The organism is Helicobacter pylori (assembly GCF_009689985.1).
GTDB lineage: Bacteria > Campylobacterota > Campylobacteria > Campylobacterales > Helicobacteraceae > Helicobacter > Helicobacter pylori_CG.
Genome location: NZ_QBAW01000008.1, coordinates 1 through 52,284 on the forward strand (window position 1 = coordinate 1; position 52,284 = coordinate 52,284).

General features: G+C 38.4%; 40 protein-coding genes, 4 tRNA genes and 8 pseudogenes. 26 read left to right on the forward strand and 26 right to left on the reverse strand.

All coding sequences use genetic code 11. The annotated features are described in order from the left end of the window. Positions 1–72: 72 nt before the first annotated feature. A pseudogene (locus DBU79_RS06140) lies at positions 73–570 on the forward strand (DUF262 domain-containing protein); the annotation flags it as partial. 80 nt (positions 571–650) lie between these two features. Here DBU79_RS06140 and DBU79_RS06145 read toward each other — a convergent pair. Further along, positions 651–1,799, reverse strand: coding sequence for an RNA-guided endonuclease InsQ/TnpB family protein (locus tag DBU79_RS06145; RefSeq protein WP_154411875.1), 1,149 nt, complete (start codon positions 1,797–1,799; stop codon positions 651–653). After that, on the reverse strand, positions 1,768–2,208 hold the full coding sequence (gene tnpA, locus DBU79_RS06150) for an IS200/IS605 family transposase (RefSeq protein WP_154411876.1): 441 nt from the start codon (positions 2,206–2,208) through the stop codon (positions 1,768–1,770). The genes DBU79_RS06145 and tnpA overlap by 32 nt, the downstream gene beginning before the upstream one ends. Between tnpA and DBU79_RS06155 the strand changes: the two are divergent. From DBU79_RS06155 to DBU79_RS06175, 5 genes and pseudogenes are all read left to right on the forward strand, one after another. After that, a pseudogene (locus DBU79_RS06155) lies at positions 2,173–3,354 on the forward strand (GmrSD restriction endonuclease domain-containing protein); the annotation flags it as partial. The gene tnpA and the pseudogene DBU79_RS06155 overlap by 36 nt on opposite strands. Before the next feature lie 41 nt (positions 3,355–3,395). Continuing rightward, a pseudogene (locus DBU79_RS06160) lies at positions 3,396–4,058 on the forward strand (DHH family phosphoesterase); the annotation flags it as partial. 260 nt (positions 4,059–4,318) lie between these two features. Further along, positions 4,319–5,221: pseudogene (locus tag DBU79_RS06165) on the forward strand (hypothetical protein). Positions 5,222–5,367: 146 nt separating this feature from the next. Next, positions 5,368–5,586: a type II toxin-antitoxin system HicB family antitoxin gene (locus tag DBU79_RS06170; RefSeq protein WP_000906664.1), complete on the forward strand. Its 219-nt coding sequence runs from the start codon at positions 5,368–5,370 to the stop codon at positions 5,584–5,586. Beyond that, positions 5,579–5,773, forward strand: a complete 195-nt coding sequence (locus DBU79_RS06175) for a type II toxin-antitoxin system HicA family toxin (RefSeq protein ID WP_001114660.1) — start codon at positions 5,579–5,581, stop codon at positions 5,771–5,773. Before DBU79_RS06170 ends, DBU79_RS06175 begins: the two co-directional genes overlap by 8 nt. Before the next feature lie 74 nt (positions 5,774–5,847). On the opposite strand, the gene speA is transcribed toward DBU79_RS06175, so the two are convergent. Genes speA through metG form a run of 6 tightly spaced genes read right to left on the reverse strand, consistent with a single transcriptional unit; the run spans position 5,848 to position 13,081 of the window. Continuing rightward, positions 5,848–7,695 carry an arginine decarboxylase gene (gene speA, locus DBU79_RS06180; RefSeq protein WP_058338194.1) on the reverse strand — a complete coding sequence of 616 codons (1,848 nt, stop codon included), beginning with the start codon at positions 7,693–7,695 and terminating at the stop codon, positions 5,848–5,850. Positions 7,696–7,709: 14 nt separating this feature from the next. Further along, a complete protein-coding gene (locus DBU79_RS06185; RefSeq protein ID WP_154411877.1) occupies positions 7,710–8,879 on the reverse strand; it encodes a glycosyltransferase family 4 protein in 1,170 nt (389 codons plus the stop codon). Between the two features lie 4 nt (positions 8,880–8,883). After that, positions 8,884–9,312: a hotdog domain-containing protein gene (locus DBU79_RS06190; RefSeq protein WP_001158245.1), complete on the reverse strand. Its 429-nt coding sequence runs from the start codon at positions 9,310–9,312 to the stop codon at positions 8,884–8,886. Between the two features lie 19 nt (positions 9,313–9,331). Continuing rightward, positions 9,332–10,117 carry a tRNA 5-methoxyuridine(34)/uridine 5-oxyacetic acid(34) synthase CmoB gene (gene cmoB / locus DBU79_RS06195; protein WP_154411878.1) on the reverse strand — a complete coding sequence of 262 codons (786 nt, stop codon included), beginning with the start codon at positions 10,115–10,117 and terminating at the stop codon, positions 9,332–9,334. Positions 10,118–10,120: 3 nt separating this feature from the next. Continuing rightward, entirely contained in the window at positions 10,121–11,128 is a 1,008-nt protein-coding gene (locus tag DBU79_RS06200; protein WP_154411879.1) for a ferrochelatase, read from the reverse strand. Next, positions 11,129–13,081 carry a methionine--tRNA ligase gene (gene metG, locus DBU79_RS06205; RefSeq protein ID WP_154411880.1) on the reverse strand — a complete coding sequence of 651 codons (1,953 nt, stop codon included), beginning with the start codon at positions 13,079–13,081 and terminating at the stop codon, positions 11,129–11,131. Positions 13,082–13,248: 167 nt separating this feature from the next. Here metG and cfaS point away from each other — a divergent pair, with 167 nt between their 5' ends. Next, positions 13,249–14,418: a cyclopropane fatty acid synthase gene (gene cfaS / locus DBU79_RS06210; RefSeq protein WP_024773516.1), complete on the forward strand. Its 1,170-nt coding sequence runs from the start codon at positions 13,249–13,251 to the stop codon at positions 14,416–14,418. 2 nt (positions 14,419–14,420) lie between these two features. Here the strand turns inward: cfaS and DBU79_RS06215 are convergent, their stop codons facing one another. The 12 genes and pseudogenes from DBU79_RS06215 to DBU79_RS06280 all read right to left on the reverse strand — a co-directional run bounded on the left by DBU79_RS06215 (position 14,421) and on the right by DBU79_RS06280 (position 25,309). Further along, complete coding sequence (locus tag DBU79_RS06215) at positions 14,421–16,292, reverse strand: mechanosensitive ion channel family protein (RefSeq protein ID WP_154411881.1); 1,872 nt, start codon at positions 16,290–16,292, stop codon at positions 14,421–14,423. Positions 16,293–16,896: 604 nt separating this feature from the next. Next, a tRNA-Arg gene (locus tag DBU79_RS06220) sits at positions 16,897–16,973 on the reverse strand. 17 nt (positions 16,974–16,990) lie between these two features. After that, positions 16,991–17,067 (reverse strand) — tRNA-Arg (locus DBU79_RS06225). A 60-nt stretch (positions 17,068–17,127) separates the two neighbouring features. Continuing rightward, positions 17,128–17,204, reverse strand: a tRNA-His gene (locus DBU79_RS06230). Between the two features lie 67 nt (positions 17,205–17,271). Continuing rightward, positions 17,272–17,349, reverse strand: a tRNA-Pro gene (locus tag DBU79_RS06235). Positions 17,350–17,533: 184 nt separating this feature from the next. Continuing rightward, positions 17,534–18,283: an HpaA2 protein gene (hpaA2, locus tag DBU79_RS06240; RefSeq protein WP_154411882.1), complete on the reverse strand. Its 750-nt coding sequence runs from the start codon at positions 18,281–18,283 to the stop codon at positions 17,534–17,536. 78 nt (positions 18,284–18,361) lie between these two features. Continuing rightward, entirely contained in the window at positions 18,362–19,888 is a 1,527-nt protein-coding gene (guaA, locus tag DBU79_RS06245; RefSeq protein ID WP_154411883.1) for a glutamine-hydrolyzing GMP synthase, read from the reverse strand. Continuing rightward, positions 19,885–20,382, reverse strand: a complete 498-nt coding sequence (locus DBU79_RS06250; protein WP_154411884.1) for a hypothetical protein — start codon at positions 20,380–20,382, stop codon at positions 19,885–19,887. Before DBU79_RS06250 ends, guaA begins: the two co-directional genes overlap by 4 nt. 160 nt (positions 20,383–20,542) lie before the next feature. Continuing rightward, positions 20,543–22,934, reverse strand: a pseudogene (locus tag DBU79_RS08015) (molybdopterin guanine dinucleotide-containing S/N-oxide reductase). Between the two features lie 103 nt (positions 22,935–23,037). Further along, positions 23,038–23,628 carry a DUF3972 domain-containing protein gene (locus tag DBU79_RS06270; RefSeq protein WP_154411885.1) on the reverse strand — a complete coding sequence of 197 codons (591 nt, stop codon included), beginning with the start codon at positions 23,626–23,628 and terminating at the stop codon, positions 23,038–23,040. Between the two features lie 25 nt (positions 23,629–23,653). After that, entirely contained in the window at positions 23,654–24,976 is a 1,323-nt protein-coding gene (locus DBU79_RS06275) for an aminotransferase class V-fold PLP-dependent enzyme (RefSeq protein WP_154411886.1), read from the reverse strand. A gap of 18 nt (positions 24,977–24,994) precedes the next feature. Continuing rightward, entirely contained in the window at positions 24,995–25,309 is a 315-nt protein-coding gene (locus DBU79_RS06280) for a histidine triad nucleotide-binding protein (RefSeq protein ID WP_001100349.1), read from the reverse strand. A gap of 80 nt (positions 25,310–25,389) precedes the next feature. Between DBU79_RS06280 and pheS the strand changes: the two genes are divergently transcribed. From pheS to cheW, 13 genes and pseudogenes are all read left to right on the forward strand, one after another. Beyond that, entirely contained in the window at positions 25,390–26,376 is a 987-nt protein-coding gene (pheS, locus tag DBU79_RS06285; RefSeq protein ID WP_154411887.1) for a phenylalanine--tRNA ligase subunit alpha, read from the forward strand. After that, complete coding sequence (gene pheT, locus DBU79_RS06290) at positions 26,376–28,670, forward strand: phenylalanine--tRNA ligase subunit beta (protein ID WP_154411888.1); 2,295 nt, start codon at positions 26,376–26,378, stop codon at positions 28,668–28,670. The genes pheS and pheT overlap by 1 nt, the downstream gene beginning before the upstream one ends. A 15-nt stretch (positions 28,671–28,685) precedes the next feature. After that, positions 28,686–29,975, forward strand: a complete 1,290-nt coding sequence (gene aroA, locus DBU79_RS06295; protein ID WP_154411889.1) for a 3-phosphoshikimate 1-carboxyvinyltransferase — start codon at positions 28,686–28,688, stop codon at positions 29,973–29,975. Beyond that, on the forward strand, positions 29,965–30,789 hold the full coding sequence (locus tag DBU79_RS06300) for a 4-hydroxy-3-methylbut-2-enyl diphosphate reductase (RefSeq protein ID WP_000403560.1): 825 nt from the start codon (positions 29,965–29,967) through the stop codon (positions 30,787–30,789). Before aroA ends, DBU79_RS06300 begins: the two co-directional genes overlap by 11 nt. Before the next feature lie 121 nt (positions 30,790–30,910). After that, positions 30,911–32,569 (forward strand): 30S ribosomal protein S1, encoded by a 1,659-nt coding sequence (locus tag DBU79_RS06305; protein ID WP_154411890.1) that lies wholly within the window; start codon positions 30,911–30,913, stop codon positions 32,567–32,569. 28 nt (positions 32,570–32,597) lie between these two features. After that, positions 32,598–33,116, forward strand: a complete 519-nt coding sequence (locus tag DBU79_RS06310) for a hypothetical protein (protein ID WP_154411891.1) — start codon at positions 32,598–32,600, stop codon at positions 33,114–33,116. Positions 33,117–33,131: 15 nt separating this feature from the next. Beyond that, positions 33,132–34,706 (forward strand): phosphoglycerate dehydrogenase, encoded by a 1,575-nt coding sequence (serA, locus tag DBU79_RS06315; RefSeq protein ID WP_154411892.1) that lies wholly within the window; start codon positions 33,132–33,134, stop codon positions 34,704–34,706. Between the two features lie 9 nt (positions 34,707–34,715). Next, positions 34,716–36,615: pseudogene (locus DBU79_RS06320) on the forward strand (menaquinone biosynthesis decarboxylase). Further along, positions 36,590–37,258: a YggS family pyridoxal phosphate-dependent enzyme gene (locus DBU79_RS06325; RefSeq protein ID WP_154411894.1), complete on the forward strand. Its 669-nt coding sequence runs from the start codon at positions 36,590–36,592 to the stop codon at positions 37,256–37,258. The pseudogene DBU79_RS06320 and the gene DBU79_RS06325 overlap by 26 nt, the downstream one beginning before the upstream one ends. A gap of 1 nt (position 37,259) precedes the next feature. Continuing rightward, on the forward strand, positions 37,260–38,018 hold the full coding sequence (locus DBU79_RS06330) for a UDP-2,3-diacylglucosamine diphosphatase (RefSeq protein WP_134890604.1): 759 nt from the start codon (positions 37,260–37,262) through the stop codon (positions 38,016–38,018). A 3-nt stretch (positions 38,019–38,021) separates the two neighbouring features. Then, entirely contained in the window at positions 38,022–38,957 is a 936-nt protein-coding gene (gene cheV3 / locus DBU79_RS06335; RefSeq protein ID WP_000818698.1) for a chemotaxis protein CheV3, read from the forward strand. A gap of 54 nt (positions 38,958–39,011) precedes the next feature. Beyond that, the gene (gene cheAY2 / locus DBU79_RS06340; RefSeq protein WP_154411895.1) at positions 39,012–41,429 is read left to right on the forward strand and encodes a chemotaxis histidine kinase/response regulator CheAY2; all 2,418 of its coding nucleotides are present in this window, start codon (positions 39,012–39,014) and stop codon (positions 41,427–41,429) included. A 2-nt stretch (positions 41,430–41,431) separates the two neighbouring features. Further along, entirely contained in the window at positions 41,432–41,929 is a 498-nt protein-coding gene (gene cheW / locus DBU79_RS06345; RefSeq protein ID WP_000070752.1) for a chemotaxis protein CheW, read from the forward strand. 264 nt (positions 41,930–42,193) lie between these two features. Here the strand turns inward: cheW and tpx are convergent, their stop codons facing one another. Continuing rightward, positions 42,194–42,694: a thiol peroxidase gene (gene tpx, locus DBU79_RS06350; RefSeq protein ID WP_001174636.1), complete on the reverse strand. Its 501-nt coding sequence runs from the start codon at positions 42,692–42,694 to the stop codon at positions 42,194–42,196. 222 nt (positions 42,695–42,916) lie between these two features. Here tpx and sodB point away from each other — a divergent pair, with 222 nt between their 5' ends. Both sodB and cmoA read left to right on the forward strand, forming a co-directional pair. Further along, complete coding sequence (gene sodB, locus DBU79_RS06355; RefSeq protein WP_000494623.1) at positions 42,917–43,558, forward strand: superoxide dismutase [Fe]; 642 nt, start codon at positions 42,917–42,919, stop codon at positions 43,556–43,558. Positions 43,559–43,612: 54 nt separating this feature from the next. After that, positions 43,613–44,344, forward strand: coding sequence for a carboxy-S-adenosyl-L-methionine synthase CmoA (gene cmoA / locus DBU79_RS06360; protein WP_154411896.1), 732 nt, complete (start codon positions 43,613–43,615; stop codon positions 44,342–44,344). 61 nt (positions 44,345–44,405) lie between these two features. On the opposite strand, the gene DBU79_RS06365 is transcribed toward cmoA, so the two are convergent. The 3 genes from DBU79_RS06365 to DBU79_RS06375 are packed head-to-tail and all read right to left on the reverse strand — an operon-like array spanning position 44,406 to position 46,726. After that, entirely contained in the window at positions 44,406–46,265 is a 1,860-nt protein-coding gene (locus tag DBU79_RS06365) for a primosomal protein N' (RefSeq protein WP_154411897.1), read from the reverse strand. Next, on the reverse strand, positions 46,250–46,486 hold the full coding sequence (locus tag DBU79_RS06370; protein WP_000051172.1) for a hypothetical protein: 237 nt from the start codon (positions 46,484–46,486) through the stop codon (positions 46,250–46,252). Before DBU79_RS06370 ends, DBU79_RS06365 begins: the two co-directional genes overlap by 16 nt. Positions 46,487–46,498: 12 nt before the next feature. After that, on the reverse strand, positions 46,499–46,726 hold the full coding sequence (locus tag DBU79_RS06375) for a hypothetical protein (RefSeq protein ID WP_001191194.1): 228 nt from the start codon (positions 46,724–46,726) through the stop codon (positions 46,499–46,501). Between the two features lie 202 nt (positions 46,727–46,928). Here DBU79_RS06375 and DBU79_RS06380 point away from each other — a divergent pair, with 202 nt between their 5' ends. Then, positions 46,929–47,675, forward strand: coding sequence for an SPOR domain-containing protein (locus DBU79_RS06380; RefSeq protein WP_154411898.1), 747 nt, complete (start codon positions 46,929–46,931; stop codon positions 47,673–47,675). A 2-nt stretch (positions 47,676–47,677) separates the two neighbouring features. Here the strand turns inward: DBU79_RS06380 and DBU79_RS06385 are convergent, their stop codons facing one another. After that, the gene (locus tag DBU79_RS06385; RefSeq protein ID WP_154411899.1) at positions 47,678–48,199 is read right to left on the reverse strand and encodes a hypothetical protein; all 522 of its coding nucleotides are present in this window, start codon (positions 48,197–48,199) and stop codon (positions 47,678–47,680) included. A gap of 176 nt (positions 48,200–48,375) precedes the next feature. Here DBU79_RS06385 and DBU79_RS06390 point away from each other — a divergent pair. From DBU79_RS06390 to gdhA, 3 genes and pseudogenes are all read left to right on the forward strand, one after another. Next, a pseudogene (locus tag DBU79_RS06390) lies at positions 48,376–49,600 on the forward strand (M48 family metallopeptidase). Further along, complete coding sequence (locus DBU79_RS06395; RefSeq protein WP_154411900.1) at positions 49,597–50,427, forward strand: peptide chain release factor N(5)-glutamine methyltransferase; 831 nt, start codon at positions 49,597–49,599, stop codon at positions 50,425–50,427. Before DBU79_RS06390 ends, DBU79_RS06395 begins: the two are co-directional and overlap by 4 nt. A gap of 66 nt (positions 50,428–50,493) precedes the next feature. Further along, on the forward strand, positions 50,494–51,840 hold the full coding sequence (gdhA, locus tag DBU79_RS06400) for an NADP-specific glutamate dehydrogenase (protein WP_021306624.1): 1,347 nt from the start codon (positions 50,494–50,496) through the stop codon (positions 51,838–51,840). A 12-nt stretch (positions 51,841–51,852) separates the two neighbouring features. On the opposite strand, the pseudogene DBU79_RS06405 reads toward gdhA, so the two are convergent. Beyond that, positions 51,853–52,284: pseudogene (locus DBU79_RS06405) on the reverse strand (glycosyltransferase family 10 domain-containing protein); the annotation flags it as partial.

The following is a 52,284-nucleotide window of genomic DNA, read 5'->3' on the forward strand; positions in this document are numbered from 1 at the left end:
TAAACCATTTGATTCCATAAGCCCCATTTTTCAATCAGTGGGGCTTACAGAGTTAAATTTAAAGGAGAGATGATGGCAAAAGTAGAAGTGGAGTTAAAAAAACTCTATCAAATTTTAGTGGATGCTGAATATTTTTATCAGGTTCCTGATTACCAACGCCCTTATGTGTGGGATAAGGATCATTTAGGGGCTTTGATTGATGATTTAGTGGGCAGCTATACAAACAATAAAGAAGATGAATATTTTTGCGGCTCTATTGTGATTGCTGAAAATCCAAAAGATAAAAGATGGGATGTTGTGGATGGCCAACAGAGGCTAACGAGTTTTATTATCTTGGCTTGCACGATTTTAAGGCTTTATAAACACAGGTTAGGGCAAAAATCTAAAGATTTTATTGAAGGGAGTATTTATGATAAAGATAAATACGATAAAGGAAAAGAGCGTCTGAAATTTTTAACCGCTCAAAATTACAATAGCATTTTTGAAAACACGGTGTTAAACAATTTAGAGTTTGAAGACAATATTAAAAAGAGCGAGTTGAATAAGAAATTTGATGAAAACACTTATTTGCTTGACATACTCCCCATAGCTAAAGCTAGGGGATTCTAGCTAAAGCATGAGGAAAATTGGGATCAAGCAAACTCAGCCTACTAGGTAGGTCTTACAAATTCTACCCCAAGAGTTGATGCCCCAACCCTATGAATATTAATAGCCGCATTTAAATCCCTGTCTAGTTCCAATCCGCAATATTTGCAGTGGTATTCTCTTTCTTTATCTGTTTTGCCTAATTTTTTAATGTCTTTATTAAAGTTTTCATCAACAGATAAGCAATTAGAACAAGTTTTAGAGCTAGGATAAAATCTATCAATCTTAACGACATGAGCCTTGTTTTCAAGGATTTTCACAAACTCGCTAAAAGCTATATCGCCCACTTTCCTGCCCCAAAGTTTTTGCATAGCCTTCATGTTCAAGTCTTCAATGAAAATGCTTTGGTATTTTTTGCTTAACTTCAAAGCCAATTTATAAAAGAAATCGGTTCTTAAGTGTTTGATTTTTTGGTGCAGTTTGGCTAGTTTCTTTTTAGCTTTTTTAAAGTTATTAGAACCCTTAACTTTCTTGCTAAGGTTTTTACTAAGTCGTTTAATTAAAGGCAAGTATTTAGAGAAAAATAAAGGCGATTCTATCTTAGTGTTGTCAGATCCGGTTAAAAAAGTCCTTAACCCAAAGTCAAAGCCCACGCTTTTATCGCATGCGGTTTGCTTGTTAGGGTTATTTTCTAATTCACAGACTAGACACAAGAAATAATCGCCCATATTATCTCTTTTAATGGTTAGAGTTTTTACTTTCCCTATCAAAGCATAAGTTTTAATGAACTTGTAGCTATAACCATTAAAAGAAACAACATTGTCTTTTATCTCAAACCCCACTCCCTTATTCAACCCTGTCTTTTTATCAACTTGGCTTTTGAAAGTGAAAGATTTGTAGTTGGCTACTTTTTTAAATCGTGGCAATTTGGCTTGTTTCTTAAAGAATTTTTTAAACGCTTTATCTATCCTTTCAGTTAAATCTTGCAAGGTTTGTGAGCCTAGTGTTTTTAAAAAAGCATAACGATGGGTCTTTTTCAATTTGGTGGTGTGTTTTTGCAAATCGTTAAGCTTTAAATACTTTTTGAAAAGTCTATAATAGCGTTTGTGCAAGGTAATGCAATGATTATAAAACACGCCATAACGCCTTAATAGTGTGTCTATACGCCTATTCTTATCGTTCTTATAGAGCTTTTGTTTGTAGGTTATCAACATAACTTTTCCATTTTTCTTTTTGCTTAGGGCGGTTGCTGTTTGGTTGGTTTTCAATGTATTGTTTGACAACATTCAAAGGCGCACCCCCCACTGTTGAAATGAAACAGGAATTGGTCCATAAAGTAGGTAGTTTTGTCTTTAAGTGGTTAAATTCTTGTCTTAATATCCTACTGCTACGACCTTTAGCGGTTTTAATGAACTTCATCACTCCAAAGCTTGGATCAATGTCAGCTAAAATGTGGATATGGTCTTTATCGGTTTGCATCTCTATGATTTCTACTCTTAATTCTTTAGCCACTTCTTGAATGATTTCTTTCAATCTCATTTCTACAGCTCCCACTAAGACCTTACGCCTGTATTTAGGACACCACACGATATGGATGATTTTGTCAAGTGGTTTTATGAACACATTGTTTTGACTAGGATCATTTGTTTTGAGCAAGACAGCGCGATGCAAATCTTTCAAGTGTTAAACGACAGAGGCCAACCCTTAAGCCCTATTGATATTTTAAAATCCAGTTTGATGCAAGAAATCAAGCAAGATAGTGAAAAGCGTAAGGATTTTATAACCACTTGGGACAAATTGGTTGAAGCTTGCAAGAGCGTTGAAGGCATAGATATTGATTTGGAAGACTTCTTTAATATGTATTTAGAATACGCTGATCCTAGTTCTTCTAAAAAGAGAGCCGATAAGGGATTAAAAAAGGTGTTCAAAGACAGCAAAAAAGACGCTTGCGAGTTCATTTATGATGTGAGTGCTTTTATGAAATCTTATACCGATTTGTTAAAAAAACCAGACCGATACATTTATTTATTAAGATACCTTCCCTCCAGATTTTGGGCTAGTATTTTAACGACAGCCCTTTATGTCAAATACCCTGATTTTGACTCTTTGAAAAAGCTTTTGGTGTCTTATTATTATCAAACTTGGATTGCAGGAGGCACGATCACGCGCATCAAGCAAACGAGCATCAACATTATCAAAAATGTTAAAAACAATAAAGACATTGAAACCATTCAAGAGCTTATATTGGATAATATAGAATTTCATAACACCTTTAACCAATACCACTATAACTTATGGGATAGCTCTTCTGTTTATCCTAGCAAATGGTTACGCCCTGTCTTAGCCCTAGCTAATTATTTTATGACAGATGAAGAGAAGCCCCATTTTATCGCTATGGATGCCGAAACCCAAGTGGAGCATATTTTACCCCAAAATCCCAAAAAGGGCAGTCAGTGGAATGCGGATTTTGATAAAGAAAAAAGAGAAGAATGGGTAAATAATATCGCGAATTTAACCCTTTTAAAGCGTAAAAAGAACGCAAAAGCCTTAAATGGGGATTTTGATGAAAAAAGAAAAATTTATGGTGGCAAAGACCCAAGCAAAGTGATTAGCTGTTATGACATCACTAAAGAATTGTATAGCGACTATAGGAAGTGGGACAAGAAATCTCTCCAAAAGCGACACGACTTTTTGTATGAAATTATCGCGCCTATTTTACACATAGAAGGGCAAGAAGAGGAATATGAAGATGATTTTGATCTAGAATGATTGAAAATCATCAAGCATAAAAACAACAAAGGGGATAATCAATGCCTAAAAAAGAGCTATTAAAGATGTCAAAGAAAAGGATTTTTAAAGACTTCTTAAAAGAAGCCAAGCGCCATCGCCCCATTGTTTTCTATACAGATAACGATTGTGATGGCATGTTAGCTGGCAGCGTTTTAATGTCTATGTGTTACAGATTGGGTATTAAAGATTTCTTTTTCTTTAGCCCCTTAAGGAATGCGCATGGCTATGGTTTCACTGATTTAGCCCTAAACGATTTATTGTCTCAACCTTGTATCTTTAACCCTAAAACCAATCAATTAGTCCGCCTAGATCACATTAAAAACCAATTCCAAAAAAACCCCCTATTGTTTAGCGCTGACTTGGGGGCGGATTTGGCCGCTAACACCAAATTGCAAGAAATCTTATTAGAGCATTTTGAACAATGCATCATCACAGACCACCATAAGAGTTTTGAAGTTGATTGGATTGATGGAAATAAAATCGCCTACATTAACCTGAATGATGAAAAAGACGCTAACTATTATAGTGGGGCTTTCACAAGCGCTTTAGTGTTTAGTCAAATCTTTCAAATACAAACCACTCCTTTAGAAGAAGAATTGATCGCTATCACGCTTTTAAGCGATCGCATTGATTTAGATAATGGGGATAATTTGGATATGGTTTTGAATTTAGCGCAAGCTAAACTGATCATTGAAACGCCTAGGGAAGTGCTAAAAAATGCGGAATTATCGCAAATTGAAGAAATATTGACCGGCTGTATTTTTAATGGTGCTTACCGCTTTCAAAACGATCTTAAGAAAGGGCAATAGACATGAAAATTTTAAGCAAAATTAAAACCACAACAAGGAGGAACAAGCCATGCCAAAAAAATAAAAAACACTAAAAAACATTGAACGACCGATTATAGCGGAATTTAAAACAAATTTTTACCAAGGAGTATTTTATGGGTTTTCAAAATGAAAATAAATTAAAAGTAGGGGCGTTAGTCAAAGCCACCATCAATAACAAAGTGGTGGAAGCTAAAGTCATTAGCATTGGGTTCAATCGTGTAACCTTAAGGACAGATAAAGGTCAGCAAGGCTCTTATGTTTTCAATAGCGACAAGTTCTTAAAATAGTTCAATAAAGTTCCATTGACAGAGCATATGAGACTTCACGCTGAAAATAAGCAAGATAGCGCCGATGATTTGTTAAAAGGGATTAAAGTGGTAACTAGCGGACCAAGTGTTAAGGAAAGGACTTCTACTCCTAAAGAGCCGAAAGAAAGCAAATTTAAGTTGGATTTTGATTTTGATGACAAAACAACTTCTTCTTTTGCGGTTATGATGGAGGCTTATTCTAACGAGGAGCGTAAAAAAAGACTAGGCACATTGTTTGCTCCAATGAGTTATGAGGGACGAGGGTTTCAATTTAGTTTAATCGTTATTCACGCTCTTTCTTTTATGGCGGATTTGAAGCATCATAGCGACCATGAGTTTAACACTATGATTGAAAACAGAAATGTTGATGACGCGTTCTTTGACACTTTTGATGATATGCTTATGGGCGATGTTACTTTATTCTGTAAGGTGATTGAAACTTATGCGAAAAAAATGAAACGACCCGATGGTAGTTATGGTGTTACTTTGGAAGAGTGGGCGAGATTTTTACCTAAAAATCAAAAAGAGGCAAAATTTGTCGCTCAACTCTTATGCGATGGCGGTATCAATAAGTATGATTTAAGTTGTGCGGGCTTAACTGCTAACTTATTAGTCGATAATCTTTGGTCTTATGGACTACGAGATGAGGACTATGATGATGAGGGTAATGTTATCGAGCCTGAAAACGAGGCGGAGGGTGAAAACTAAACCCCCCCTTGTGGGGTCTCCTTTTTTAATCTCTCTTTTATTCTCTTTTATTTTTCTTTTTCCATTCCCTCCCTAATCTGTCCATTTAATTTTGTTTAAAATATATTATGTGTATAATTATAAGAAATTCACTCAAAGGTAGTGCCGTGCTTATAAACGCTGTCATAGAAAAAGATGAGAATGGGTATTTTGCTTTTGTCCCCTTTCTAAAAGGCTGTGTATCACAAGGGAAAAGTTATGAAGAAGCCTTAAGAAATATTAAAGAAGCCATAGAGCTTTATTTGGGAGATTTAGAAGCCGATGAGTTAGCTTTTCTTTCTAAGAAAAATTCTGTAATAGCACCCATTGAGATAGCTTTTGCCTGAATTGCCACGACTCACAGCTAAAGAAGCAGAGAAGCTATTATTGCAGAATGGATTTGTTTTCTCTAGGCAAAAAGGCAGCCATAGAATTTATGTGAAAGATAAAATCAGGCAGGTTTTGCCTTTTCATTCTGGCGAAATCTTGCACCCTAAAATAGTGAAAGAAATCATGGAAAATATCCTTAAATGAAATCTCAAAGAAGTCTTAAAGATCTTAAACAATATAAAAACCCAACAAAAAGCGTTTTTAGTGGGTTTTTGCGTTTAAGAAATCGTGCGCAAATACCCGTTTTCGCTCAGCATGACATACAAGCGCCCCATGATTTCTTTCTTTTCTTCCATGTCCAGTTGGTTGTTGTCTTCAATTTTTTGTTTTAAAAGGCGCTCGATCTCTTTAGTGTCATAGTCTAAATCATCTAGCACATCTAAAATCGTTTGGGCTTCGCAAATATCTTCCACTTCATAATCGCCTTTTTCATCAAAAACCACGCTAAATTCCGTAGGGTGCGTGAATAAATTGTGTTTCATGCCTAAAACTTCTTGATACGCTCCCACTAAAAAGAACGCTAAAAAGTATTCTTCTTCATCTATATCTATATCGTGCAAAAACAAGGGCTTTGTGGAATCAAAAGCGATTTCCCCATCGCTATCGCAAGTAATATCCCACAAGCTCGCACTCCTGGTGGGCTTTTCATCTAATTTATTCAAGGGCATGACCGGGAAATTCTGTCTCAAGCCCCAATAATCCGGCAAGCTTTGGAAAAACGAGCAATTCAATAAATAGCGCTCTTGGACCTGCTCTTGAATGCGTAAAATATCGTTATGATCCTTAACATAAAGCAATTGCACCGCTTTTTTGACGATCAAATGGGCTAAAACTTCAGTATTGCTCCTGTCAATCAAATCAATATAACCCAGATCAAAAAGCGTGAATAGCGACTCGGTGTGATCAAAACTATCATGCAAGTATTCAATGGCGTTTTTTTCATTGATATTAGCGAGCAAGTCTAGCATTTCATCAATCAAGGGGGGGTTATTATTTTCTTTGATTTTTAGGGATTTTTCATTGTATTCATGCGAAAACAATTCTAACACCGGGGCCACTAAAACGGCATGGTTAGCGGAAATATAACGGCCTGATTCAATGAAAATATCCGGCTCTATTTCCTGCTTATTTTTCACAATTTCTCTCAATAAAAACACCACATCAGCGCTGAATTCCTCTAAAGTGTAGTTCTTGTCTTGGTGGTGCTTGTGTTGGGTGTACTCTACGGCTAACCCCCCTCCAATATTCACGCTATTAAGATTTTTAGCACCCATTTTACGCAATTCTGCATACAAGTTACCCGCTTCTCTTAAAGCCTTTTTTAAGGGCGAAATATCGCTGATTTGAGAGCCTATGTGGAAATGTATCATATGGAAATGCTCTAACAAGTCGTTTTCTTCTAAAAGGCGCATCGCTTCTAAAACTTCAGTGCTGCTAAGACCAAATTTAGAATTGATCCCCCCACTCTTTGCCCAAACGCCAGTGCCAGTGCTGTGCAAACGGATGCGAATGCCAATTTTAGGGCAGGCTAAAAACTCGTTTTGTTTAGCCACGGCGATAATGGTTTTTAACTCATTCAAACCCTCAATGGTTAAAGTGATTTCATGCTGCATGCTTTTAGCGATAAAGCCAAGCTCAATCATTTCTTTGTCTTTAAAGCCATTCACGGTGATAGGGGCTGTGGGGTTAGTGTAACTCATTGCGATGATGAGTTCAGACTTGCTCCCGGCCTCTAAGCCGTAATTCAAACCTTTAGCCCCTTGCACTAAAGGGAAAACAAACGAGGGCATTTGATTGACTTTTAAAGGGAAAACCGCCTTAAAAGCCCCGCTGTATTGATACTCTTTAATCGCTGAAGAAAACGCATCAAACAGGCTTTTGATTTGTTTTTGCACCAAATGAGGGAATCGCACCAACAAAGGCCCTCTATAGCCCTTATCGCGCACGCTTTGAACGATTTCTAAAAGCGAGGGGTTTTTGCCATGGCAAACTTTAACCAAGCCTTTTTCTATTTTAAATTCGTTATTGCTCCAAAATTTAATCCCATAATCATGGACTTCTTGCATTTTTTATCCTTTTGTTACGATAAGGTTTTAAAGAGATGGGGGTTATTTTTAAAATCTCTGATCGCTTCTTCATAAACTTTTTCAATTTGAATGACTGAATTTTCTAAAGTGTAATTTAAAGCGCTTTTAGCGTATTCGTTTTGCATCCTTTCTCTTTCAAGCTTGTTTTCTAACCACCAGTCTATTTTAGCGCTCAAATCTTTAGCGTTATTAGGCTCAAATAGCGATCGTTCATCTAGTGCAAATTGCCTAGTCGCGCTTAAAGGGCTATTGGCGATAATAGGCACAATCCCCACGCTAATAGCCTCTAAACACGCAATCGCTTCGCTTTCCACATTGGCTGTGTGCACATAAAGGGTGCAAGTTTTTAAAATCTCTAACAATTCATTGGAATTGACAAACCCAAATTCCGTTTTTACGCCTAGTTTTTGGGCTAAAAGTTTGATTTTTTTCTCATCAGGCCCTTTGCCTTTGAGCAATAATACAATATCTTGTTTGTATTTGCTTAAAGCAACCGCTTGGATTAAAACGCTTTGATTTTTTTCATTAGAATAGCGCCCTACCATAGCGATTTTAAAGGGTGTGGTGTCAAAAAGGCTTTTTTGCGGATGTTCAAATCTAAACATGGGATCAAAGCCGTTAGAAATAGCGTATTTTTTCCCTCCATAGTTGTATTTTTCTAATTCTTCTACAATGAATTTTGATGGGCAATGGATATGGTGGATATAGCGGTAATGCGAAGATTTAAACCACGAAAAAAGCATCATGTTAAACCAAGAAAACCACCCCAATTTCATGTTATAAGAAATATGTTCTGGCTGTAAATGGAAAGAGCCAATATAAGGCACTTGCATTTCTCGCGCAATTTTTACGGCTGTTTTTTCTAGCAAAAAAGGCAAATAAGTATGGATCATATCCGCTCCCTTAAAGGCCTTTCTTAAGATTTTTTCATCCGGTTTAGCAAAAAGAATGTGTTGTTTGTGTGAAATTTCTGTAACTAGGGGGATATAGCGCTCTTTAAGGTTGTAATACCCCTCTTCTTCACTCCCTAAATTATCCACATAAGGGGCAACCACTCTCATCACATGCCCTCTTTTTTTCAGCGCTTCAAAAAAACGAAACGCCGTCATAGAAGTGCCATTACTGGTGTCTTTAAAGCTATCCACGACTAAAACAATAACCATTTAACTACTCTTCTTTAAAATTGAATTTGAAAGGCTTTTTATCAAACACCACGATTTCTATCATTCCCTCTAAAACCTGAATGTCTAACACAAACGCCTCTATTTTTATTTCAGCTTTTTTCACGCCATCTTGAATTACTTGCGCCTTAATGAGCGCTTCTTGATTCAATTCTAGGGGGGCATAAAAATTGATGTTATTAGAAACCACCACGCTGTGTCTTTTATTCAATGCGCACAAGGCCGCATAATTGCACGCAATAAGCATAAACCCGGCATGCACAAAATTTTCTTCATACACCATGCTTTCATTGCCCTTGAAACGCGCATGGGCTATATCTTTTTCTAAAACGACCAATTCAGTGCCAACGCTTGGTTTGAAATTCTTACAAGTTTCCAAAGAGTCATAATCCACACGAACGATTGATTCTTGCACTATCTTAATCCTTTTTAAACTAACGCTTGCTTGGTTTAAGCATTTTAAAATACCCCCTTAAAGGAGCGTCATACCCCTCTAAAGTTTTAGAGGGATCTGTCTTATCCAAAAAATCTTCCAAACTCTGCCCCAAAATAAAATCCGTTTTACGCTGCTCTTTAGGCGTGGTCTTTAAAACGCTAAGAATTTCAAAATTTTCAAACCCTACCCTTTCGCACCACCCTTTTAAAGCGCTAACACTGGGGATAAAATAAACATTTTTCATTTTAGCGTAAGTTTTTTTAGGGCAAAGAGCGATGTCTAAGGGCGAATCAATAATTAAAGTATCCAACACCAACTCCCCATTTATCTTTAAAGCATGATACAAGGCTTTTAAAGCCTCTAGCGGGCTTTTTCTATGGTATAGCACCCCTAAGCAAAAAATGACATCAAAAGCGTTAGGGTATTTTTCATGCAAATCCTCTACCCCTAAAGACTCGTAAATGATTTTTTTTTCTTTATCAAAAAAGGGGGCTAAAAATTCAAATTGTTTTTTGACTAAAACGCCCGGATCAAACCCCACCAAGCTTTTAGGCCCATGTTCTAGCATTTTAAACAAGTAATAGCCATTATTGCAACCCACATCAGCCACAACCTTATCTTTTAAAGGAGTGGCGTTTTTGACCAAATCCCATTTAATAGAGCTATCCCATTCGCTATCAATCTTAATTTGAGAAATTTCAAAAGGGCCTTTACGCCATGGCCTTAACGCCATGATTTCTTCTAAAAGGGTTTTTGGATTGAGATTATCGTTACAAATGAGCATGACTTACCATAGCGTGGGGGTTTTTTTAAAAAAGGGGGGGTTTAGAAGGGATTCTAAATGATGAGAGCTAATCCCATAAATAAAAGCGAAATTAAACGCTAAATTTTTTAATTGCTCTTTTAAGTTGTTTTGGGTGGTGTAAAAATAAGGGTTGGTTTTTTTAAAGAAAGCCGCGCTGTTTTTACGGCAAAACACGACAATTTTCCCCCACGATAAAGTTTCAAGGGCTTTTTGAAGCATCATTTCAAACAATTCTTTTGAAGTCTCAGCGACAATCACCCTCGCCGTTGCGCCATAAGGGGCTATTTCTAGATTCTTATTCACAAAAAAGGGTTTGCAATGATCTAAAGGGTATTCTTTTTTGCCCAAAAGATTCAAATCAAACGCAATTTGTAATTTCTCGCACAATTGAATGACCCTTTTTAAAGGCTCTAAAAAGATGCATGGCATTTTTAATTCGTATTCTTGTTTTTCATAGACTAAAGCACTGCAAAAAAACGATTGGTTGAGAACGATTAAACGGCTTTCTTTTAAATCTTCTTTCAAGCGCTCTTGCTTATAAAACAAATGAAGCCATTCCAATTTATCAAAAAAGGCTATTTTACACCCCTCTATAATGAATAAATCTTCAAGGCTCTCTTTCAAGCACCACACAAAATCGCTCACCATGATTTTAGAAGCGATCTCTAATTCCATAGGGCTTAACAGCGCTCCAACCACGCGCTCATTCAATAAGCAAAATTTAAACAAATGATTCAAAGAATGCTCTATATCTTTAAGCTTGATCCATGCCACATCCCTATCGCTTAAAGGGTATTCTCCTGCGTATAAAATCCCATAAGCCCCTAACTCTAAAGCTTTAGGAATGAGAGTGTGATCTTTAGCGACAAATAAAGAGCCTTTTTGGACTTTGTTTAAAGACAAAACAATAGAATTAAAATAGCTGATTGAGGGCGTGTTTTGCAATTCGCCCAAACTCAATTCTACGGCTTCATTCACCCCTAATCGCATTTAGCTAATCAAACTTCCTGCAATTTTTTCTCTGGTAGGGCTAATTAAAGCCAAATTATCGCTATCTCGCACCGCTAAAATCATGCCCTCACTCATTTCACCCATAAGCTTTGCGGGTTTTAAATTAGCCACCACGCACACCATTTGACCCACCAGGCTTTCAGGCTCATAATCCAAAGCGATCCCTGAGACAATCTGCCTCAAATAACCTTCGCCTAAATCCACTTTCAAGCGCAGTAATTTATTGGATTTTTCAATCCTTTGAGCTTCTTTGATAAGCCCCACTTTAATCTCTACTTTTTTAAAATCCTCAATGCTGATATAGTTTTCTTGTTTTGGTGGAGCTTTTTCTTTTGCGTCTTTTTTTTCTTTTTCGTTTTTTTCTGGTGGGACTTCTCCCGCTTTTTCAGTCTTTTCAATTTTCTCAATTTTGGAAAATAAAGGCTCGGTGTCTTGTAAAATCATATCTTGTAGTTTTTTAGCTTTAAAAAAGCGTTCGTAATTATCAGGCGTGATTTCTGCATGAAAAGCGCTCGCTAATTTAGCCGCGCTCTTTGGCATGAACGCATAGAGTAAAAAGCTTGATTGTAAAAGCACATTTGCGATCAAACTCAATAAAGCTTCTAGTTTTTCTGATTCGTTGTTTTTGTGCAAAACCCATGGCTCTTCTCTAGCGATGAGTTTGTTTAAAAAATCATAAACATTAAACAATTCCTCTAAAGCTTTATGCAATTGCATTTTAGGCACAAAAGAATTAGCGTTATCTAAAATTTGATGCACTTTTTCTAGCTCTTTAGAATAATAAGCGGTGATTTTTGCGCTTTTTAGAGAATGATTGAAATATTTTTTAGCCATGCCTAGCAAGCGATTCAACAAATTCCCTAAATCGTTATTCAAATTCGCATTGATCCTTTCTACTAACGCTTTTTTAGAAAAATCCCCATCTTGCCCAAAAGGCACCTCACGCAATAAAAAATAGCGTAATTCCTCAATCCCATACTCCATAGCGATTTTTTGAGCGTCTAAAACATTACCCAAGCTCTTACTCATTTTCACGCCCTCTATCGTCCACCACCCATGCACGCAAAGCTGTTTGAATAGGGGCAAATTCAAACTCATCAAAAAAGCCGGCCAATAAATGGCATGGAAGCGTAAAATATCCTTACCCACAATATGCCTAGCGCATGCAAAATGCGCCATTTTATTGTCTAAATTATTCAAATACCCTAGCGCGCTCGCATAATTCAATAAAGCGTCCAGCCAAACATACACCACATGTTTAGGATCGTTCATTTTTTTAGGCAAAGGAATGCCCCATTCAAAGCTCGTGCGCGTGATAGACAGATCCAATAAACCCTGCTCAATAAAAGAAGTTACCTCATTTTTACGATAAACGGGCAAAATCGCTTCAGGGTTTTTAGCGTAAAAATCCAATAAAGGCTTCTCATACGCACTCAATCTGAAAAAATAACTCTCTTCTTCTAAAAGCGTGGTTTCTCTCAAGCAATCAGGGCATAAGACTTTATCGTTCGTATTGTCCGTTTTAGAGATCGTGCAATAACTCTCACAACTCACGCAATAATACCCGCTATAAGTGCCTTTATAAATATCCCCTTTTTCAAACATGATTTCAAAGGCGTTTTGCACGCATTTTTGATGCTCGCTGTCTGTGGTGCGGATAAAACCATCATAATCTAAATTGAAAAAATCCCACTGGTCTTTAAAAATCGCACTGATGCTATCAGCGTAAGCTTTAGGGCTTTGATTTCTCAATCTCGCACTTTGTTCGATCTTTTGCCCATGCTCATCGGTGCCGGTTAAAAAAAAGACTTCTTCGCCTTGAAGCGTGTAATACTTCTTTAAAGTATCCGCAATCAAAGTCGTATAAGCATGGCCAATATGAGGGACATCATTCACATAATAAATGGGAGTTGTGATCAGTGATTTTTGCATCTTAATAATCGTTTACCTTAAAATTGTTTAAATCTCTTAATTTTAACATGCTTTTAAAAATTTAGAGAATAGAGGTTGAATTTATGCGTATTCATGGGGTGTTTTTAGCTTAAAATTCATTATAATTGACGCTCAAAAAATTGAAAAATGAGTTAAGGAATAGACAGATGATTTCAAAATTTTTGCTCAAAAGCATGTTCAAGCAGTGGAAAAACGGCGATTATCAGGTCGTTTTTTGGGACAATAGCGTTTATAGGAATGGCGAACATTCGCCTAAATTCACCCTTAAGATCCACCGCCCCCTAAAATTTAGCGATATCAAAAAAGACATGTCTTTGACGATTGCTGAGGCTTATATGGACGGCGTGATTGATATTGAAGGCTCTATGGATGAGGTGATGCATTCTTTGTATTTGCAAACCAATTATGAGCATTTGCACAAACATGATGGCGCTAAAGCTATCCAAAAACCGATCAAAGAAAGCTCCAACATTTCTAAACATTACGATCTGGGGAATGACTTTTATTCTATCTGGCTGGATGAAACCTTAAGCTATTCATGCGCTTATTTCAAAAAAGACGATGACACCCTCCATGCTGCTCAACTCCAAAAATTAGATCACACTTTAAAAAAGCTCCATTTAAAGCCGGGCGAAAAACTGCTGGATATAGGCTGTGGCTGGGGCTATCTCTCTATAAAAGCCGCGCAAGAATACGGGGCGCAAGTGATGGGGATCACCATTTCTAGCGAGCAATACAAACAGGCTAACAAACGAGTCCAAGAGCTAGGGTTAGAGGATAAAGTAACGATCAAATTATTGAATTACCAGGATTTAGACGGACGCTTATACCGCTTTGATAAGGTGGTGAGCGTGGGCATGTTTGAGCATGTGGGTAAGGATAATTTGCCCTTTTATTTCAAAAAAGTTAAAGAAGTGTTAAAGAGAGGCGGGATGTTTTTGCTCCACTCCATTTTATGCTGTTTTGAAGGCAAGACTAACGCATGGGTGGATAAATACATCTTTCCAGGTGGCTACTTGCCCTCTTTAAGAGAAGTGATGAGCGTGATGAGCGAATGCGACTTCCACTTGCTCATGGCTGAAAGCTTACGCATCCATTACGCTAAGACTTTAGACATTTGGCGAGACAACTTCAACCACAATCTAGACCAAGTGAAAAGACTCGGCTATGACGAACGCTTTATCCGCATGTGGGATCTGTATTTAAGGACTTGTGCATCCGCCTTTAGGGTGGGGAGTGCGGATCTATTCCAATTGCTTTTAACCAACAGCGTGGATAACACTTTCCCCTTAACTAAAGAATACATCTACCAATAATTTTAGATTTTAGCCCCTTCTTTTAGGCTAACTTCTGGCAAACTCTCCACATACAAACTCTGTGATGGGAAAGCAAAACTCAAATGGTGCTTTTCCACAATCCCCATGATTTTTAACATCACATCTTCTTTGACTTCTAGCCACTCTTCCCAAACCACTGTTTTAGAAAAGCAATACACTAAAATATTGATAGAGCTGTCCGCAAACTGATCTAAAAAGACAAACAAATTATTTTTATACCCTAAAAAATCATCAATAGAAACAATATCTTTTTTAAACATGTAGCGGTAATCGCTCGCATTTTGCAAAGCACTATCGGCTCCATTAGCGATTTTAGGGTGGTTTTCTAACATTTCTTTAATGTCTTTCACGCAAAGCTGCAAAGCGCTTTGACTGGAGCTATAAGTTAAGCCTATTTCCATTTTAATACGCCTTCCCACTTTACGGCGACTCCAATTCCTAATGGGTTTTCCGGCTAATTCTGAATTAGGCACGGACAAAAGAGCGTTATCAAAGGCTCTGATCGTGGTGCGTCTTAACCCCATTTCCACCACCGTTCCCTCCACTTCACCGCACACGATCCAATCCCCTTGAGAAAACGAATTGTCTAATAATAAAATAACAGAAGCAAAAAAATTCGCCAACACATCTTTAACCGCCAAAGCCACCGCTAACCCCCCAATCCCTAAAGAAGCGATGATGGCTGAAACATTAAACCCTAGTTGTTTCAAAACCCCTAAAAGCGCGACAATAAAGATCAAAAAATACACAACTTTTAAAATCAAGTTGATCACTTCTTTTCTAAAATTGTGCGTGCTTTTGGTAGCCATATTCGTAACTAACGCTTCCCCATAGCCTTTAAAAAGCGCTATCACTAACCATGCTAAAAGCATGATATACACCGCGCCCACCCACATAGAAACTTTAGGGGGCGATGCGTTAGGGTAGTAGAAAATATCTAAAGCCACATCGCAACTAAACAGGGCTAAAAAGACAGAAACCGGCGAAACAATGCTTTTTTGCACATTGACATGCATTTTTTTATTGCGTTGCATGATTTCAAAAATCCAATCCAGCAATAAAGCTAAAAGCCAAGTGATCAACTTCCTTAAACCTAGCAATAAGGCTAAAATCGTCAAAGCAAGCGCAATCTTACTCACTTGCAAGCTATGGGCTGTGAAAGGCAAGATTTTGCTGATTTTGTTTAACACAAAATCCATATTCACTTCCATGACCAGGTTTTTAGGAAGCACTTCTTTAGGGTGGTTTTTAATGTAACGCAAGACTTCGGTATAAGTGTTCAAACGCAATTCATAATCGCTAAACATCCGCTCTAATTCATGCATTTTGACATTGTCTAAATTTTTAGGGAAAGTGTAGAGTTTGAATTGCCCTAAACGCAAAAGGAAAGCATTACTGATACTTTCCACATCTTTTTGTTCGCTAAAAATATCAATACTGCTCCTGATTTTATCTATAAAACGATACAAAATTTCATCTATCAACAAAATATCTAAAGACAATCTGTCTTTCATGAAAGTGTAGAAATCATTGCCCTTAATGCTTCTTGACAAACGCTTTTTGATTTTCTCTTGCTCTTTTAAGTTTTGATTAATATCAATACCAATTTTATCCCTTTCATTCAACACTTTAGAAGTCAAACTTTTAATCAAGTCATTCTTTTGGGTGTTATACAGAGAGATTTCAGCGCTTTTTTCAGGGTTTTTCTTGTAAGTTTCAATGACTTGATTGAGTTGGTTGATTTGATTGAGAATCAAAAACAAATCCACCGCATCTGTTTCATGCTCTTCAACCGCCCTCAAAGGATTTAAAAACAATAACAATACTAATACCCACCACAATAATAAACGCATGCAAAACCCCACTAAAACAAGATAAAATCTTTCTCATAATTTCTTGCGATTATACCAAAAATTAGGAACGCTTCACCCCATAAAGTTACCCATGCAATTTGAAAGCCCTTTTTATTTATCCCTAAAAAGCGGGCTTTAGCTCAATTGTGAGTCTCTTTTCAGATCGTTATATTGCTTGATGGCTTTGAGTATTTTTTAATTTTATGATTGGAGTTCAATTAAAAACAGAGCTTTAATTTTTAATAAATCTTGCTTTATTTAATATTTTTAATATTTTTATAGTAGGATTTCGTGCAAGTCGCAATCAAAAAGCTTTCCTTATTCGGTGCGATAAAGTCACGGATAATGCACCTATCTTTCATTCTTACATGCCTCTCATTTTTTAGGTTTTTATAACCGCTTTTATTAATGTTTCCATGTAAGATCTGTGTTTTAGAGATTCCCAACCCTATCTCTTATGATTTGGACTATTTTGATGATCAATCTTTAGAAGAAAAAACCATAAAGATGTAGTATCCTATGCCTATAAGAAAAACAAGAATTAAGAAAATGAGTAATCCCCACTCTAAAGAATCCATAACTCCTCTTTAAAGAATGTCAAAAGTGGTGCGCTTGGCAGGACTCGAACCTGCGACCTACGGCTTAGAAGGCTGTTGCTCTATCCAGCTGAGCTACAAGCGCATGATACTGGCGTTAGGTGGTGCGCCCGAAGGGAGTCGAACCCCTAACCCCCAGATCCGAAGTCTGGTGCTCTATCCAATTGAGCTACGAACGCTTACAATTCAAATAAAGAAACGACTGATATAAATTTGGTAAAACGCTTATTTTTATGAGATGGGGTGGAAGATGGGAATTGAACCCACGACCCTCAGGACCACAATCTGATGCTCTAACCGACTGAGCTACTCCCACCATTCAATGAAAGGAAGCGATATTCTACCAAAGAATTTTAAACAGAACAATAAATTATGCAAAAAAGTGGTCGGGGCGAAAGGATTCGAACCTTCGACCCCTTGGTCCCAAACCAAGTGCGCTAACCAGACTGCGCTACGCCCCGAAATTTTCACATGAAGCGTTATTATAGCTGAATTTTTTGATTTTTGAGCGTAATTTTTCAAAAATGCCGCTAAAATCAAAAGCGGCACTCAAAAATGGTATTAATCCAACTCCCCCACCCTTTTAAAAAGCTACTTTTTTAAAAACAGCTCTAAAGGATTTTTAAGCTTTTCGTTTCTTAAAAACTACTTTCGTTTTTTCATCTCGCTCGCCACTTTTTCATAATGATCCATGTGTTTTTTGCTCAATTCCCTAGAAACTTGCGCCATGACTTTATGGTAAGCCTGATTCATGATCTTTTTAATAGCTCTGTCATGGTCGGTTTCTTTAATCTTATGCACAAAAGTTTTGGGGACAAAACCTCCAGAATTGGTGCGTCGCAATTCCACTCTTTCAATCACAGCCTCAATCTTTGAAACATCAACGCCAAAACTATGGACAATATCCTCGCTACTAGGCTCAACAAAATTCAAATTCAAATACCCTGAAGACATGTCTATAACCTTTTCTTCATTAAGCACATCGCTCCCTTCTACAATATCTTCTAAAATCGCCATATTCCCATCCATGCGTAAAACAAGCAACGCTTTTTCCTTGATGTCTTGAGGGATTTCGCTAGCATCTTTGAATTGCGAAACGCTATAACCCTTCCTTTCCAAAACATTACTCAATTGAAGGGCTAAAGATTTTTCAAACTCTTTTTGATAGCTTTCAGGGATAACCTTATTGATCTCTATTTTAGGTTCGATCAAAACGACTAAATGGCTGTTTTTAGGCTCTTGCTTGCCTTTAATAGGGTAGTGGAAATGCAACTCCACTGACTCGCCCGTATTATTGTGCTGCTGCTTTGCAGGCATTCCATCAGCTAGAGCCGTATAAAACGCCCCACTCACCAATAACGATCCTAAAACTACCGCTAAACTACCTTTTTTCATTAACTTCCTTTCTTTTTTAAAATCAATTTCTAATCTTACCCAAAAAATCCCACTTTTTATCTCTATTTTTACGGATAATCATTCCCATTCAATCGTTCCTGGTGGCTTAGAGGTGATATCATACACCACTCTATTGATACCGCTCACTTCATTAGTGATACGATTAGAAACCTTTTCTAAAAAAGAATGCTCTAAAAATGAAAAGCTCGCTGTCATGCCATCGCTCGCATTTACCGCTCTTAAACAAATAGCGTTTTCATAAGTGCGATTATCCCCCATAACCCCCACAGAATTGACATTCAATAGCACGCAAAAAGCCTGCCAAACCTTGTCATACAAATTGGCCTTTTTAAGCTCTTCTATAAAAATAAAATCCGCTTCTTGCAAGCATCTGATCTTACTCTCGCTGACTTCGCCTAAAATCCTTATCGCAAGTCCAGGTCCTGGAAAGGGGTGGCGCATTAAAAAATCCTGGCTAATGCCCAATTCTTTACCCAACAAACGCACCTCATCTTTAAACAATTCCCTTAAAGGCTCTATGAGTTTAAAGTCCATCCATTCAGGCAGTCCGCCCACATTATGGTGGGTTTTGATCACTTTTGAAGGCCCTTTAACGCTCACGGATTCAATCACATCAGGGTATAAAGTGCCTTGGGCTAAAAACTCAATTTTGCCTTTTAAATGGTGCCTCTTGGCTTCTTTTTCAAACACTTCAATAAAGGTTTCACCGATGATTTTTCGCTTCAATTCAGGCTCGCTCACGCCCTTTAATTTAGACAAAAAGATTTCTTTAGCGTCTATCGTGTTTAAAGGGATTTGCAAGTCTTTAAACATCGCTTGCACCCTTTCTTTTTCATTTTTACGCAACAAGCCATGATCCACAAAAACAGCGATCAAATTATCCTTAATGGCTCTGTATAATAGCGTAGCGACCACCGTAGAATCCACGCCCCCACTCACTGCGCACAAAACCTTATCGTTAGCAATTTTTTCTTTCAATCGCGCCATTTCTCTTTGAGCGAAATGCTGCATCCCCCAAGTTTTTTCACAGCCACAAACCAAAAGGGCAAAATTTTCTAAAATCTTACCCCCTTCTTCGCTTTGAATGACTTCTGGGTGGAATTGCAAGCCAAAAATCTTGCCGTTTTCAATCGTGCAATGGGGGGAATTAGGACTTTTTGCAAGGGTAGTGAAGCCTTTAGGCAATTCTATGACTTTATCCATATGGCTCATCCACACAAGGCTTTTGGTTTTCACGCCTTCAAAAATCACAGAATCTTGAGTGATTTCTAAAACAGCCTTACCAAATTCTTGCTCGTTCGCACAAGCCACTACCCCCCCAAAAAAATCCACCAAATACTGCATGCCGTAGCAAATCCCTAAAATCGGCAAATCCAAATCAAAGATTTTCTCGCTAGGCTTGTAAGCGTCTTTAGCATACACGCTCGCTGGCCCCCCACTCAAAATCAAACCTTTAGGGGCTTTTTTTTGAATGTTTTCTATGCTTTCAAAAAAAGGGATTATTTCTGCATAAATCCCGCTCTCTCTCAATCTTCTAGCAATCAGCTGTGTGTATTGGCTCCCAAAATCTAATACTAAAATCATCGCTCATTCTTTATCTTTGCTTGTGTTTTATCATACTGGCTCTTATAATCCACTCTGTAGTTCTCAGCTAACTCAGGCACTTTTTGCACAAACCAGCGTTCTAATTTTTCTAATTCGTATCTGTAATTTCCACCTTTTGAGCAATATTGAGTATCAATCAGCGAAAACGCATAGAGCGTCTTACTTTCTTTAGACTGGAATAAAAACTCCTTATGGAATAGCGCTTTTTCAGGCATGCCGCTCATCAGAGTCTCAGGCAATAAAAAAGCGTCAAAATCACAAAGCACTTTTTTACTCAACTTATTGCTTTTGGTGAAAACAAAAACGATCTCTTTTCTCATGTCTTGTTTAAAAGCTAATGAAAGCACATTCAAAAAGGGCGGGGTTAAACTTTTATCCACCCTAACCTTAAAGGCTTTGGAATCCCCTAATAAGACCCCCATAGATAAAGCTAATCCCACGCAACATTTCAAACTCGTTTGAAAAATATTCATCTTTTATCCTTATAAGCATCAATATTGAAAACAGAAATTAAACGCATTGATTGGGTATTATAATATAAAAATTGAGAATTACGCTTTAGCTTGGCTAGCACTCAAGTCTTTAGCGCTTAAGTCTTTCTAAAACACTCTCGTGCTAGTATTTTCACTCCTTTTAAGCCCCAATAATGCTTGGTGTTGAAATGGAATGATAGGGCTTGACTAATTCATACCTTCTGAGTTTTCTGATATTAACTAAGGCGGTATTGGCTGAAATGGCTTGTGTCATGCTGCTTGTGGGGCGTAAAGAAGTGAGCGTATTCACATGCCCTGCATTGCATCGTGGGTTTCTAAACCCCCCACATCTTCTGGGTCATACCACGCCCCTTTTTGGATACTCAAAACCCCTTGACGGATATTCTTAGTTACAAACGCCCCTGCCAACAACCTCCCTCTAGCGTTAAACACTTCTACAATTTCACCATGCCTAATGCCTAATTTATTAGCGTCTCGTTCGTTGATCATCACAGGCTCTCTGCCTTGAATTTTATACACATTCCTAACCCAAGTGTTATCAAGCTGTGAATTGACACGGTATTTTGGGTGCGGAGAGATTAAATGGAACGGATAAGTCTCAGCCATTTTAGAGCCTAGCCACTCAGCTGGCTCAAACCAAGTTGGATGCCCTTTAAAATCAGCCAGTTTAAAATCCGCGCATTTTTGAGAAAAAATTTGAATTTTCCCGCTCTCTGTATCTAGCTTGTTAGCGATAGGGTCTTGCCTGAATTTCGCATGACGCACAAACTTTCTCGCATTTTCAGGGATTTCAAACTCCACAAAGCCATCCCTCCAAAACTGATCAAACGATTTCAAAGTAGGGCCATCGCTTTTTTCATAAAGGCTCTTAATCCATTCCATGTAACTCTTAGATTCAGTGAATTTCTGCTCTGTTTCATTGCCACCAATGCGTAAAGCGAGCTGTCTGAAAATCTCATAATCGTCTTTGGATTCATAAACAGGCTCTATTACCTTACGCATGGCATAAATCACATTCTTAGAATAGCTCCCTCCAAAAGTAATATCATCTCTTTCCATAGTGCTAGTGGAAGCAAAGACAATATCAGCAAATTTCGCTGTAGGCGTCCACCAAGGCTCATGCACGATCACGCAATCTAAGGTCCTTAAAGCACGAATCAGCTCGTTTGTATCAGCTTCATGCCCTAACAAATCCGTCCCGCAATTGTAGATCATTTTGATTTTAGGTAATTTGAGTTTTTTACCCATAAAATCAATTTCTTTATCCGGATTCAAAATCGCTTCAGAAACTCTAGATGCTGGAATAACGCTTTTTACAGAATTATGCCCTTGCGAAATCATAGGAACAATTCTTGCCCCAGAGCTCGCTTGAGCGTTTCCTCCATAATGCATAGAAAAGCCAAAGCCCCCACCCGATAAGCCCACTTGACCAATCATACTAGCTAAAACAATTAACGCCCAATCCGGTTGCTCGCCATGCTGAGCTCTTTGCATGGCCCAATTACCCGCTAAAAAAGTGCGCTTAGAGACAAATAAATCCGCTAATTCTTTGATTTTTTCTGCGCTCACTCCAGTGATTTGAGACGCCCATTCTAAAGTCTTAGGCACCTTATCGCTCTCTCCTAGCAAATAGGGTAAAAATTTATCAAAACCATCAGTGTATTTAGCGATAAACTCTTTATCGTATTGATTGCTTGTATAAAGATAATACATCATGCCTAGCATTAACGCTACGTCAGTGTTAGGGCGAATGGGTATCCATTCAGCGTTAAAGGCTTGAGCGGTTTCGGTATAAATGGGATCAATACTAATGAATTTAATACCGGCTCTTTTATACTTTAGGGTAGTAGCTGTCATTGACATGGTTTGGCACAAAATAATCAATGCGGTTGCACTTGAATAAATCCGCCCCCCACATGACATACACCTTACAATTTTCAATCATCTCTTCATGCGTGGTTTGTTGCGAATAAACTTCCATATCCCCTACAATCATAGGGTTTATTCTTGCGGCCGTGCCATTACTATATTCCCCATCAGTGCCAATAGCCCCCCCTAAAGTCGTGTTAAAAAAACGCCATGCTAAATGATGACAACGATGCAAACTGCCCGCATGCCCCCAACCACCATAACTGGCATTATAGATGTTTTCTTTAGGGATTTCTTTAAGCTTTTTAGCCGCTAAATCCAACGCCACATTCCAACTCACGCGCACAAACTCTTCTCTCCCTCGCAATTCTTTGTGGTTTTTTTGTTTTCTAAAAAGCTCTTACGCACGCAAGGATACTTCACCCTACTATCTGAATACACCCTATCTGCCATCGCTTTTAACATCATAGTAGGGTTATAATCGCTCTTTTGAGGGACAATATCTTTAACCACTCCATTTTGAACCTTTGCGATAAAGGGGCCAAAATGCGTTGCATGCGGAATGGATTCTACTTTTTCAAAAACACCAACAGCTTCAAAACATTAGCGCTAGCGAGCGCGAGTGGGATTTTTGTTAGGATACTTCTGCGTGAAACGGACATGGTTCTCCTTCAAGCTTGCATTCTGTTAAAACACCCCAAATTCTAACACATATTCACCTAAAATTACCGCTAATAAGCCCTCAGCATGGGCGTTAATTGAAAACTACTTTTTATTCACGCTGCTCATGTCAGCGACTTTCCCCCACATCAAGCGGTATTTCCTCTTCATAAATTCAATTTCTTCCCTCGCTTGATTGAGTTCATCGCGCAAAAGATCAATGGTTTTTTTATCTTCTTCATAGACTTCTTGCATAGAGATTAAAGCGTCTTTTAAAAACATGTTTTCATTTTTAAAGGCTGAAATCGTTTCATCTTTAGCGCTAATGACTTTATCATGCAAATTTAAAATCGTGTTAATGGTCTTTTCCACAAACACAGGCTCTAAAGAACGCCCGTTCATATCCATAGAAATCAAATTATTTTCTACCTTTTTGATTAAAGCGTTTGTCCCGCTGCTCGCATCAATTAAAAGCTTGTTGTCGCTTATTTTGCTTTTAATTTTACCGATATTCACTAATTCTAAGATCCTTTCTTTAGGAAGCCCTGAAAGGCGGCTAAACTCTTCTAATTCAATCCATGCTAAAGCGCTCAAATCTTCTAAAACCACCGGCTCTTTAGACTCTCGCTCTCTATCCTCTATCTCTTGCTCATTTTGTTGCACCGCTTGCGCTTTATTCAAATCTAAAATATCCAAATTTTTCCTTAAAAATAGTTTTAGCTTAACGCAATTTTTTAACCGCTTTTTTCAAGCTGTCTAGCAAATAATCAATATCATTTATAGAATGCGTGAAGTGCAAGCTCACTCTAAGCCATCCGGGTTTGGTGTTAAAATCGCTTGACTTTTGAGCGTTAAGATTCAATAAATCATGCCCATAAGGCCCCGCGCAAGAGCAACCTGCCCGGGTTTCAATAGCGTATTCATAGCTTAAAACCCTCGCTAAATCATAGGGCGAAATCCCTCCAATATTAAAAGCCACTACCCCCACACGACTCGCTGTTAAATTCCCATAGATATTAATAGCGGGCAAGTCTTTTAAGCCATGCATGAGCACTCTTAAAAGGTTGTTTTCTTTCTTGTGGATAAAATCCAAACCGCATTCATCTCTTAATTGATACGCTAGAGCGCTCCTGTAAAATTGCAACAATCCTGGCGTGCCAAACTCCTCCCTCAAAGGCAATTCATCAATAAATTCATGCCGTGTGCAATTAGCGTATTTAATCACGCCCCCTGCACTAAAACTCGGGGCGATTTGCGTGTCAATCAAATCTTTAGAAATGCCTAAAAGACCGCACCCTCCAATGCCCCCTAAAAGCTTATGAGGCGCATAAAAACCGGTTTGGTATTTGCAATCTTTAGGGTTAGCATGCGCGCTAAAATTCGCTAAATCCAAAGCCAAAGCGGCCTTATATTTCTCACACAATGATGAAACTTCTTTTAAAGGCGTAAGCAGTCCGGTTACATTAGAAGCCGCGCTCATAGAAACCAAGCTGTTAGGGGATTTTTTTAAAATTTGCTCTAAAATTTCTAAATCCAATAAGCCATGTTTATTTAAAGGGATACGCACCACTTCACACAAGCCTTCACGCCAGCTAATTTCATTAGAATGATGCTCATAAGGCCCTACAATCACACGCTTTAAAGCCATATCTTTCAAATACGGCTCTAAATTTTTCTTCGTTTTTGAAGGGATACACACCCCTAAAATTTCTTGAAATTTCTTAATCGCTGAGCTCGCCCCATACCCCGCGCTCAAGACGCAATGATCATCGCTCAAATTTAAAGAGCACTTTAACTTTTCTTGGCACTCTTTTAAAAGCATGCCCATTAAAATCGCATGTTTAGAAGCCACAGAATGAGCGTTCGCGTAATAAGGCAGTAAAGATTTCACGCGCTTTTCCACTAAAGCGCTCGCTAAACCCGAAGCCCCCCAGTCAAAATAAGACACCCCTTTTTTTAAAATAATGCTAGATCTAACCTGCTCTAAAGGGCTCTCATTAGGATTGAGTAAGGGGGCAAAACTCCTATTTAAAAACGCTTGCACAAAATACCACCAACGCTTTTAATGTTTATCCCCGCTTAAAATATGAAAATGCAAATGCATCACCTCTTGGCCTGCGTTTTTACCCACATTGGTTAAAAGCTTGTAGCCCTTTTCTTTGATGCCTAATTTTTCCACCACTTCAAAAATAAAACTTGTCATTTGCGCCATAAGCTCTGGGGTGATGCCATTAAAATCCTGAATGCTTTGTTTGGGGATCACTAACGCATGCACTTTAGCTTTAGGGTTAATGTCATAAAAGGATAAAAAACGCTCATTTTCTAAAATCTTAGAACAAGGGATTTCGCCTTGGATTATTTTTTCAAACACATTCATGCTTTTTTGCTCCCTTTTAAGGTTTTTCTTTTATTAAAGTTGTATTATAGCTTTTTAAAAATAAAATATAAGGATCGTTATTGCACACCTTAATAGAGCGATTAGAAAAGGTTACTAATAGCAAAGAGTTAGAAGAAGTGCGCTTGAGTGCTTTGGGTAAAAAAGGGGTTTTTGCGGATAAATTCAACCAGCTCAAAAATCTCAACGGCGAAGAAAAAAACGCCTTTGCTAAAGAAATCCACCATTATAAACAAGCGTTTGAAAAGGCCTTTGAGTTGAAAAAAAAGGCGATTTTAGAGCTTGAATTAGAAGAACGCTTGAAAAAAGAAAAAATTGATGTGAGTTTGTTTAACGCTATTAAAACAAGCTCTTCTCACCCTTTAAATCACACTAAAAATAAAATCATTGAATTTTTTACCCCATTAGGATACAAGCTTGAAATCGGCTCTTTGGTGGAAGATGATTTCCATAATTTCAGCGCTTTAAACTTGCCCCCCTACCATCCTGCAAGGGACATGCAAGACACTTTTTATTTTAAAGATCACAAGCTTTTAAGGACCCACACTTCGCCCGTTCAAATCCACACCATGCAAGAACAAACCCCACCCATTAAGATGATTTGTTTAGGCGAAACCTTTAGGCGCGATTATGATTTGACCCACACGCCCATGTTCCATCAAATTGAAGGGCTTGTCGTGGATCAAAAAGGGAATATCCGTTTCACGCACTTAAAGGGCGTGATCGAAGACTTTTTGCATTATTTCTTTGGCGGCGTGAAATTAAGGTGGCGTTCTAGCTTTTTCCCTTTCACAGAGCCAAGCGCTGAAGTGGATATTAGCTGCGTGTTTTGCAAGCAAGAAGGCTGTAGGGTTTGCTCGCACACAGGCTGGTTGGAAGTGTTGGGCTGTGGCATGGTCAATAATGCGGTGTTTGAAGCCATAGGGTATGAGAGCGTGAGCGGGTTTGCTTTTGGCATGGGGATTGAAAGATTGGCCATGCTGACTTGTCAAATCAATGATTTACGCAGTTTTTTTGAAACTGATTTAAGAGTGTTGGAGAGCTTTTAATGAAACTGAGCGTCAATGATTTGAATGTTTTTGTCAATACGCCTAAAGATATAGCCAAACTCTGTGAGGATTTGAGCTGCTTAGGTTTAGAAGTGGAAAGCTGTATCCCTTGTATCGCTCCTAAAAATGTGGTTGTGGGTAAGGTTTTAGAAAAAGCCCCCCACAAAAACGCCGAAAAACTCAGCGTGTGTCAAGTGGATGTGGGTAAAGAAGTGTTGCCAATCGTGTGTGGGGCTAAAAATGTCGCGCCAAACCAATTTGCGCCAGTCGCTTTAAACGGGGCGTTAATCGGCTCAACCACAATCGCTAAAACGGAGCTTAGGGGGGTTGAAAGCCATGGCATGATTTGCTCTAGTGCTGAATTAGGCTTCCCTAAAATCAATGATGGCATCTTGGAATTAGATGAGAGCGTTGGGGAGTTGGTTTTGGGGAAAGAATTAAACGAATACGCCCCTTTCAACACGCATGTTTTAGAAATTTCATTGACCCCCAATCGTGGGGATTGCTTGAGCGTTTTAGGTATTGCTAGAGAAATTAGCGCCTTTTATCACACGCCCCTAAAACCCATTAAGGCTTTAAATTTTACACCCAAAAGCGATTTGATCACGCTTAGCGTGGGTAAAAATATTGAATCGCATCTGGCTTATTATTTGATTTGCAACCATTCTTTAAAAACCCCTTTAAATATCAAACTTTCGCTCGCTCACAATAATGCCTTAAGCGAAAACGACCTAAACAATTTCATAGAATTTAGCGCACATTTTAGTGGGGTAATAATGAACGCTTATAGCCTGAATAAAACCCCTATGGATTTGAGCGTGAAAAACGATGAAAATAATCTTGAAAGCGTTTATATCAACCATCAAAAACGCTCCACGATCGCTATCAAGCATCAAGATCAAAAAGATTTGAGCGAGTGTTTGCTTTTAGAGGCGAGTTATATTGATCCGATTAGCCTGTCTTTAAAATTACACGCTCTAAAAGATAAAACGCTTCAAAAAGACAACGCCCTTATTTATAGGAGCGCTAGGGGGAGTAACCCTAATCTATCAGACGGCTTGAATTTTTTAAGCGCTCATTTGAAAGCCACGATTTTAGAAAGCATACAAACTGAGTATTCTTTAAAGGATCGTGCCCTTACATTCCAACTTGAAGACATTACCGAAATTTTGGGGCTTGCTGTAGAGAAAGAAAAAATTCAAAGCATTTTAAAAAATTTAGGCTTTAAAGTCAGCGTAAAAGAGCCAAACTCAAAACCCCAAATTTTAGAGGTTATTGCACCAAATTTCAGGCATGACATTAAAACGATCCAAGATATTGCTGAAGAAATTTTGCGCTTTGTAGGGATTGATAATCTAGCCTCAAAGCCCCTTAATTGTGTTAGTAGCAAAAATTCAAACCCCCATTATGACACGCACCGCTTTTTTGAAAACCTTAAACACAAGGCTCTCGCTTGCGGTTTTAAAGAAGTCATTCATTACGTGTTTTATTCTAAAGAAAAACAGCAAAAACTAGGCTTTGAAGTTTTAGAAGATCTCCTAGAATTACAAAACCCTATCACAACGGAGTTAAACACCCTGAGAACGAGCCTTGTTTGCGGGCTTTTAGACGCTAGTTTAAGGAATAAAAATTTAGGGTTTAAAAGCATCGCCCTTTATGAAAAAGGGAGCGTGTATAACGCTAAAAGAGAAGAGATCCAAAAACTAGGCTTTTTAGTAAGCGGCTTACAAAAAAAAGAAAGCTACCCTGACGCTAAGGGCAAGGCTTGGGATTTTTATTCTTTCGCTGAATGCGTTTCAAAAGTTATAGGGGATTTTAGCCTGGAAAAACTAACCGCTCAAACCCCCATTAACCACCCCTACCAGAGCGCTAAAATCATTCAAAACAATGAAAACATAGGCGTAATCGCTAAAATCCACCCTAAAGTGATCCAGGAATTAGATTTGTTTGAAAGCTATTACGCTGAGATAGATGCTTCTAAACTCAAACGCCCCGCCATGCTATTAAAACCCTTTAGCATTTACCCTAGCAGTGTGAGGGATTTGACTCTCATCATTGATGAAAACACCGCTTTTAGCAAGATTAAAAAAGCCCTAAAAGACGCTCAAATCCCTAATTTAAGCGAGATTCTACCCCTTGATATTTTTAAAGAAAGCGATAACACCATAGCCTTAAGCGTGCGTTGTGTGATCCATTCTTTAAAAAAAACCCTGAACGATGAAGAGGTCAATTCAGCCGTGCAAAAAGCGCTTGAAATTTTAGAAAAAGAATTTAACGCCCGCCTTAAAGGGTAATATAAAGGATAACATGTGATAGAGCTTGACATTAACGCTAGCGATAAATCGCTCTCACACAGAGCCGTTATTTTTAGCCTACTCGCTCAAAAGCCTTGTTTCGTGCGGAATTTTTTAATGGGAGAAGATTGTTTAAGCTCTTTGGAAATCGCTCAAAATTTAGGGGCTAAAGTGGAAAATACCGCAAAAAATTCTTTTAAAATCACACCCCCAACGACTATAAAAGAGCCCAGTAAGATTTTAAATTGCAACAATTCTGGCACCAGTATGCGTTTATACAGTGGGCTTTTAAGCGCTCAAAAAGGCCTTTTTGTTTTAAGCGGGGACAATTCCTTAAACGCACGCCCCATGAAAAGAATCATTGAGCCTTTGAAAGCTTTTGGAGCAAAAATTTTAGGGAGAGAGGATAACCATTTCGCCCCCTTAGTGATCTTAGGGAGTCCTTTAAAAGCTTGCCATTATGAAAGCCCTATCGCTTCAGCTCAAGTCAAAAGCGCTTTTATTTTAAGCGCTTTGCAAGCTCAAGGCGCAAGCGCTTATAAAGAAAGCGAGCTTAGCCGTAACCACACAGAAATCATGCTTAAAAGTTTGGGAGCTAAGATTCACAATCAAGACGGCGTTTTAACAATTTCACCCCTAGAAAAACCCCTAGAAGCTTTTGATTTTACGATAGCTAATGATCCGTCTAGCGCGTTTTTTTTCGCCCTCGCTTGCGCGATTACACCAAAAAGCCGCCTTCTTTTAAAAAATGTCTTGCTCAACCCCACTCGCATAGAAGCTTTTGAAGTGTTAAAAAAAATGGGCGCTTCCATAGAGTATGCGATTCAATCCAAAGATTTAGAAATTATTGGCGATATTTACATAGAGCATGCCCCTTTAAAAGCGATCAGTATTGATCAAAATATCGCCAGTCTTATTGATGAAATCCCCGCTTTGAGTATCGCTATGCTTTTTGCAAAAGGCAAAAGCATGGTTAAAAACGCTAAAGATTTACGGGCTAAAGAAAGCGATAGGATTAAAGCGGTTGTTTCTAATTTCAAAGCTTTAGGGATTGAGTGCGAAGAGTTTGAAGACGGGTTTTATATAGAGGGATTAGAAGATATAAGCCCATTAAAACAGCATTTTTCTAGGATTAAACCCCCCCTTATCAAAAGCTTCAATGATCACAGGATTGCGATGAGTTTTGCTGTTTTAACTTTAGCGTTGCCTTTAGAAATTGATAATTTAGAATGCGCAAACATTTCTTTCCCGCAATTCAAACACCTACTCAATCAATTCAAAAAAGGGAGTCTTAATGGAAATTAAAATGGCTAAGGATTATGGTTTTTGTTTTGGCGTCAAAAGAGCGATACAAATCGCTGAAAAAAATCAAAACAGCTTGATTTTTGGCTCGCTCATTCATAACGCTAAAGAAATCAATCGTTTGGAAAAAAACTTCAATGTGAAAATTGAAGAAGATCCTAAAAAAATCCCTAAAAATAAAAGCGTGATCATAAGAACCCATGGCATTCCTAAGCAGGATTTAGAATACTTGAAAAATAAGGGGGTCAAAATCACTGATGCGACTTGCCCGTATGTGATCAAGCCTCAACAGATTGTGGAATCCATGAGCAAAGAAGGGTATCAAATCGTGCTTTTTGGAGATATTAACCACCCTGAAGTCAAGGGCGTGATAAGCTATGCCACTAACCAAGCTCTAGTCATCAATTCGTTAGAAGAGTTGCAAGAAAAAAAGCTCCAACGAAAAGTGGCTTTAGTTTCTCAAACCACCAAACAGACCCCAAAACTCTTGCAAATCGCTTCCTATTTGGTGGAAAGATGCACTGAAGTGCGTATTTTTAACACGATTTGTAACGCAACTTCTTACAACCAAAAAGCCGCTTTGGATCTGAGTAAGGAAGTGGATATTATGATAGTCGTGGGCGGTAAAACTTCTTCAAACACCAAACAGCTCTTAAGCATCGCCAAACAGCATTGTGAAGACAGCTACTTGGTAGAAGATGAAAACGAATTAGAGTTAGCGTGGTTTAAGGATAAAAAATTGTGCGGGATTACCGCTGGGGCTTCCACGCCGGATTGGATTATAGAAAATGTCAAGCAAAAAATCAGCACGATTTAACACATTTTGAAAATTTTCTTTAAAAAAACCGCTAATTGTTAGTTTTTAAACGATTTTGTAAGCCAAAAAAGGATACAATACCCCCTAAGGATTTTATATTTATTTTATAGTAAGGCAGTCAATGAGCAAGATACCAGATGATCAGAACTTTAATGACGAGGAGGAAAACTTCGCAGAACTCTTAAAAAAAGAAGAAACCCTAGAAAAAGGCACTATCAAAGAAGGGCTAATCGTTTCCATCAATGAGAATGATGGTTATGCCATGGTGAGCGTGGGCGGTAAGACAGAAGGCCGTTTGGCTTTGAGCGAGATCACCGATGAAAAGGGGCAGTTGCTGTATCAAAAAAATGACCCCATTATCGTGCATGTGTCCGAAAAAGGTGAACACCCTAGCGTTTCCTACAAAAAGGCCATTTCCCAACAAAAGATTCAAGCCAAAATTGAAGAATTGGGCGAAAACTATGAAAACGCCATTATTGAAGGCAAGATTGTAGGCAAGAATAAAGGGGGTTATATCGTGGAGTCTCAAGGCGTGGAGTATTTTCTCTCCCGCTCGCACTCTTCTTTAAAGAATGACGCAAACCATATCGGCAAACGCATTAAAGCGTGCATCATTCGTGTGGATAAGGAAAACCATTCTATCAATATTTCTCGCAAACGATTCTTTGAAGTCAATGACAAACGACAGCTTGAAGTTTCTAAAGAATTGTTAGAAGCTACAGAGCCGGTGTTAGGGGTTGTGCGCCAGATCACCCCTTTTGGTATTTTTGTAGAAGTTAAGGGAGTTGAGGGTTTAGTCCATTATTCTGAAATCAGCCATAAAGGACCAGTAAACCCTGAAAAATACTACAAAGAGGGCGATGAAGTCTGTGTCAAAGCCATCGCTTATGATGAAGAAAAAAGACGCCTTTCACTCTCCATAAAAGCGACCATAGAAGACCCATGGGAAGAGATCCAAGACAAGCTAAAACCCGGATACGCCATTAAGGTGGTGGTGAGCAATATTGAAAATTATGGGGCGTTTGTGGATATTGGTAATGATATTGAAGGCTTTTTGCATGTTTCTGAAATCTCTTGGGATAAAAATGTCAGCCACCCTAGCAAGTATTTGAGCGTGGGGCAAGAGATTGATGTGAAAATTATTGACATTGATCCAAAAAATCGCCGTTTAAGGGTTTCTTTAAAACAACTCACTAACAAGCCTTTTGATGTTTTTGAATCTAAACACCAAGTGGGGGATGTTTTAGAAGGCAAAGTAGCGACTTTAACGGATTTTGGGGCGTTTTTGAATCTGGGTGGGGTGGATGGTTTGCTCCACAATCACGACGCTTTTTGGGATAAAGATAAAAAATGCAAAGACCACTATAAAATTGGCGATGTGATCAAAGTAAAAATCCTTAAAATCAACAAAAAAGATAAAAAGATTTCTTTGAGCGCGAAACACCTAGTTACTTCCCCTACAGAAGAATTCGCTCAAAAACATAAAACAGACAGCGTGATTCAAGGCAAAGTAGTGAGTATTAAGGATTTTGGCGTCTTCATTAACGCTGATGGCATTGATGTGCTGATTAAAAATGAAGATTTGAGCCCCTTGAAAAAAGATGAAATCAAAATAGGGCAAGAAATCACATGCGTGGTGGTTGCGATTGAAAAATCTAACAACAAGGTGCGTGCTTCTGTGCATAGGTTAGAACGCAAAAAAGAAAAAGAAGAATTGCAAGCTTTTAACACGAGCGATGATAAAATGACTTTAGGGGATATTCTTAAAGAAAAACTCTAAAGAGCGATTTTAAAAGCATGAGAATGGCATGAGATTTAAGAGTGTTGTTGCTTTTATTTCCCTAGCTGTCGCTCTTGGCGTTTTAACCTACTTGTTTTTAAGCGTTAAAGAAGAAATGCCCGCTATTTCTCATACCGATAAAAATCTCTCTCAAACAGATGCAAAAAGCCATGACATCAACCTAGAAGAAAATAGCCCTAATGAAGTCTCTCATAATGAAAAAGCCCCCCATAACGAAGAAGATCGCAATAACGCTCTTTCTCAAAACCTTGATACGCAAGAAGTTATCAATTACCCTGTTATAGAGCATCATTTTGAAATCCCTTTTGAAGAAAAAAAAAGGGAGTATTCAAAGCTTATCATTAAGGATTTAAAGGACTATCAATGGTGGTGTTTAAAAGAAATCCTCAAAAAAGAACAAATTGATTACGCTTACGATAGCACCAAAAACCAACCCAACCTCATCATCTATTTAGATGAAAACAAAAAAGAACGCTTTTTAGCTGATTTAGACTATTATAAAATACGCTATCATGCTGTTTTTTAAATTCAAAGGATAAAAATGTATCAAGTAGCCATTTGCGACCCCATTCATGCTAAAGGCATTCAAATCTTAGAAGCCCAAAAAGACATTGTCTTGCATGATTATTCCAAATGCCCCAAAAAGGAGCTTTTAGAGAAACTCATCCCCATGGATGCGCTCATCACTCGCAGCATGACCCCTATCACAAGCGATTTTTTAAAGCCCTTAACCCACTTAAAGTCCATTGTAAGAGCGGGTGTGGGAGTAGATAATATTGATTTAGAAAGTTGCTCTCAAAAAGGGATTGTCGTGATGAATATCCCTACCGCTAACACGATTGCCGCTGTGGAATTGACGATGGCGCATTTGATCAATGCGGTGCGTTCATTCCCTTGCGCGAACGATCAAATCAAACACCAAAGGTTATGGAAAAGAGAAGATTGGTATGGCACGGAATTGAAAAATAAAAAACTAGGAATCATTGGTTTTGGGAATATTGGCTCTAGGGTGGGCATTAGAGCAAAAGCTTTTGAAATGGAGGTTCTAGCCTATGATCCTTATATCCCTTCTTCAAAAGCCACTGATTTAGGGGTCATTTACACAAAAAATTTTGAAGATATTTTGCAGTGCGATGCGATCACTATCCACACCCCTAAAAATAAAGAAACCATTAACATGATAGGCGCTAAAGAGATCGAACGCATGAAAAAAGGGGTTATTTTGATCAATTGTGCTAGAGGGGGGCTTTATAATGAAGACGCTCTTTATGAAGCTTTAGAAACTAAAAAAGTGCGTTGGCTTGGCATTGATGTCTTTTCTAAAGAGCCTGGCATTCATAACAAGCTTTTAGACTTGCCTAATGTTTATGCGACCCCCCATATTGGCGCAAACACTTTAGAATCCCAAGAAGAAATTTCCAAACAAGCCGCTCAAGGGGTTATGGAATCTTTAAGGGGTTCAAGCCACCCGCATGCTTTGAATTTACCCATGCAAGCTTTTGATGCGAGTGCAAAAGCCTACTTGAATTTAGCGCAAAAACTGGGTTATTTTTCCAGTCAAATCCATAAAGGCGTGTGCCAAAAAATTGAGCTCAGTCTTTGTGGGGAGATCAACCAGTTCAAAGACGCCCTTGTCGCTTTTACGCTAGTAGGGGTGTTAAAACCTGTTGTAGGGGATAAAATCAATTACATTAACGCCCCCTTTGTGGCTAAAGAAAGAGGCATTGAGATCAAGGTTAGCCTTAAAGAAAGCGCTTCGCCCTATAAAAACATGCTCTCTTTAACTTTAAATGCAGCTAATGGCGCAATCAGCGTGAGCGGCACGGTGTTTGAAGAAGATATTTTAAAACTCACTGAGATTGATGGGTTTCATATTGATATAGAGCCAAAAGGTAAAATGCTTCTATTTAGGAATACGGATATTCCAGGCGTTATTGGGAGTGTGGGGAATGCGTTCGCTAGGCATGGCATTAATATCGCTGATTTTCGTTTGGGGCGCAACACGCAAAAAGAAGCTTTAGCACTCATTATTGTAGATGAAGAAGTTTCTTTAGAAGTTTTAGAAGAGCTTAAAAACATTCCTGCATGCTTAAGCGTTCATTATGTGGTTATTTAAGGTAGTTGGATGCGAGATTTTTTAAAGCTTTTAAAAAAACATGATGAATTAGAAATCATTGACACCCCCCTTGAAGTGGATTTGGAAATCGCTCATCTGGCGTATATAGAAGCGAAAAAGCCTGATGGAGGCAAAGCCCTTTTATTCACGCAACCCATAAGAAAAGAGCATGACCAGATCAAAACCTTTGGCATGCCTGTTTTAATGAACGCTTTTGGCTCTTTCAAGCGCTTAGATCTTTTATTAAAAACCCCTATAGAAAGCCTGCAACAACGCATGCAAGCGTTCTTGCACTTTAGTGCTCCTAAAAATTTCACTGAGGGTTTGAAAGTCTTAAAAGATTTATGGGATTTAAGACACATTTTCCCTAAAAAAACCACTCGCCCTAAAGATCTCATTATCAAGCAAGATAAAGAAGTCAATTTGTGGGATCTGCCCGTTTTAAAAACTTGGGAAAAAGATGGCGGGGCTTTTATCACCATGGGGCAAGTCTATACCCAAAGCTTGGATCATAAAAAAAAGAATTTAGGCATGTATCGTTTGCAAGTTTATGATAAAAACCATTTAGGCTTGCACTGGCAAATCCATAAAGACTCCCAACTCTTTTTCCACGAATACGCTAAGGCTAAAGTCAAAATGCCTGTCAGTATCGCTATTGGTGGGGATTTGCTCTACACATGGTGCGCGACAGCCCCCTTACCTTATGGGGTTTATGAACTCATGCTCTATGGGTTTATGAAAGGAAAAAAAGCGCAAGTAATGCCATGCTTGAGTAATTCTTTGAGCGTGCCAAGGGATTGCGATATTGTGATAGAAGGGTTTGTGGATTGCGAAAAACTAGAGCTTGAAGGGCCTTTTGGGGATCACACGGGCTATTACACCCCTATTGAGTCTTACCCTGTTTTAGAAGTCAAAACCATTAGCTATAAAAAAGATTCCATTTACTTAGCCACCGTGGTGGGTAAGCCCCCTTTAGAAGACAAATACATGGGGTATTTGACTGAGCGTTTGTTCTTGCCCTTGCTTCAAATGAACGCCCCCAATCTTATAGATTATTACATGCCGGAAAATGGGGTGTTTCATAATTTGATTTTAGCCAAAATACACACGCGCTATAACGCTCATGCCAAACAAGTCATGCATGCTTTTTGGGGTGTGGGGCAGATGAGTTTTGTCAAACATGCGATTTTTGTCAATGAAGACGCTCCCAATCTAAGAGACACCAACACTATCATTGAGTATATACTGGAAAATTTTTCTAAAGAAAAAATTCTCATCTCTCAAGGCATATGCGACGCTTTAGATCATGCAAGCCCTGAATACGCTATGGGGGGGAAACTCGGTATTGATGCGACCTCTAAAAGCAATACCCCCTACCCCACGCTTTTAAACGATAACGCCTTATTAGCGCTTTTACAAGATAAAATGCCAAATATCGTTCTTTTGAAGCAATATTACCCGCACACCCGTAACCCCATTTGCATCATCAGCGTGGAAAAGAAAGACAAAAGCGTCATTGAATTGGCTAAAAACTTGCTCGGTTTTGAAGAGCATTTACGCATTGTCATCTTTGTAGAGCATACCAGCAACGATTTAAACAACCCTTACATGCTGTTATGGCGCATCGTTAATAATATTGACGCTAAGCGTGATATCCTCATCTCTAAACATTGTTTTTTTATAGACGCTACCAATAAGGGCGTTATGGATAAACATTTTAGAGAATGGCCTGCAGAAACCAATTGTTCCATGGAAGTCATAGAAAATTTGAAAAAGAAAGGGCTTTTAAAAGATTTTGAAACTTTAAATCAAAAATTCCATCTCACGCATTCTTTCAGCACGCACAAAGAAGATCTATAAAGAAGAAGCCATAAAGAAGAATTATGTTAGATTACCGCCAAAAAATTGATACCCTCATCGCCAAAATAGAAAAGGCTCGCATCGCCTATTCAAGGCACCATATTGTCAAAATCGTGGCTGTTTCAAAAAACGCTTCCCCAGAAGCTATCCAACATTACTACAACTGCTCTCAAAGGGCTTTTGGAGAAAATAAAGTTCAAGATTTAAAAACTAAAATGCATTCTTTAGAGCATTTGCCCCTTGAATGGCACATGATAGGCTCTTTACAAGAAAATAAAATCAATGCGCTTTTGAGTTTAAAACCCACCCTTTTGCATTCTTTAGACTCTTTAAAACTCGCCCTAAAAATAGAAAAGCGTTGCGAAATATTGGGCGTCAATTTAAACGCTCTTTTACAGGTTAATAGCGCGTATGAGAAAAGTAAAAGCGGGGTGGTGCCTGAAGAAGCGCTAGAAACTTATTCTCAAATCAGTGAAACTTGTAAGCACCTCAAGCTTAAGGGGCTGATGTGTATAGGGGCTCATGCTGATGATGAAAAGAAAATTGAAAAATCCTTTATCACCACCAAAAAGCTTTTTGACCAAATAAAAAATGCGAGCGTTCTTTCAATGGGCATGAGTGATGATTTTGAATTAGCGATTGCTTGCGGGGCGAATCTTTTAAGGATTGGCTCTTTTTTATTCAAAGAGTAAGATGCTAGAAACTTATGCGCTTAAAAATGGGGCTGTTTTTATCTCTGATGCGCATTTTTTGCCTAAAAGCCCTCATTTAATCCATACGCTTCAAGAACTTTTAAGCGCCAAACCCCCACAAGTCTTTTTCATGGGCGATATTTTCCATGTTCTTGTGGGCTATTTGCCTCTAGATAAAGAGCAGCAAAAAATCATTGATTTAATCCATGCGTTAAGCGAAATTTCACAAGTCTTTTATTTTGAAGGCAACCATGATTTTTCCATGCGTTTTGTATTCAATTCCAAAGTGGTAGTTTTTGAGCGCCAAAACCAACCCGCATTATTCCAATACGATAACAAACGCTTTTTACTAGCCCATGGGGATTTATTCATCACTAAGGCGTATGAATTTTACATCACGCAGCTCACTTCCACTTGGGCTAGATTTTTTCTAACTTTTTTAAATTTTGCGAGTTTTAAAACCTTATACCCCTTTTTGAAAAAACGCATCTATCAAAAACCCGTCCGTCTTTGGGAATTAGAGCCAAAAGAATTAAAAACCTTTATTGAAAAGCGCCTAAAAGCCTATCAAAACTATATTAAAGATCTTAACCTTGATAGCATTGATGGCATTATAGAGGGGCATTTTCATCTCAAAAGCGGTGTAAAAATCCCTTTGAATGCGCCGATTTATTGCCCACTGCCCTCCTTTTATTACGAACAAAGCCTTTTTAAGGTATCATCAAGCGTTTTAGAACCATCTCAAAATAAGGACGCCTAAATCATGGCAGAAAAAACAGCTAACGATTTAAAACTAAGCGAGATAGAACTCGTGGATTTTCGTATTTATGGCATGCAAGAGGGCGTCCCTTATGAGGGGATTTATGGCATTAATGTGGCTAAAGTCCAAGAAATCATCCCCATGCCCACCCTTTTTGAATACCCCACGAATTTGGATTACATCATCGGCGTGTTTGATTTGCGCTCCACGATCATTCCGCTTATAGACTTGGCTAAATGGATAGGGATTGTCCCAGATAAAAGCAAGGAAAACGAAAAAATCGTCATTATCACTGAATTTAACAATGTTAAAATGGGCTTTTTAGTCCATTCGGCTAGGCGTATCAGGCGCATTAGTTGGAAAGATGTGGAGCCTGCATCCTTTAGCGCCTCTAATAGCATCAATAAAGAAAATATCACCGGCACGACACGCATTGAAAACGACAAAACCCTACTTATTTTGGATTTAGAAAGCATTTTAGACGATTTAAAACTTAATGAAGACGCCAAAAACACTAAAGACACCCCTAAAGAGCGTTTTGAAGGCGAAGTATTATTTTTAGACGATAGCAGAACGGCGAGAAAAACCTTAAAAAACCATTTGAGCAAATTGGGTTTTAGCATCACGGAAGCTGTGGATGGGGAAGACGGGCTGAACAAATTAGAAATGTTGTTCAAAAAATATGGGGACGATTTGAGAAAACATTTAAAATTCATTATTTCAGATGTTGAAATGCCTAAAATGGATGGCTATCATTTCTTATTCAAGCTCCAAAAAGACCCCAGGTTCGCTTATATTCCTGTGATTTTTAATTCTTCTATTTGCGACAATTATAGCGCTGAAAGGGCTAAAGAAATGGGGGCTGTGGCGTATTTAGTCAAGTTTGACGCAGAAAAATTCACCGAAGAAATTTCTAAGATTTTAGACAAGAATGCGTAATTCTTTTCATAAAATTGTAAAATACTCTTATCTCAAACGCTAAAAGGGTTTTAAATGGATGATTTGCAAGAAATAATGGAAGACTTCTTGATTGAAGCCTTTGAAATGAACGAGCAATTGGATCAGGATTTAGTGGAATTGGAGCATAACCCTGAAGATTTGGACTTGCTCAATCGCATTTTTAGAGTCGCTCACACCATTAAAGGCTCTAGCTCGTTTTTGAATCTTAATATTCTCACGCACCTCACGCACAACATGGAAGATGTCCTAAATCGCGCCAGAAAGGGCGAAATCAAAATCACACCGGATATTATGGATGTCGTGTTGCGCTCCATTGATTTGATGAAAACTTTACTCGTAACAATTAGAGATACCGGATCAGATACCAATAACGGCAAGGAAAACGAGATTGAAGAAGCGGTCAAACAGCTTCAAGCCATTACAAGCCAAAATTTAGAGGGTGCTAAAGAAACTTCAGGGACTAAAGAAGCCCCAAAAGAAGTAAAAGAAGAAATTAAAGAAAAAGCGAAAGAAGAAGTTAAAGCAAATAAAACCCCTACTGCAGAAAATCCCGCAAGCGATAACCCGCTAGCCGATGAGCCGGATTTGGATTATGCTAACATGAGCGCTGAAGAAGTGGAAGCGGAGATTGAACGGCTGTTGAACAAGCGCCAAGAGGCCGATAAAGAACGAAGAGCTCAAAAAAAGCAAGAAGCCAAACCTAAACAAGAAGTTGCCACCAAAACAGAAACCCCTAAGACAGAAACTCCCAAAGCCCCTAAAACCGAAACTAAAGCTAAGGCTAAAGCCGATACTGAAGAAAATAAAGCCCCCTCTATTGGCGTGGAGCAAACCGTTAGGGTAGATGTGCGCCGCTTGGATCACTTAATGAATTTAATCGGTGAGCTTGTTTTAGGAAAAAATCGCTTGATCAGGATTTATAGCGATGTGGAAGAACGCTATGATGGGGAAAAGTTTTTAGAGGAATTAAACCAGGTGGTTTCTTCTATTTCAGCGGTAACGACAGACTTGCAGCTTGCGGTGATGAAAACACGGATGCAACCAGTGGGCAAAGTGTTCAATAAATTCCCTCGCATGGTAAGGGATTTGAGCCGGGAATTAGGCAAGAGCATTGAGTTAATCATTGAGGGCGAAGAAACCGAATTAGACAAATCCATTGTAGAAGAGATTGGCGATCCGCTCATTCACATTATCCGCAACTCATGCGATCATGGGATTGAGCCTTTAGAAGAAAGAAGAAGGCTTAACAAGCCTGAAACCGGTAAGGTGCAACTGAGTGCGTATAATGAGGGTAACCACATTGTGATTAAAATCTCTGATGACGGCAAGGGATTAGACCCTGTGATGCTTAAAGAAAAAGCGATTGAAAAAGGGGTGATTAGCGAAAGAGACGCTGAAGGCATGAGCGATAGGGAAGCGTTTAATCTCATTTTCAAGCCAGGTTTTTCTACCGCAAAAGTCGTTTCCAATGTTTCAGGCAGAGGCGTGGGCATGGATGTGGTGAAAACCAATATTGAAAAGCTCAATGGGATCATTGAAATTGATTCAGAAGTGGGGGTAGGCACGACTCAAAAGCTTAAAATCCCTCTCACTTTAGCTATCATTCAAGCTTTACTCGTGGGCGTTCAAGAAGAATATTACGCTATCCCGCTTTCTTCAGTGTTAGAAACCGTGCGCATCAGCCAGGATGAAATCTACACCGTTGATGGCAAGAGCGTGTTGCGCTTGAGAGATGAGGTGCTTTCTTTGGTGCGCCTTTCTGATATTTTTAAAGTGGATGCTATTTTGGAATCCAACTCAGATGTGTATGTGGTTATCATTGGCTTGGCTGATCAAAAAATTGGCGTGATCGTGGATTATTTAATCGGTCAAGAAGAAGTGGTCATCAAATCTTTAGGTTACTATCTTAAAAACACTAGAGGCATTGCTGGCGCTACGGTGAGAGGCGATGGGAAAATCACTCTCATTGTAGATGTGGGGGCGATGATGGATATGGCAAAAAGCATCAAGGTCAATATCACTACCTTGATGAACGAATCCGAAAACACCAAGAGCAAAAATTCCCCTAGCGATTATATTGTCTTAGCGATTGATGACAGCAGCACAGATAGAGCGATTATCCGCAAATGTTTAAAACCATTAGGCATCACGCTTTTAGAAGCCTCTAACGGGTTAGAAGGCTTAGAAATGCTTAAAAATGGCGATAAAACCCCGGACGCTATTTTAGTGGATATTGAAATGCCTAAAATGGACGGCTACACTTTCGCTTCTGAAGTGCGCAAATACAATAAATTCAAAAACCTGCCTTTGATTGCAGTAACCAGTCGGGTGACTAAAACCGATAGGATGCGTGGCGTTGAATCTGGCATGACTGAATACATCACCAAACCTTATAGCGGTGAGTATTTAACCACCGTAGTGAAACGCAGCATCAAATTAGAAGGAGAATAGTCATGAGCAATCAATTAAAAGATTTATTTGAAAAACAAAAAGAAGCTAGTGCGGGTTCTAAACAAGAAGACAATGAAGAAATTTTGCAATTCATCGGTTTTATTATTGGCGATGAAGAATACGCCATTCCTATTTTGAATATTTTAGAGATCGTCAAACCCATTGGTTACACACGAGTCCCTGAAACCCCAAACTATGTGCTTGGCGTGTTCAATTTAAGGGGTAATGTCTTCCCTTTGATTAGCTTGCGTTTAAAATTCGGATTGAAAGCGGAGAAGCAAAACAAAGACACTCGTTATTTGGTGGTGCGACACAACGATCAGATCGCTGGGTTTTTCATTGATCGCTTAACTGAAGCCATTCGCATCAAACAAACGGATATTGACCCGGTGCCAGAAACTTTGAGCGATAACAACAATCTAACTTATGGCATTGGGAAACAAAACGACAGACTCGTAACCATTTTAAGAGTGGAAGAAATCTTAAAAAAAGACTTCTAAAAACCTTTTCTATCAAACCCTTATGGGTTTTGTGAAAGATTTGTTCCATTAAAAGCTTGATTTTAATCAAGCGGTAATGTTTGAGTAATTTTTGATTGGAAACAGAGTTTTTTTAATCTTTTCTTTTAAAAATAGCGTGAAAATTTTTTAAGTGGATTAAAAAGAACCTCTCATTTTTTAGTTTTTATCACCAACGCTTTTTAATAAGCGGAGCTTTTTGCGTTGAGATTCACTAAATTGTAGCCCCCTCCTTTTAAGGATTTCCTATTTCAACACTTTTAAAAGCGCTTCATAATTAGGCTCTTCTAAAATGTTTTGAACGATCTCTTTATAGATAACCACTCCCTTATCATCAAGAACAAACACCGATCGAGCGAGTAAGCCTTGAAAAGAGCCCTTGCCTAACAGCACGCCGTAATTTTCCCCAAAAGCCTTATACCTAAAATCGCTTAAAATTCTTAAGTCCTTAATGCCTTCAGCGCCGCAAATTTGCCCTTGAGAAAAAGGCAAGTCCATAGAAATAACGCTAAAACTCACAGAAGGCAGTTTTCCGGCTTGCTCATTGAAGTGTTTGGCTTGGAGCAAGCAAACCGATCCGGTTAAACTAGGGAGCGCGCTAACGACCTGAAAACGCACGCCTTGCTTCAACAAATTGACTTCTTGCAAATCGCCATTGACCAATTTCACATCAGGGGCTTTATCGCCCACTTTTAAGGCTTTCCCTTCTAATTGGTATGTTTCTTCTTTAAAAGTAACTTTTTGCATTGTTAAATCCTTTCTAATGAATTGCTATATTGCGTTAGAATAATAGTCAATTAAGATTAACTTTTAAAAAATTTAAAAAGAATTTGTTTAAAAAATCGTTTCAATTTTAAAAAACCCCTTAAAATCTACAAAATTTGCATAACGATCAATTTTTAAGAAAAGATTTACCAAAAAGTATTAAAAAATGATTACAATACGGCTATCTAATCACAAGGAGAAAACATGTTTACATTACGAGAATTGCCTTTTGCTAAAGACAGCATGGGAGATTTTTTAAGCCCTGTAGCGTTTGATTTCCACCATGGGAAACACCATCAAACTTATGTGAATAATTTGAACAACCTCATCAAAGGCACAGATTTTGAGAAAAGTTCTTTGTTTGCTATTTTGACAAAATCTAGCGGAGGCGTGTTTAATAACGCCGCTCAAATTTATAACCACGATTTTTATTGGGATTGCCTAAGTCCCAAAGCGACTGCCTTAAGCGATGAGTTAAAAGGGGCTTTAGAAAAAGATTTCGGATCGTTGGAAAAATTTAAAGAAGACTTCATTAAGAGCGCGACCACTTTGTTTGGCTCTGGTTGGAATTGGGCAGCGTATAATTTAGACACTCAAAAAATTGAAATCATTCAAACCAGCAACGCTCAAACCCCAGTTACGGATAAAAAAGTGCCGCTTTTAGTGGTAGATGTGTGGGAGCATGCTTATTACATTGACCATAAAAACGCGCGCCCTGTGTATTTGGAAAAATTCTATGGGCATATCAATTGGCATTTTGTTTCTCAATGCTATGAATGGGCGAAAAAAGAAGGCTTAGGCTCAGTGGATTACTACATCAATGAGTTGGTGCATAAAAAAGCTTAAGCGTTATTTTGCATAGAGTGGTTTAAAGGTTTTTAAACCACGCTTCTTTTTTGAATGAAAGACACTCTGTTTAACAAATCCCTAGACAAACGCTTTTGTTTTGATGAGAAAGTCGCCCATGTTTTTGATGACATGCTGGAGCGCTCCATCCCCTATTATCATGAAATGTTGAATCTGGGAGCGTATTTTATCGCTCAAAATTTAAAAGAAAATATCCATCCTAAGTCCTTGTCTAAGCCCTTGATTTATGATTTGGGCTGTTCTACCGGGAACTTTTTCATCGCACTTAACCAACAGATCCAACAGGATATTGAGCTTGTAGGGATTGACAATTCCATGCCCATGCTTAAAAAAGCACAAGAAAAATTAAAAGATTTTAACAATGTCCGTTTTGAATGCATGGATTTTTTAGAGGTTGAGTTTAGAGAAGCGAGCGCGTTTTCATTGCTTTTTGTGTTGCAATTTGTCCGCCCCATGCAAAGAGAGGTGTTGCTTAAAAAGATTTATAACAGCCTTGCGTTGAATGGGGTTTTATTGGTGGGCGAAAAAATCATGAGCGAAGATCGGATATTAGACAAGCAAATGATAGAGCTATACTACCTTTATAAACAAAATCAAGGCTACAGCCACAATGAAATCGCTTTCAAAAGGGAAGCGTTAGAAAATGTGCTTGTGCCTTATAGTTTGAAAGAAAATATCGCGCTTTTAGAAAGCGTGGGGTTTAAGCATGTGGAAGCGGTGTTTAAATGGGTGAATTTCACGCTGTTAGTCGCCAGAAAAACTTAAGTTTTTTAAAATAATATAGAAGACTTGAGTTTTTTAAAGCAATATAGAAGACTTGAGTTTTTTAAAAAATATCCACAGGATCCATATTCACGCTGCAAGGGATATTAGGGGCGGATTTTAAAAACGCATGCACGCTTTTGATTAGGCTTAAAGGGTTTTTGGAACGCAACAAAATCAGGTAGCGGTAAGAAGAGGCGATTTTTTCAATGGGGGCTTTAAAGCTAGAGAGCGTTACGCCCTTTTCTAAACACGAAGAAAGGGTTTGAGAGGCTTTTAGGCTCAATTGTTGGGCTTTTTCTTCGTTTTTATGCTTAAATTCTAACAAACACAGCCTTGAAAAAGGCGGGTAGAGTTCGCACCTTTCTTGCAATTCGTATTGTAAAAAATCTTCATAATCTTCTAAGAAGTTTTCTAATAGATCGGTTTCGGTGCTTTGAATGAACACTTGGCCAGAAATTTGCCTAGCGCTCCTCCCGGCGATTTGATAGAGTAACGACACGCCTTCTTCTAAAGCCCTGTAACTATTAGATTTAATGATATTGTCTATACCTAAAACAACCGCTAAACTCACTTTAGCGTAATCATGCCCTTTGCTTATCATCTGCGTGCCGATTAAGATATTCGTTTTTTGAGCGTTGAAATCGTTTAAAATATTGTGGAGTTTTTTGGGTGTGCTGGTGTGATCTTTATCCAAAATCGCTATTTTAGCGCCTTTCAAAAGGCCTTCTAATTCGTTCAACACTTGCATGGTGCCTATCCTTTTACCCACTAAAACTTCGCTTTGACATGCGCTGCAAATTTTAGGGATAGGGCTTGAAAAATGGCAATAATGGCACATGAGTTTGTTGGTTTTTAAATGCAAACTCATATTCACGCTGCAAAAGGGGCATTGAACGCTTTTGTAGCAATTTTGACACAGCAAGGTTTTGAAATTAGCCCTTGTAGGCACAAAAATAATGGCTTGCTCGTTTTTGTCTATAACTTGTTTTAGCGCTTCTAGGAGTTTGGGCGTGATAAAACGCTCGGTTTTTTCAAAAATAATGTTTTTTTGCGTAGGGGTGTAACGCCCCTTTAAGCGCACTAAAGCCTTATCTTTAAAGCGTTTGTAACTATTTAAACTTGGCGTAGCAGAGCCTAAGATCACTTGAATAGGGAATTTATGGGATAAATACAAGCATAAATCCCTAGCGTTATACATAGGGCTTTGATGGGATTTATAAGAAAAGTCATGCTCTTCATCTACAATGATTAAACCCAACTCCTTAAGGGGTAAAAACAACGCGCTTCGTGTGCCTACCACCAATTTGATTTCTTGCGAATAAAGCTTTTCTAAAAATTGTTTTTTTTGGGTTTGAGAGAGTTTGCTATGCCACAAGCCTAAATTTTCTTTAAAGACCCTTTTAAGGCGTTGTTGCATTTGAGGGGTGAGGGCGATTTCTGGCACTAACAATAAAGCGCTTTTTTTTTGCTCTAAAGTTTGAGCGATTGAATGCATATAAATCTCGGTTTTCCCACTACCCGTATCGCCAAAGAGCAAGCTTGCTGAATGTTTTTGCAATTCTTTTAAAGCGTTTGTTTGCGTTTGGCTTAATACATTAAGAACAGGCTCAATTTTTTCTAACCCCACCAAATCGCATTCTTTAAAAGGGGTAAAAAGATTTAAGACTGAAGAAAGATTAGCCGAGTAATATTGAGCGATAAATATAGCAAGCTCTATTTGAAAGGGGAGTAAAAAATAAGGGGTTTTTTCTAACTCTAGGCATTCAAAAGAGGGTTTTGAAACTTCTTCAAGAACGACGCCCAAAAGCGTTTTATTCCTTAAAGGGATATTGACTAACGCTCCTTTAAGGTGTCGCTCTTTAGAAAAGTAAGTTAAAGGGGGGGTTTTATTTTTTAAAGGAGCGATCAAGTAATAGAACATGATGAGATTTTTTCTAAAAGCTTTTGGAGTTCATTATGCAAATACTCGTTCTGGCAACTTTCATGCAAATAATCCTTTAAAAGCTCTAAGGCGTTTAATTCTTGGTTATGGAAACGCTCCTTTAGGGTGCGTTTCATCTCATCGCTAAAGGTGTTATTGAGAGAGATTTTATAGCGTTTGCCTAAATAAGTGATTTCTAAGCTATCGTTTTCTAAAGACATGTTTTTAATGGTTTATGACAATAAATCAGAGATTTTGTCATAAAGACCTTGAATGCCCTTATCTTTAGCGCTCAATTCATCGTATAAAATAGCGATTTGAATGTCTTTTTCTTCATTTTGTGCATTCAAGGTGGTGTTTGCTTGGCGTAAAGCGTTCAACTCTTCTTCTTGTTTTTGGATTTTTTCAATCAATTCATCAATTTTAGCGCCCAATTGGTTTAACAAACTTAAAGATTGCATAATAAGCCTTTCATGGTTTTTGAAAGTTATTATATCAAAGCTATTAAATTATCGCAAAATACCCCTATCCCCTTAAGGTAATGACTTTTACTATAAAATAAAGTAACTAAAACCCCATGTTTTAAACCATTCTTATGGTGGTATTTAGTATTATTTATTACCATAAAGCAACAAGACAGAAAGCTTGACATGGGAGTGGTGAATGCAAAAAAGTATATTAAAAATGACTCTGTTGTTGGTTTTCCTCTTTTTAAGAAACGCTGTTGGTTTAGAGGATAAAAAAGCGGATCTTAAAAGCGTTCAAAATACGCCCAAAAATTTACCCCCTATCCAATTAAGGCTCGATCAAGCCTATGAAGATCTGATTAAAATGTTAGACAATATGGGAAAAAGCACGCAGTATGAGTTCCCTAAAATCAAAGAAATCCTAGAGCAAAGCGAAGAAGAATGGCTCAAAGTCGCCCATGAAGAATGCGTGGCGTTGGTTATGCTAATAAGCCCCAAAGCTTCTATTGAAAATAGCCCGATTTATAGGAATTGCTATGAAGCTTATGTGAAACAAAGAATCCATGATTTATATGATTTTTATATAGAGGGCAAAAAGGTGAAAAGAAAAATCAAAAAAGCCCATAAGCAAGAGATTGCTATTAAGCAATCCCAGCCCTTAAAAAAAGAGCCGCCTAAGAACGAGAATAAAAAGAGCTTAGTAAAACCCAGCTTAAAAGATGCGAGTATCCCTAAAGGGTATTACTTGCAAATTGGGGTTTTTTTGAATGCGCCCAGTAAGGATTTTTTGCAAACGCTCAAAACTTTCCCCTACCAAATAAAGAAAAAAGACTCCCTCACGCATTATTTTATTGGCCCTTATAAAACGAAAGAAGAAGCCCTAAAACAGCTTGAAAATGCAACTAAAAGCTTTAAAAATAAGCCCGTGTTGGTGGAAAGATAGTTTTATTGGATTTGATAAAGCCACCTGGCCATTAGCGCGACAAACAAACTCGCGCCCAAAAACACATAGCCTATCATTTTATAAAGGGGGATAAAATTTTTTTGAATCTCTTCTTCTGCAATAATGATTTTAGAAACCCCTAAGCGGTTAGTTGGGGTGCTGTCTGTGAGGTAAAAGCCTTGTTTTTTAAGCATAAAATAAGGGGTTTTGATGGCGTCATTTTTAAAAGAGACCACAAACGCCCCGATATTAGAAAACTTGACTTTGTTATCCCCATCCAATAAGACAAAAGGGGTGTTTTTGAATCGTTCTTCTAAGATTTTTAAAGGCTCTAAAGAAGAGGTATTATCCAATTCTAAAAGGCTTTTAGCGATCGCATCAGCGGTGTATTGCATGCGTGTTTGGGTGTTTTCTAAGAGGTTATTTTTCGCATAAAAGAAAAATAACGCTAACAAAACCCCCACTAAAAGCAAGGTAGAAAGGGTATAAACGATTAAAAAACGCTTTTTAAAAGAATAGGGCATGACAAACCTTTTTGTTGATAGCAAGTTGGATAACACAGCTTTTTAGGATTAAAAACGCTCAAAAACAGCCTCTTTTTTCTACCATATTTATTTAATTTTATGGTAAATTTTTGAAAAATTGTTATAATTCTCCTACACTTTTATTGGTAAATTTAATTAAAAAAGGAGTTTAAAATATGCTTGATATATGGATAGATATGATAATTTGTATTTTTTATTTGCTCTTTTTTACGACTCCTTACATTGTAGGCGATATTTTGCAATTGAAATTTATCCGTCAAAAGCTCTGCGAGAAGCCTGTTTTACTCCCACAAAAGGATTATGAAGAAGCGGGAAATTACGCCATTAGGAAAATGCAATTATCCATTATTTCTCAAATTTTAGACGGGATAATCTTTGCTGGTTGGGTCTTTTTTGGTTTGACGCATTTAGAAGATTTGACGCATTATTTAAACCTTTCTGAAACGCTAGGCTACTTGGTGTTTGCCTTGTTGTTTTTAGCGATTCAAAGCGTTTTATCCTTACCCATTAGCTACTACACCACCATGCATTTGGATAAGGAATTTGGCTTTTCTAAAGTGAGCTTGTCGTTGTTTTTTAAGGATTTTTTCAAAGGGTTATTGCTCACTTTAAGCGTGGGATTGTTGTTGATTTACATTCTCATTATGATTATTGAACATGTGGAACATTGGGAGATTAGCTCGTTTTTTGTCGTGTTTGTTTTTATGATCTTGGCTAATCTTTTTTACCCTAAAATCGCCCAGCTTTTCAACCAATTCACCCCCTTGAATAATAGGGATTTGGAGAGTCAAATTGAGAGCATGATGGACAAGGTGGGTTTTAAATCCGAAGGCATCTTTGTGATGGACGCTAGCAAGAGGGATGGGCGTTTGAATGCGTATTTTGGGGGCTTGGGTAAAAACAAGCGGGTGGTGTTGTTTGACACTTTGATCTCTAAAGTTGGGACAGAAGGGCTTTTAGCCATTTTAGGGCATGAATTAGGGCATTTTAAAAATAAGGATTTGTTGAAAAGTTTAGGGATTATGGGAGGCTTGCTCGCTCTTGTTTTTGCTTTGATCGCTCATTTGCCACCGATCGTTTTTGAAGGCTTTAATGTTTCACAAACGCCAGCGAGTTTGATTGCGATCTTGCTCTTGTTTTTGCCGGTATTTTCTTTTTACGCTATGCCATTGATTGGGTTTTTTAGCCGAAAGAATGAATACAATGCGGACAAATTTGGAGCGAGTTTAAGCTCTAAAGAGGTTTTAGCCAAAGCGTTAGTGTCTATTGTGAGCGAGAATAAAGCGTTCCCCTATTCGCACCCTTTTTATGTTTTCTTGCATTTCACGCACCCGCCGCTATTAGAGCCGCTTGAAAGCTTTGGATTATGAAATTGAATGACCCTTTCACAAGCCCTAAACAAAGCCAAAAAAGAATTATCGCAAAAAGGTTTTAGGGGTGGCTTAGAGTCTGAAATTTTATTAGGCTTTGTCTTGCAAAAAGAAAGGGTTTTTTTACACACGCATGCTTATTTAGAGTTAAACCACGAAGAAGAGGTGCGCTTTTTTGAATGGGTAGAAAAGCGTTTGAACGACTGCCCCATAGAATATTTATTAGAAAGCTGTGATTTTTATGGGCGCTCTTTTTTCGTGAATGAGCATGTTTTAATCCCACGGCCTGAAACGGAGATTTTAGTCAAAAAAGCCCTTGATATTATTTCTCAATACCATTTAAAAGAGATAGGCGAAATAGGCATAGGGAGTGCTTGCGTGTCCGTTAGTTTGGCTTTAGAAAACCCCAAAATTTCCATTCATGCGAGCGATATTTCACCCAAAGCTTTAGAAGTGGCGTTAAAAAACATTGAACGCTTTAATTTAAAAGAGCGTGTTTTTTTAAAACAAACATGCCTTTGGGATCATATGCCAACGATAGAAATGCTTGTCTCTAACCCGCCTTATATCGCTAGAGATTATCCTTTGGAAAAATCCGTCCTCAAAGAACCGCACGAAGCCCTTTTTGGGGGGGTTAAAGGCGATGAAATCTTAAAAGAAATCATTTTTTTAGCCGCTAAATTAAAAATCCCTTTTTTGGCCTGTGAAATGGGGTATGACCAGTTGAAAAGCTTGAAAGAATGCTTGGAGTTTTGCGGTTATGATGCAGAGTTTTACAAGGATTTGAGCGGCTTTGATAGAGGGTTTGTGGGCGTTTTAAAAAGTTTTTTAAGATAAGGTTAAAACTTAATTACCCTTTTAGTGTTACAATAAAAACACTTAAAACAATAAAGGATGCCGCTCATGTATGTTGAAAAAATTCTCCAATCTTTACAGAAAAAATACCCTTATCAAAAAGAGTTCCATCAAGCCGTCTATGAAGCCATCACTTCTTTAAAGCCCCTTTTAGACAGCGATAAAAGTTATGAAAAGCATGCCATTTTAGAGCGTTTGATTGAGCCTGAAAGGGAGATTTTTTTTAGGGTGTGTTGGCTAGATGATAACAACCAGATTCAGGTCAATCGGGGGTGTAGGGTTGAATTCAATTCAGCGATTGGCCCTTATAAGGGGGGTTTGAGATTCCACCCTAGCGTGAATGAAAGCGTGATCAAATTTTTAGGCTTTGAGCAAGTGTTGAAAAACTCGCTCACCACTTTGGCTATGGGGGGCGCTAAGGGGGGGAGCGATTTTGACCCTAAAGGGAAGAGCGAGCATGAGATCATGCGTTTTTGCCAGGCGTTCATGAATGAATTATACCGCCATATTGGGGCTACGACTGATGTGCCAGCCGGGGATATTGGAGTGGGCGAAAGAGAGATTGGCTATCTGTTTGGGCAATACAAAAAATTAGTCAATCGTTTTGAGGGCGTATTGACCGGTAAAGGACTCACTTATGGGGGGAGCTTGTGCAGAAAAGAAGCTACCGGTTATGGGTGCGTGTATTTTGCTGAAGAAATGTTGCAAGAGAGGAACAGCTCTTTAGAGGGCAAGGTTTGCAGCGTTTCTGGGAGCGGTAATGTCGCTATTTATACCATTGAAAAACTGCTTCAAATAGGCGCTAAACCGGTAACGGCGAGCGATTCTAATGGCATGATTTACGATAAAGACGGCATTGATTTAGAGCTTTTGAAAGAGATTAAAGAAATCCGTCGTGGGAGGATCAAAGAATACGCTTTAGAAAAAAAGAGCGCGAAATACACCCCAACAGAAAATTACCCCAAAGGAGGGAATGCCATATGGCATGTGCCTTGTTTTGCGGCTTTTCCTAGCGCGACTGAGAATGAATTGAGCGTTTTAGACGCTAAAACCCTCCTTTCTAACGGGTGTAAATGCGTGGCTGAAGGGGCGAACATGCCCTCAAGCAATGAAGCGATTGAATTGTTTTTGCAGGCTAAGATTTCTTATGGTATAGGCAAGGCGGCTAATGCTGGGGGGGTGAGCGTGAGCGGCTTGGAAATGGCGCAAAATGCGAGCATGCACCCTTGGAGTTTTGAAGTGGTGGATGCGAAATTACACCACATCATGAAAGAGATCTATAAGAATGTCTCTCAAACCGCTAAAGAGTTTAAAGACCCTACTAATTTTGTTTTAGGGGCTAATATCGCTGGTTTTAGAAAAGTAGCGTCTGCGATGATAGCGCAAGGGGTTTGATTACCCCCAATTTTACAAACCCAATTTTTTAACCCATCTCCTTATGGCGCGCAACAAAGGTAAGGATTTTTGATAAGCTTTGCGATAGATTTTAAAAGTGGTGTTTTGAGAGAGTTCTAATAAAGGCGAGGCGTTTTGTAAAAGGCGCTCATAATTAACCCTCAAATCATCATAATTAACCCTCAAATCATCATAATTAACCCTCAAATCATCAATAGATATTAAAGGCTCATTCAAATCACGATAGAAAATGAAAGGGTTATTATGATAGATAGTATCGTTTTCTAAAATCGTTTTAAAAAAATCCAGGATCTTTTCAAAACTCAAATCCTGGTAAAAACCAGCTTTCCCATCAATGGTGTTCAAGGGGTTTTCATAGAGCATGTCTAAATAAGCGTTTGGGTGCGTGTGCAAGTATCTCACATAATCAATCGCTTCATCAAA

Bases quoted from the DNA above. Each gene is read 5' to 3' on its own strand.
- DBU79_RS06145 (WP_154411875.1), bottom strand. From the start codon at position 1,799: ATGTTGATAACCTACAAACAAAAGCTCTATAAGAACGATAAGAATAGG.
- speA (WP_058338194.1), bottom strand. From the start codon at position 7,695: ATGCAAGAAGTCCATGATTATGGGATTAAATTTTGGAGCAATAACGAA.
- DBU79_RS06185 (WP_154411877.1), bottom strand. From the start codon at position 8,879: ATGGTTATTGTTTTAGTCGTGGATAGCTTTAAAGACACCAGTAATGGC.
- cmoB (WP_154411878.1), bottom strand. From the start codon at position 10,117: ATGCTCATTTGTAACGATAATCTCAATCCAAAAACCCTTTTAGAAGAA.
- DBU79_RS06200 (WP_154411879.1), bottom strand. From the start codon at position 11,128: ATGCGATTAGGGGTGAATGAAGCCGTAGAATTGAGTTTGGGCGAATTG.
- metG (WP_154411880.1), bottom strand. From the start codon at position 13,081: ATGCAAAAATCACTGATCACAACTCCCATTTATTATGTGAATGATGTC.
- cfaS (WP_024773516.1), top strand. From the start codon at position 13,249: ATGATTTCAAAATTTTTGCTCAAAAGCATGTTCAAGCAGTGGAAAAAC.
- DBU79_RS06215 (WP_154411881.1), bottom strand. From the start codon at position 16,292: ATGCGTTTATTATTGTGGTGGGTATTAGTATTGTTATTGTTTTTAAAT.
- hpaA2 (WP_154411882.1), bottom strand. From the start codon at position 18,283: ATGAAAAAAGGTAGTTTAGCGGTAGTTTTAGGATCGTTATTGGTGAGT.
- guaA (WP_154411883.1), bottom strand. From the start codon at position 19,888: ATGATTTTAGTATTAGATTTTGGGAGCCAATACACACAGCTGATTGCT.
- DBU79_RS06250 (WP_154411884.1), bottom strand. From the start codon at position 20,382: ATGAATATTTTTCAAACGAGTTTGAAATGTTGCGTGGGATTAGCTTTA.
- DBU79_RS06280 (WP_001100349.1), bottom strand. From the start codon at position 25,309: ATGAATGTGTTTGAAAAAATAATCCAAGGCGAAATCCCTTGTTCTAAG.
- pheT (WP_154411888.1), top strand. From the start codon at position 26,376: ATGAAACTGAGCGTCAATGATTTGAATGTTTTTGTCAATACGCCTAAA.
- DBU79_RS06300 (WP_000403560.1), top strand. From the start codon at position 29,965: ATGGAAATTAAAATGGCTAAGGATTATGGTTTTTGTTTTGGCGTCAAA.
- DBU79_RS06305 (WP_154411890.1), top strand. From the start codon at position 30,911: ATGAGCAAGATACCAGATGATCAGAACTTTAATGACGAGGAGGAAAAC.
- DBU79_RS06310 (WP_154411891.1), top strand. From the start codon at position 32,598: ATGAGATTTAAGAGTGTTGTTGCTTTTATTTCCCTAGCTGTCGCTCTT.
- serA (WP_154411892.1), top strand. From the start codon at position 33,132: ATGTATCAAGTAGCCATTTGCGACCCCATTCATGCTAAAGGCATTCAA.
- DBU79_RS06325 (WP_154411894.1), top strand. From the start codon at position 36,590: ATGTTAGATTACCGCCAAAAAATTGATACCCTCATCGCCAAAATAGAA.
- DBU79_RS06330 (WP_134890604.1), top strand. From the start codon at position 37,260: ATGCTAGAAACTTATGCGCTTAAAAATGGGGCTGTTTTTATCTCTGAT.
- cheV3 (WP_000818698.1), top strand. From the start codon at position 38,022: ATGGCAGAAAAAACAGCTAACGATTTAAAACTAAGCGAGATAGAACTC.
- cheAY2 (WP_154411895.1), top strand. From the start codon at position 39,012: ATGGATGATTTGCAAGAAATAATGGAAGACTTCTTGATTGAAGCCTTT.
- cheW (WP_000070752.1), top strand. From the start codon at position 41,432: ATGAGCAATCAATTAAAAGATTTATTTGAAAAACAAAAAGAAGCTAGT.
- tpx (WP_001174636.1), bottom strand. From the start codon at position 42,694: ATGCAAAAAGTTACTTTTAAAGAAGAAACATACCAATTAGAAGGGAAA.
- sodB (WP_000494623.1), top strand. From the start codon at position 42,917: ATGTTTACATTACGAGAATTGCCTTTTGCTAAAGACAGCATGGGAGAT.
- cmoA (WP_154411896.1), top strand. From the start codon at position 43,613: ATGAAAGACACTCTGTTTAACAAATCCCTAGACAAACGCTTTTGTTTT.
- DBU79_RS06365 (WP_154411897.1), bottom strand. From the start codon at position 46,265: ATGTTCTATTACTTGATCGCTCCTTTAAAAAATAAAACCCCCCCTTTA.
- DBU79_RS06370 (WP_000051172.1), bottom strand. From the start codon at position 46,486: ATGTCTTTAGAAAACGATAGCTTAGAAATCACTTATTTAGGCAAACGC.
- DBU79_RS06375 (WP_001191194.1), bottom strand. From the start codon at position 46,726: ATGCAATCTTTAAGTTTGTTAAACCAATTGGGCGCTAAAATTGATGAA.
- DBU79_RS06380 (WP_154411898.1), top strand. From the start codon at position 46,929: ATGCAAAAAAGTATATTAAAAATGACTCTGTTGTTGGTTTTCCTCTTT.
- DBU79_RS06385 (WP_154411899.1), bottom strand. From the start codon at position 48,199: ATGCCCTATTCTTTTAAAAAGCGTTTTTTAATCGTTTATACCCTTTCT.
- DBU79_RS06395 (WP_154411900.1), top strand. From the start codon at position 49,597: ATGACCCTTTCACAAGCCCTAAACAAAGCCAAAAAAGAATTATCGCAA.
- gdhA (WP_021306624.1), top strand. From the start codon at position 50,494: ATGTATGTTGAAAAAATTCTCCAATCTTTACAGAAAAAATACCCTTAT.